Genomic DNA, 57671 nt, shown 5'->3' on the forward strand with positions numbered 1-57671 from the left:
TGTGCGCCAGCTGGTTGGCCCGGCGGTTCAGTTCGCCATAGCTCAGGGTCTGCTCGCCGAAGGTGACTGCCGGGGCTTCGGGGGCGGCGACCACTTGGGCCTCGATCAGCTCATGAATGGTTCGCTCATCCGGGAAGGCGACGGTGTTGCGGTTCCAGTCACGCAGCACGGCCTGCTGCTCGTCCTCGCCCAGCAATGGCAGCTCACTGATGCGTTGCCCGGGCTGGCGCACGATAGCTTCCAGCAGGTTGAGCCAATGCCGCGCCATGCGCTCGATGGTGCTGGCGTCGAACAGGTCGGTGGCGTACGTCAACGAAGCCCCGATGCCCTTTTCATGCTCGGAGGTGTCCAAAGCCAGGTCGAACTTGGCGGTGTGGTTGTCCCAGGCCAACTCCTCCATCTCCAGCCCCGCTATACGTCGGGGCTCGCCCTTGGCCTGGGTCTGATGGTTGTACAACACCTGGAACAGCGGATTGTGGCTCAGGTTGCGCTCCGGTTGCAGCGCATCGACCAGCTGTTCGAACGGCAGGTCCTGATGGGCCTGGGCACCCAGGGCACGTTGCCTGACCTGTTGCAGCAGCTCGCTGAACGTCAGTTGCACATCGAACTCGGCACGCAGCACCTGGGTGTTGACGAAGAAGCCGATCAAGCGCTCGGTCTCGACCCGGTTACGGTTGGCAATCGGTACCCCAACGCGGATATCAGCCTGGCCCGAGTAGCGATGCAGCAGGGTCTGGAAGCTGGCCAGCAGCAGCATGAACGGCGTCACGCCCTGCTGCTGGGCAACCCTTTTCAGGTTGTTGGCCAGCCCATCGCCCAGCACGATCGGCAACCGTGCCCCTCTGTGGCTCGGCATGGCCGGGCGCGGATGGTCCAGCGGCAGCTCCAGCACCGGTTGCTCATCACCCAATTGTTCGGTCCAGTAGGCCAGCTGCCGCGCCTGCTCGCCGGCTTCCATCCAGCTACGCTGCCAAATGGCATAGTCGGCATACTGGATCGGCAGGGCCGGCAGTTGCGTTACCTGGCCCTGGCTGAAACCTTGATAGAACTGCACCAGCTCATTGACCATCACTGGCATCGACCAGCCGTCGGCGACGATATGGTGCAGGGTCAGCACCAGCACGTGCTGGTCCGCCGCCAGGCGCAGCAGCCGGGCCCGCAGCAGCGGCCCCTGCTCCAGGTCGAACGGTTGCCCTGCTTCGGTCTCGACCCAGGCCCGTACAGCGGCCTCGTCGGCGTTTGCCTGCTCTTCGATGACCAGCTCGAACGGCACTTGAGCATGAATGACCTGCACCGCCTGCTCACCGTCGCGACGGAACGTGGTACGCAGCGTTTCATGTCGCTCGATCAAGGCCGCAAAGGCCAGTTGCAGAGCTGTGGTATCCAGATTCCCCTTGAACTTCAAGGCAGCCGGGATGTTGTAGGTGGCACTGGCGGGCTCCCATTGCCACAGGAACCACTGCCGTTGCTGGGCGTATGAAAGCGCCGGCAACGGATGCTCGCCGCGCACCTCGGGGATCGGCAACTGGGCCAGGCTCATGCCCTTCGCCGCCAGTTTCTCGAGGAAGAGTTTGCGCTGTGGCAGCGGCAGGCCGATGAAGCGCTGCACCAGGGCCATGTTTCTGTTATCCGTTTGCATTTCAGACTGCCTCAAGCTCGCTCATGAAGTCCTGGAGTTCATCCAGGTCTGCATCGCTATGGGTATTCAAGCCATTGATCATTGCTGCGTAGTCCTGCAGCGTTTGCGCCTGGAACAACAACGCCAGGGGCAGGCTCGTGCCAAGCTCGACCTGTAGCCGCGCCATGACCTGGGTAGCCAGCAAGGAGTGCCCACCCAGTTCGAAGAAGTTGTCGCCAAGGCCTACCCGCTCCAGCTTCAGCACATCGGCCCAGATCGCCGCGATCCGTTGCTCCAGTTCGCTTTGCGGCGCGTGGTACGCGCGCTGCAACTGGCTGGCATCCGGTTGCGGCAGCGCACGGCGGTCCAGCTTGCCGTTGGCGGTCAAGGGCAGTTTGGCCAGGAACAGCAGGTGGGCCGGCACCATGTAGTCCGGCAAGCTCGCCTTCAGCGCAGTGCGCAGCACCTCGCGCTCGGCAGCCTGGGCCTCGGTGCTGGCCATCACGGCCGCATCGGCAGGCACCACATAACCCACCAGCTGCTTGCCGCCCGGGCCGTCCTGGGCCAGCACCACGCCCTGGGCCACGCTGGCTTGCGCCTGCAACCGCGCCTCGATCTCGCCCAGTTCGATGCGAAAACCTCGAATCTTCACCTGATGGTCGATCCGCCCCAGGTACTCCACCACCCCCGCGCCGCCGTAGCGGGCCAGGTCGCCCGAGCGGTACAGGCGACCACCCTGGCTGTCGAACGGGTTCGGCACGAAGCGCTCGGCAGTCAGTCCCGGGCGCCCGTGATAACCCCGCGCCAGGCCGGCCTGGCCGATCACCAGTTCGCCATGGCTGCCCGGGGCCACCGGGTTCAGCGCGGCATCCAGCAGGTACCACGACAAGTCCGGGATCACCTCGCCGATCGGGCTGCTCGCGCCCTTGGCCAAATCGGCCTGGGTGATCGGCCGGTAGGTCACATGCACCGTGGTTTCGGTGATGCCGTACATGTTGATCAGCCGTGGCTGCTGGTCACCAAACGCTTCGAACCAGGGGGCGAGGCTGCTCACGTCCAGCGCTTCACCGCCGAACACCACGTGCCGCAAGGCCAGGCCCTGCCCCTGCCGCGCTGACGCGCAGGCCACCGGGATCAACTGGCGGAACGCCGACGGCGTCTGGTTCAGCACCGTCACCTGCTCGCGCTGCAGCAGCGCATGGAAGTCCTCGGTGGAACGCGCCACGTCCTTGGCCACCATCACCGCCCGGCCGCCATACAACAGCGCGCCGAACAGCTCCCATACCGAGAAGTCGAAGGCGTAGGAGTGGAACACCGTCCACACGTCACTGGCATCGAAGCGGAACCACGCCTGCGTCGCCGCGAACAGGCGGACCACGTTCTGGTGCGGCAGCAGCGTGCCCTTGGGCTTGCCGGTGGAGCCGGAGGTGTAGATCACGTAGGCCAGGTTCTGCGGGGCTACCGTAACCCCGGGGTTGGCGCCGCTGTAGCTGGCCAGAGCTAGCTCATCCAGCTCCAGGCACTCGATGGCGACTGGAATTGGCAGCACCTCACGCAGGTGTGCCTGGGTCAGTAATAAAGTGATGCCGCTGTCGGCGAACATGTAGCTGAGGCGATCTTCCGGGTATTCCGGGTCCAGCGGCACATAGGCACCGCCGGCCTTGAGAATGCCCAGCAGGCCGACCACCATTTCCAGGCTGCGCTCCATGGCGATGCCCACCAGCACATCCGGGCCAACGCCACGCTCGATCAGCTTGTGCGCCAGCCGGTTGGCCCGGCGGTTCAGTTCGCCGTAGCTCAGGGTCTGCTCGCCGAAGGTGACTGCCGGGGCTTCGGGGGCGGCGACCACCTTGGCCTCGATCAGCTCATGAATGGTTCGCTCATCCGGGAAGGCGACGGTGTTGCGGTTCCAGTCACGCAGCACAGCCTGCTGCTCGTCCTCGCCCAGCAACGGCAGCTCGCTGATGCGCTGGCCCGGTTGGTGCACAATGGCTTCGAGCAGGTTGACCCAGTGCCGCGCCATGCGCTCGATGGTGCTGGCATCGAACAGGTCGGTGGCATAGATCAGTGCCGCACCGATCCCCTGCCCGTCTTCGTAGGTATCCAGGCTCAGGTCGAACTTGGCGGTGTGAGTGCTCCAGTCCAGGCCGGACATTTCCAGGCCCGGCAAGCGGTGCTGGCTGCCCTTGAGCTCGGTCTGGTGGTTGTACAGCACCTGGAACAACGGGTTGTGCCCAAGGTTGCGCTCAGGCTGCAAGGCTTCGACCAGTTGCTCGAATGGCAGGTCCTGGTGGGCCTGCGCGCCCAGAACACGTTGCTTGACCTGTTGCAGCAGCTCGCCGAACGTCAGCTGCATATCGAACTCGGCACGCAGCACCTGGGTGTTGACGAAGAAGCCGATCAGGCGCTCGGTCTCGACCCGGTTGCGGTTGGCCGTGGGCACACCAACACGGATGTCGGCCTGGCCCGAGTAGCGATGCAGCAAGGTCTGGAAGCTGGCCAGCAACAGCATGAACGGCGTCACGTTCTGCTGCTGGGCAACGCGCTTGAGGTTGGCCGCCAGCTCATTGCCCAACTCAATCGGCCAACGCGCGCCTTGATGGCTCGGTACAGCCGGGCGCGGATGATCCAACGGCAGCTCCAGCACCGGTTGCTCATCACCCAATTGTTCGGTCCAGTAGGCCAGCTGCCGCGCCTGCTCGCCGGCCTCCATCCAGTTGCGCTGCCAAACGGCAAAGTCCGCGTACTGAATCGGCAGGACCGGCAGCGTCGGCGCCTGGCCTTGGCTGTAGCCCGCATACAGTTGCACCAGCTCTTCGACCAGCACCGGCATCGACCAGCCATCGGCGACGATATGGTGCAGGGTCAGCACCAGCACGTGCTGGTCCGCCGCCAGGCCCAGCAGCCTGGCCCGCAGCAGCGGCCCCTGCTCCAGGTCGAACGGTTTCCCTGCTTCGGCTTCGACCCAGGCCCGCACAGCGGCCTCGTCGGCGTGCGCCTGCTCCTCGATGGCCAGCTCGAACGGCACTTGATCATGAATGACCTGCACTGCCTGCTCGCCATCCAGGCGGAAGGTGGTACGCAGGGTTTCGTGACGCTCGATCAAGGCGCCGAAAGCCTGTTGCAGGGCGGCGACATCCAGCGCCCCGGCCAGCTTCAGTGCGGCCGGAATGTTGTAGGTGGCGGTGTGCGGTGCCCATTGCCACAGGAACCACTGCCGTTGCTGGGCGTAGGAAAGCGCCAGCGGCTGCTTCCGGGAAACCCGTGCAATGACGGCAGAGCAAGCCTGCTCACCTTGCGCTGCAAGCCTGGCGAAGTCGGCCAGGCTCGACGTTTCGAACAGCGCACGCAACTGCAGCTCCACGCCCAGGCTCTGACGTACCCGGGAGATCACCTGGACGGCAAGCAAGGAATGCCCACCCAGTTCAAAGAAGTTGTCGCCCAGGCCCACCCGCTCAAGCTTCAGCACATCGGCCCAGATTGCCGCGATCTGTTGTTCCAGTTCACTCTGCGGGGCCACGTATGCCGCTTGCAGCAGACTGGCGTCCGGTTGCGGCAATGCACGGCGGTCCAGCTTGCCGTTGGCGGTCAACGGCAGCCTGGCCAGGAACAGCAGGTGGGCCGGCACCATGTAGTCCGGCAGGCTCGCCTTCAACGCAGTGCGCAGCGCATCCCGCTCGGCAGCCTGGGCCTCGGTGCTGGCCATCACAGCCGCATCGGCAGGCACCACATAACCCACCAGCTGCTTGCCGCCCGGGCCGTCCTGGGCCAGCACCACGCCCTGGGCCACGCTGGCTTGCGCCTGCAACCGCGCCTCGATCTCGCCCAGTTCGATGCGAAAACCTCGAATCTTCACCTGATGGTCGATCCGCCCCAGGTACTCCACCACCCCCGCGCCGCCGTAGCGGGCCAGGTCGCCCGAGCGGTACAGGCGACCACCCTGGCTGTCGAACGGGTTCGGCACGAAGCGCTCGGCAGTCAGTCCCGGGCGCCCGTGATAACCCCGCGCCAGGCCGGCCTGGCCGATCACCAGTTCGCCATGGCTGCCCGGGGCCACCGGGTTCAGCGCGGCATCCAGCAGGTACCACGACAAGTCCGGGATCACCTCGCCGATCGGGCTACTCGCGCCCTTGGCCAAATCGGCCTGGGTGATCGGCCGGTAGGTCACATGCACCGTGGTTTCGGTGATGCCGTACATGTTGATCAGCCGTGGCTGCCGGTCGCCGAACACCTCGAACCAGGGCTCGAGGCTGCCCACGTCCAGCGCTTCGCCGCCGAACACCACATGCCGCAGGGCCAGGCCCTGCCCCTGCCCCTGCCGCGCTGCCGCGCAGGCAACCGGGATCAATTGGCGGAACGCCGACGGCGTCTGGTTCAGCACCGTCACCTGCTCGCGCTGCAGCAGTGCATGGAAGTCCTCGGTGGAACGCGCCACGTCCTTGGCCACCATCACCGCCCGGCCGCCATACAACAGCGCGCCGAACAGCTCCCACACCGAGAAGTCGAAGGCGTAGGAGTGGAACACCGTCCACACGTCACTGGCATCGAAGCGGAACCAGTCCTGGGTCGCCGCGAACAACCGGACCACGTTCTGGTGCGGCAGCAGCGTGCCCTTGGGCTTGCCGGTGGAGCCGGAGGTGTAGATCACGTAGGCCAGGTTCTGCGGGGCTACGTCGATATTCGGATTGGCATCGCTGTAGCCGGTCAGGTCTTCGACATCCAGATCCAGGCTGTGCAGGCCAAGCGGGATCGGCAGGGCTTCACGCAGGTGCGACTGGGTCAGTAATAAAGTGATGCCGCTGTCGGCGAACATGTAGCTGAGGCGATCTTCCGGGTATTCCGGGTCCAGCGGCACATAGGCACCACCGGCCTTGAGAATGCCCAGCAGGCCGACCACCATGTCCAGGCTGCGCTCCATGGCGATGCCCACCAGCACATCCGGGCCAACGCCGCGCTCGATCAGCTTGTGCGCCAGCTGGTTGGCCCGGCGGTTCAGTTCGTCGTAGCTCAGGGTCTGCTCGCCGAAGGTAACTGCCGGGGCGTCGGGGGCGGTGGCCACCTGGGCCTCGATGAGCTCATGGATGCTGCGTTCATCCGGGAAGGCGGCGGTGTTGCGGGTCCAGTCACGCAGCACGGCCTGCTGCTCGTCCTCGCCCAGCAACGGCAGCTCGCTGATGCGCTGGCCCGGTTGGCGCACGATAGCTTCCAGCAGGTTGAGCCAATGCCGCGCCATGCGCTCGATGGTGCTGGCGTCGAACAGGTCGGTGGCGTACGTCAACGAAGCCCCGATGCCCTTTTCGTGCTCGAATGTGTCCAGAGACAGGTCGAACTTGGCTGTATTCGTGCTCCACTCCAAGCCGGACATTTCCAGGCCCGGCAAGCGGTGCTGGCTGCCCTTGAGCTCGGTCTGGTGGTTGTACAGCACCTGGAACAACGGGTTGTGCCCAAGGTTGCGCTCAGGCTGCAAGGCTTCGACCAGTTGCTCGAATGGCAGGTCCTGGTGGGCCTGCGCGCCCAACGTGCGCTGGCGTACCTGTTGCAGCAGCTCGCTGAACGTCAGTTGCACATCGAACTCGGCCCGCAGTACCTGGGTGTTGACGAAGAAGCCGATCAGGCGCTCGGTCTCGACCCGGTTGCGGTTGGCCGTGGGCACACCAACACGGATGTCGGCCTGGCCCGAGTAGCGATGCAGCAGGGTCTGGAAGCTGGCCAGCAGCAGCATGAACGGCGTCACGCCCTGCTGCTGGGCAACGCGCTTGAGGTTGGCCGCCAGCTCATCGCCCAACTCAATCGGCCAACGCGCGCCTTGGTGGCTCGGTACAGCCGGGCGCGGATGGTCCAACGGCAACTCCAGCACCGGTTGCTCATCACCCAATTGTTCGGTCCAGTAGGCCAGCTGCCGCGCCTGCTCGCCGGCCTCCATCCAGTTGCGCTGCCAAACGGCAAAGTCCGCGTACTGAATCGGCAGGACCGGCAGCGTCGGCACCTGGCCTTGGCTGTAGCCCGCATACAGTTGCACCAGCTCTTCGACCAGCACCGGCATCGACCAGCCGTCAGCGACGATATGGTGCAGGGTCAGCACCAATACATGCTGGTCCGCCGCCAGGCCCAGCAGCCTGGCCCGCAGCAGCGGCCCCTGCTCGAGGTCGAACGGTTTCCCTGCTTCGGCTTCGACCCAGGCCCGCACAGCGGCCTCGTCGGCGTGCGCCTGCTCCTCGATGGCCAGCTCGAACGGCACTTGATCATGAATGACCTGCACTGCGTGCTCGCCATCCAGGCGGAAGGTGGTACGCAGGGTTTCGTGACGCTCGATCAAGGCGCCGAAAGCCTGTTGCAGGGCGGCGACATCCAGTGCCCCGGCCAGCTTCAGTGCGGCCGGAATGTTGTAGGTGGCGCTGTGCGGTGCCCATTGCCACAAGAACCACTGCCGTTGCTGGGCGTAGGAAAGCGCTAGTGGCTGAGCCCTGCTCACGCATTCGATGACAGCAGCCTGTGCCCGTTCACCGTGCTCGACACGTTTGGCAAAGTCCCTCAACACCGGAGCCTCGAACAGGGTAAGCAACTGCACGTCCAGCCCCAGGTGCTGACGAATGCGGGCAATCACCGAAACTGCCAGCAGAGAGTGCCCTCCCTGCATGAAGAAATGGTCGTCGAGGCCAACCCTCTCCAGCTTCAGCACATCGGCCCAGATCGCCGCGATCTGCTGCTCCAGCGCGCTCTGCGGGGCGATGTATTCACCCTGAGACTGGCTGGCATCCGCCTGCGGCAGGGCCTTGCGGTCCAGCTTGCCGTTCGGCGTCACCGGCAGCTTGCCGAGCAGCAGCAGGTGCGCCGGCACCATGTAGTCCGGCAGGCCGGCCTTCAGCGCCTCGCGCAGGCTGTCGCGCAACGCGCCTTCGTCTTGCGTGCTGTCGGCAGGCACCACATAGCCCACCAGCTGCTTGCCGCTTGGCCCGTCCTGGGCCAGCACCACGGCTTCCTGCACACTCGGCAGCTCCAATAGACGCGCCTCGATCTCGCCCAGTTCGATGCGCAGGCCGCGGATCTTCACCTGATGGTCGATGCGCCCGGCGTAGTCGATCACCCCATCGGCGCGGTAGCGCGCCAGGTCGCCGGTGCGGTACAAGCGCCCGCCGTTGTCGCTGAACGGGTCCGGCACAAAGCGTTCGGCGGTCAGCGCCGGGCGTTGGTGGTAACCACGGGCCAGGCCGACACCGCCGAGGTACAGCTCGCCGGCACTGCCGCGCACCGCCGGTTGCAGGCTGCCTTCGAGGATATGGGTCTTGAGGTTGTCGATCGGCTGGCCGATCGGCACGCTGATGCTTTCGTCCGGCTGGCAGGTCCAGTGGGTCACGTCGATCGCCGCCTCGGTCGGGCCGTACAGGTTGTACAGGCCCGCCGCCGGCAGGCGTTGCAGGGTTTGGCGGGCCAACTCGGCCGGCAACGCTTCACCGCTGCACACCACGCGCTTGAGGCTGACGCAGCTTTCGACCGCTTCGTGGGTCATGAACGCCTGCAGCATCGACGGCACGAAGTGCAGCGTGCTGATGCCGTGGTGGTTGATGGTTTCGACCAGCAACTGCGGGTCGCGGTGCGCGCCGGGCTGGGCCATGACCAGGCGCGCGCCGGTCATCAGCGGCCAGAAGAACTCCCACACCGACACGTCGAAGCTGAACGGGGTTTTCTGCAGCACGCTGTCGCTGGCGTCCAGCCCGTAGGCCTTCTGCATCCAGCACAGGCGGTTGACCAGCGCCTGATGGCTGTTGCCAGCACCTTTCGGGCGACCGGTGGAGCCGGAGGTGTAGATCACGTAGGCGAGGTTCAGCGGGGCCACGTCGACATTCGGGTTGGCATCGCTGTAGCCGTCGAAATTCTCGGTGTCCAAGTCCAGGCTGCGCAGGCCGGCCGGGATCGGCAGGGCTTCGTGCAGGTGCGACTGGGTCAGCAGCAGGGCGATGCCGCTGTCCTCGAACATGTAGCTCAGGCGATCCTGGGGGTATTCCGGGTCCAGCGGCACATACGCGCCGCCGGCCTTCACGATGCCGAGCAAACCGATGACCATCTCCAGGCTGCGCTCCATGGCGATGCCCACCAGCACGTCCGGGCCCACGCCCTGCTCGCGCAGCTTGTGCGCCAGCTGGTTGCTACGGCGGTTGAGCTCGGCATAGCTCAGGGTCTGCTGGCCAAAGGTCAGCGCCGGGGCATCCGGGGTGGCGAGGACCTGGGCTTCGATGAGCTGATGGATGCTTTGCCCTGCCGGGTAGTCCGCTTCGGTGGCGTTCCAGCCGCGCATGATGATGTGCTGTTCAGGCTCGTCCAGCAGCGGCAGGTCGGCAACCCGCTGCCCAGGTTCACATACGATCCCCTGCAGCAGGTTCAGCCAATGCCGGGCCATGCCCTCGATCGTCGCGGCGTCGAACAGGTCGGTGGCGTAGGTCAGTGCCGCGCCAATGCCTTGCTCGTGCTCGAAGGTATCCAGGGCCAGGTCGAACTTGGCGGTATGGTTGTCCCAGACCAGCTCTTCCATCTGCAGCCCTTGCAAACCAACACGTTCACCCTTGGCCTGGGTCTGGTGGTTGAACATCACCTGGAACAGCGGGCTGTGGCCCAGGTTACGCTCGACCTGCAAGGCCTCGACCAACTGCTCGAACGGCAGGTCCTGATGGGCCTGGGCGCCCAGTGCGCGTTGCTTCACCTGCTGCAGCAGGTCAATGAAGGTCATCTGCAGGTCGAACTCGGCCCGTAGCACCTGGGTGTTGACGAAAAAGCCGATCAGGCGCTCGGTCTCGACCCGGTTGCGGTTGGCAACCGGTACACCGACGCGGATATCTGGCTGGCCGCTGTAGCGGTGCAGCAGCGTCTGGAAGCTGGCCAGCAACAGCATGAACGGCGTCACGCCCTGCTGCTGGGCCAGCTGCTTGAGCGCCCCGGCCAGTTGCTGGTCCAACGCGACCTTTATCCGTGCGCCCTGATGACTGCTCACGGCGGGCCGCGGGCGGTCGGTGGGCAGCGCCAGCACGGGCTGCTCCTCTCCCAGTTGCGCGGTCCAGTAGGCCAGTTGCTTTTCCTGCTCGCCGGCCTCCATCCAGTTGCGCTGCCAGGTGGCGTAATCGGCGTACTGCACCGGCAGTGTCGGCAACTCCACGGGTTGGCCCTGGCTGTAGCCGTGGTAGAGCTGCACCAGCTCGTTGACCATTACCGGCATCGACCAACCGTCGGAGACGATGTGGTGCAGGGTCAGCACCAGCACATGTTCGTCTGCTGCCAGGCGCAACAGGCGCACACGCAACAGCGGGCCCTGCTGCAGGTCGAAAGGCAGGTGGGCTTCGGCCTCGACACGCTGACGCAGGTAGCTGTCATCGGCCTGCACCAGCACTTCAACGGCCAGTTCGAAAGGGACATGTGGGTGGATCACCTGAACCGCCTGTTCCCGTTCCAGGCGGAAGGTGGTACGCAGCGTTTCGTGGCGCTTGATCAGGGCCTCGAAACTGCGCTGCAGGGCTTGGGTATCCAGGTGGCCTTTGAAACGCAAGACGGACGAGAGGTTGTACGCGCTGCCCACCTCGCCCAATTGCGACAGTATCCACAGGCGCTGCTGAGCGTAGGAAAGCAGCACCGGCTCTGCAGGATCCCTCGGGAAGATCGGCGTGACACCGTACAGGTTCACGCCTTGTTTCTTGAGCAAGGCTGCCAACGCCTTACGTTTTTGGGTGGACAACGATACGACCGTATCGAGCAGCTCTTGCACAGGGAATCTCCTAAGAAATCAGCTCATCAATTTCCTCCGTAGTTAGACGGTTGAGTGGTGGCATGGATTTAGATGGAAATTCGGTGGAGGCAGCGCCCGGTGCAGGTACAGCGTGACCCTGAAACCTGCACCGAACCCACTTCCCATGGCACTGCACATAACTCATTGAATTGGCAGGGCCCCTGTGGGACTCGGAAACCTGCGCTGTACCTGTGGGAGCGGGCGCGCCCGCGAACACCGGCGCAGCCGGTGCCATCCACCGCGTCGCCTGCTTCGCGGGCATGCCCACTCCCACAGGGACCCCACCAGCTGAAGGAATGCCTCATATCTATGGGAAAGGGTTTACCCACATGCACAGATCACATCAGGTCAGGAAATCAGTTCATCGAGCTCTTCCATGCTCAGACTATCGAGCAGCGCCAGGGATCTGGCCAACTGGTCCTGGGTGGAATCGACCAGGGGCGTCCTGGCTTCCAGTTGACGACTGAAGTCAGCCAGCACCGGGAACTCGAATAGTTCTTTCAATTCGGCCACTACCCCCACCTGCTCCTGGATGCGCACGATCACCGAGGTGGCCAGCAAGGAGTGCCCGCCAATCTCGAAGAAGTTGTCACCCAGGCCGACCGTCTCCAGCTTCAGCACATCCGCCCAGATCGCCGCGATCTGCTGCTCCAGCGCGCTCTGCGGGGCGATGTATTCACCCTGAGACTGGCTGGCATCCGCCTGCGGCAGGGCCTTGCGGTCCAGCTTGCCGTTCGGCGTCACCGGCAGCTTGCCGAGCAGCAGCAGGTGCGCCGGCACCATGTAGTCCGGCAGGCCGGCCTTCAGCGCCTCGCGCAGGCTGTCGCGCAACGCGCCTTCGTCTTGCGTGCTGTCGGCAGGCACCACATAGCCCACCAGCTGCTTGCCGCTTGGCCCGTCCTGGGCCAGCACCACGGCTTCCTGCACACTCGGCAGCTCCAATAGACGCGCCTCGATCTCGCCCAGCTCGATGCGCAGGCCGCGGATCTTCACCTGGTGGTCGATGCGCCCGGCGTAGTCGATCACGCCATCGACGCGGTAGCGCGCCAGGTCGCCGGTGCGGTACAGGCGACCGCCGTTGTCGCTGAACGGGTCCGGCACGAAGCGTTCGGCGGTCAGCGCCGGGCGTTGGTGGTAACCACGGGCCAGGCCGACACCACCGAGGTACAGCTCGCCGGCACTGCCGCGCACCGCCGGTTGCAGGCTGCCTTCGAGGATGTGGGTCTTGAGGTTGTCGATCGGCTGGCCGATCGGCACGCTGATGCTTTCGTCCGGCTGGCAGGTCCAGTGGGTCACGTCGATCGCCGCCTCGGTCGGGCCGTACAGGTTGTACAGGCCCGCCGCCGGCAGGCGTTGCAGGGTTTGGCGGGCCAGTTCGGCCGGCAACGCTTCACCGCTGCACACCACGCGCTTGAGGCTGACGCAGCTTTCGACCGCTTCGTGGGTCATGAACGCCTGCAGCATCGACGGCACGAAGTGCAGCGTGCTGATGCCGTAATGGTTGATGGTTTCGACCAGCAACTGCGGGTCGCGGTGCGCGCCGGGCTGGGCCATGACCAGGCGTGCCCCGGTCAGCAGCGGCCAGAAGAACTCCCACACCGACACGTCGAAGCTGAACGGGGTTTTCTGCAGCACGCTGTCGCTGGCGTCCAGGCCGTACGCCTTCTGCATCCACCACAGGCGGTTGACCAGCGCCTGATGGCTGTTGCCAGCACCTTTCGGGCGACCGGTGGAGCCGGAGGTGTAGATCACGTAGGCGAGGTTCAGCGGGGCCACGTCGACATTCGGGTTGGCATCGCTGTAGCCGTCGAAGTTCTCGGTATCCAGGTCCAGGCTGCGCAGGCCGGCCGGGATCGGCAGGGCTTCATGCAGGTGCGACTGGGTCAGCAGCAAGGCGATGCCGCTGTCCTCGAACATGTAGCTCAGGCGATCCTGGGGGTATTCCGGGTCCAGCGGCACATACGCGCCGCCGGCCTTCACGATGCCGAGCAAACCGATGACCATCTCCAGGCTGCGCTCCATGGCGATGCCCACCAGCACATCCGGCCCCACGCCCTGCTCGCGCAGCTTGTGCGCCAGCCGGTTGCTACGGCGGTTGAGCTCGGCATAGCTCAGGGTCTGCTGGCCAAAGGTCAGCGCCGGGGCATCCGGGGTGGCGAACACCTGGGCTTCGATCAGCTGGTGAATGCTGCGCTCGTCCGGGTAGGTCGCCTGGGTTTCGTTCCAGCCTTCGACCATCTGTCGCTGTTCTGGCAGGCCCAGCATTGGCAGCTCGCCAACCACCGCGTCAGCATTCTCCACCAGCGCCTGCAGCAGGTTGGCAAAGTAGCCAGCCAGGCGGCCAATGCTCTCGTCGCTCCACAGCGCACGGTCATGGCTGTACTGCATCGACAGCGTGGTGCCCAGTTCCACCACCAGGGTCAGCGGGTAGTTGGTCTGCTCCTGCACGGCCACATCGCCGAAGCGCAGGCCACCGGGCGCGCCCTGTTGCAGCGCCTCGGCCACCGGGTAGTTCTCGAACACCAGGATGCTGTCGAACAAGGCGTCACCGCCCTGCCCCGCCCAGCGCTGAACATCGTACAGCGGGGTGTGCTCGAACTCGCGCACGGCCAGGTTGCCGGCCTGCACCAGGCCGATCCACTCGGCCACGGTCTGCTCGGCACGCGGGGCGCCGATCACTGGCAAGGTGTTGATGAACAGGCCGATCTGTTCCTCTACCCCCGGCAAGTCTGCCGGGCGGCCGGCGACAGTGGCACCGAAGCACACGCTGGCCTGGCCGGTGCAGCGCTGCAACAGCAGCAGCCAGGCCGATTGCACCAGGGTGTTGACCGTGACCCGGTTGGCCCGGGCGAAGGCTTCGATGCGTGCGGTCTGCTCAGGGTCGAAGGCCAGGCGGTGGTCGCCATGACCGCTACCGCTTGTGCCTGCACTGCCGGCGATGGCCAGGGCCAGGCGGGTCGGCTCGTCCAGGGCGGCAAGCTGGGCTTTCCAGAAGGCTTCGGCAACGGCCGCGTCCTGGCCCTGCAGCCAGGCGATGTAGTCGCGGTAGTGCGTGGCCTGGGCCTGCGGCGCCAGGCCGGCATAGCGCTGCAGCACTTCGCCCAACAGGCGCGAGGTGCTCCAGCCGTCCATCAGGATGTGGTGGTTGGTGTAGATCAGGTGGTGGCGGGTATCGCCCGTGCGTACCAGTACCAGGCGCAGCAGCGGCGCGGCAGCAAGGTCGAAACCGCGCTGGCGCTCACCCTCGGCCAGGGTCTGCAATGCCTGCTCCAACGCCGGCTGGCCACGCCAGTCATGCTCGCTGCATGGAAGTTCGACGGCCTTGCGAACCACCTGTACGGCTTGCTCCAGTTCGCCTTGCAGGATGAAACCGCTGCGCAGGATGTCGTGGGCATCGAGCGTGGCCTGCCAGGCCTGACGGAACCGCTGCACATCCAGCCCCTCCACATCCACGCGCAGCTGGTTGATGTAGTTACCGGCCTGCTGGTCGTAAAGGGTGTGGAACAACATGCCCTGCTGCATGGGTGACAGCGGGTACACATCGGCGATCTGCCCGGCCTCCAGCGGCAGGCTGTCCAGTTGCGCCTGGGTCAGCGCGGCCAGCGGGAAGTCCGACGGCGTCACGCCCTGGTGCCGCGCATCGCAGCAGTGCTCGACCAGCTCTGCCAAGGCCTGCCCGTAGGCCTGGGCCAGCTTCTCGATGGTGGCCGGGTGATGAACGTCGGCGCTGTAGGTCCACTCCAGGAACAGCTCGCCGCCGTACACCTGGCCGGTGATGCTCAGCCAGTTGCCCAGCTGCGCGCCGGCACATTGGGTACGGCCTGCGCTTTCCCCACTCGGGGTGAACAGGGCGCCGGCCTCGGCATCGAAGCTGGCATCGAACTGGCCCAGGTAGTTGAAGGTGACACGAGCCTGGGCGGCACGCTCGAGCTGGTCACGCACTTCAGCATCGCCGAAGTAACGCAGCAGGCCGTAGCCGAGGCCTTTGTCCGGCACGCCGCGCAGTTGTTCCTTGATCGCCTTGATCGACTGGCCAAGGTCCTGGCCGGGTGTGAGACGCACCGGGAACAGGCTGGTGAACCAGCCCACGGTGCGGCTGAGGTCGAGGTCGTCGAACAGGTCTTCGCGGCCATGGCCTTCCAGCAGTACCTGCACGTTGTCCTGTGCGCTCCACTGGCACAGGGTGCGCGCCAGCGCGGTCAGCAGCAGGTCGTTGATCTGCGTGCGGTAGGCCGCCGGGGCCTGTTTCAGCAGTTTGGCGGTGCGCTCGGCATCCAGCCGTGTGGCGGCGGTACGGGCATGGGTGTTGGCCAGGCTGCCCAGCGGGTTGTCACGCGGCAGTTCGGCGTGGTCGCCGGCCAGCGCCTGCAGCCAGTAGTCGCGCTGTGCTTGCAATGCGGGGCTGCCGGCATGGCTGGCCAGGCGCTCGGCCCAGGTCTTCACCGAGGTGGTCTTGGCGGGCAGGCTCACGGCCTGGCCGTTCAGCAATTGCCGGTAGGCCGCTTGCAGGTCTTCCAGCAACACCCGCCACGACACACCGTCGACCACCAGGTGATGGACCACCAGCAGCAGGCGCTGCTGGCCATCGGCGAAATCGAACAGTTCGGCACGCAGCAGCGGCCCGTGCTCCAGGTCCAGGCTGGCCTGCACCTGGTTGCCGGCGGCGTCCAGTTCACTCAGTGCTGCCAGGTTGCGCTGGTGCAGCAGTGGCGCATTGTCCAGCGGCTGGAAGCGCGCCTGCCACTGGCTTTCGCCACGGCTGAAGCGCAGGCGCAGGGCATCATGCTGCTCGACCACGGCGCGCAGGGCTGCCTGCAGGTGTTGCACCTGCACCGGGCTGGCCGGCTTGAGCAGCACCGACTGGTTCCAATGCGCCGGCTGGGCGATCTCCATCTCGAAGAAACGCGCCTGGGCCGGCAGCAATGCCAACTCGCCGCTGGTGGCGGTGTCCATGGCTGCGGCCGCAACCGCTTGCTTGGCCTCGATGCGCTTGGCTACCTGGGCCAGCTGGGCGATGGTTTGTTGTTCGAACAGCTGCTTGGGGGTGATCCGGATGCCCTGGCGTTTGGCCCGGGCGATGATCTGCAGGCTGAGGATCGAGTCGCCGCCCAGTTCGAAGAAGTTGTCGGTGCTGCCGACCTGCTCCAGCTTGAGCACATCGGCCCACACTGCAGCCAGCTTCTCCTCGATATCGCCTTGCGGCGCCACATAGCCACGGCTGACCGCGCCCGGTGCCAGCAAGGCGCGCTTGTCGAGCTTGCCATTGGCGGTCAGTGGCAGGCGCTCCAGCAGCAGTATGTGCGCCGGCACCATGTAGTCCGGCAGGCGTGCCTGCAATTGCGCCTGCAGTTGCTGCACGGTCACGCCTGCATCGGCCACCCCGTAGGCCACCAGCTGCAAGCGCTCGGCATCGCCCTCCAATGGCAAGGCCAGTACCACGGCCTCGTTGACACCAGGCAGGCCGGCCAGCACCCGGCCGACTTCACCTGGCTCCACGCGATAGCCGCGGATCTTCACCTGGTCGTCGGCACGGCCGATGAACTCGACCAGGCCATCGGCAGTCAGCCGCGCGCGGTCGCCGGTGCGGTACAGGCGGGCACCACCCTCGGTCGGCACGAAGCGTTCGGCGGTCAATGCGGGCTGCCCCAGGTAGCCCTGAGCGACACCCTGCCCGCCCAGGTAAAGCTCACCGGGCACCTGCGCCGCCAACGGGTTGAGGTAGCCATCCAGCACCTGGGCGCAGGCGTTGCCCAGCGGGCGCCCGACCGGCACCGTGCGGCAACCTGGCAGCGGCTGCCCCGGCTCGAAGGTGAGCACGCCGACAGTGGTTTCGGTCGGGCCGTAGTGGTTGATGACCCGGCAGGCCGGGCGCAGTTCGCGGATTTTTTCCAACAGGCCCCAGCTGCATGCCTCACCACCCAGGATCAATGCCTCGGCGGGCAGCACATCGGCGGCGCGGGCCGCTTGCAGCAAGCCTTGCAGGTGGCTCGGCACCAGTTTGAGCACGCCGACCTGGTGCTGCGCCATGTAGCTGGCGAAGCCATCCGGGTCGAACGCCAGTTCCTGTGGCAGCAGGTGCAGCAGGCGGCCCGAGGCCAGGGCACCGAACAGCACGGTGTGGCCCAGGTCGGCCGCGGTGGTGGACACCATCGCCATGCTCGCCGCGGCCGGCAGTTGCAGGCGCTCCAGCACCGCCTGGGTGTAGCTGGCCAGCGCCCCGTGGCTGACCACCACGCCTTTCGGCTGGCCGGTCGAGCCCGAGGTGTAGATCAGATAGGCCGGTTGCTCGGCGGCAATGGCCACCTCGACCGGGCTGTCGCTGCAGGTTGCCCAGGCGGTGTGATCGCAGGCAATCCGCTGCACGCCGTCCAGGCCGGCGAAGCGCTGGTCGCCCGGCTCATGCAGCAGTATGGCGGCGCCACTGTCGGCAATCAGTTGTTGCAGGCGCTCCTGCGGTTGCTGGGTGTCCAGCGGCAGGTAGGCGGCGCCGGTCTTGAGCACCGCGAGCAAGGCGCCGACCCACTCGATGGAGCGCGGCAGGCACAGGGCGACGATGCTGCCAGCACCGACGCCGTGCTGGCGCAGGTAGTCGGCCAGGCGGTTGGACGCCGCCTCCAGCCCGGCCTGGGTCATGAACCGGTCACCGGCACGCACACCGCCGTGGGCCTGGCCTTGCGCCATTGCCTGGCGCCACAAAGCGAGGAAGTTGCCGTGCGGGTAGGCCTGCGTGGCCGCCGGCAGCAGCGTCGCCAATTGCGGGCTGTCGACGATCGCCTGCTGCGGGTCGCGGATCAGCGCATCCAGCACCTGGCGCAGCGAAGCGGCCATGCGTTCGATGGTGGCCTGCTCGAACAGGTCGTTGGCGTAGGTGAAATAGCCTTCGATGCCGTCGGCCTTGTCCGAGAAGTCGAACGCCAGGTCGAAGCGGGCATCGCCGCCGTCACGGGCAAAGCCTTCCACCTCCAGCGCGCCCAGGCGCTTGCGCCCTGCATCGCTGGCGGCCACGTGCTGGTTGATCTTGAACTGGAACAGCGGGTTGTGGGCCAGGTTGCGCTCGGGCAGCAAGGCATCGACCAGGTGCTCGAACGGCAGCTCCTGGTGCGACTGGGCGCCGCCGATCACGTCTTTTACCTGCTCCAGCAGTGCGGCGAAGGTGGCGCGCTCGTCCACCTGCACGCGCAGCACCTGGGTGTTGATGAAGAAGCCGATCAGGCCTTCCAGCTCCTTGCGGTTGCGCCCGGCGTTCGGGGCGCCGATGCGGATGTCGGCCTGGCCGCTGTAGCGCGACAGCACCACCGCCATGGCCGCCAGTACCAACACGAACAACGTGTGGCCACCCTTGCGCGCCTGGCTGCGCAGGGCCTCGGCCTGTTCGGCGCCGATGTCCACACGCACCACCGCGCCACGCTGGCTGGGCGTGGCCGGGCGCTCGAAGTCCAGCGGCAGGCTCAGCACCGGCTGCTCGCCGCCCAACTGGGCCTGCCAGTAGGCCAGTTGGCGCTGCGCTTCACCTGCCTCGAGCCAGGCGCGCTGCCAGATGGCGTAGTCGGCGTACTGGATCGGCAAGGCCGGCAACTCGGCCTGCCGGCCTTCGGCCAGGGCGCTGTACAGCTGGATGAATTCCTGCACCAGCACATCGCTGGACCAGCCGTCCGAGATGATGTGGTGCATGCTCAGCGCCAGCACGTGGTGATCGGCGGCCACGCGCAGCAGGGTCACCCGCAGCAGCGGGCCACTCAGCAGGTCGAAGGGCTGCTTGAGGGCGGCGTCCACGGCCACGCTCAGCGCTGTCTCATCGACGGCACCGTCGAGCATCAGCAATTCCAGCGCCAGCGGGCAGTGCTCGAGGATTTCCTGGTAGAACTCGCCCTCCTCCGAGGCAAAGCGCGTGCGCAGCGATTCGTGGCGTTGCACCAGCGCATCCAGCGCCTGCTGCAGCACTGCCTGGTCCAGCGCGCCCTTCAGGCGTACCGCCATCGGCACGTTGTAGGCTGGGCTGTCGGGCTCCAGCTGCCAGAGAAACAGCAGGCGTTGCTGGGCGTACGACAGCGGAATACGCGCCAGGCCCTGGCGCGCGGGCACGATGGGCAGCAGGCGGAAGCTCTGGCCGGTGGCCTGCATCTTTTCCAGGATCTGCTGGCGTTGCTCCACAGGGAGGCCAACGAAACGTTGGGCGATACGTTGTGCGGCAGTGAGTTCCATGTCAGGCCTCTGTGAATGCATTCATCATGTGTTCGATATCGCTCAGGCCATCGTCGGAGAGCGACAGGCCCTGCTCGTCCAGTGCCTGGGCGAACGCTCGTAGTTCGGGGTGGCTGAAGATCAGCCGCAGGGGTATGTCCAGCCCAAGCTCGACGTTGATCCGCGACACTGCCTGGGCCGCCAGCAAGGAGTGGCCGCCCAGCTCGAAGAAGTTGTCGCTCAGGCCGACCCGGGCAACGTTAAGCAACTGCGCCCAGATGTTCGCGAGCTGCTGCTGCCGCTCGGTCTGCGGCGCCTGGTAGTCATGCTGTGGCTGGTTCGGGTCGGGCAGCGGCAGCGCCTTGCGGTCGAGTTTGCCGCTGGGGGTCAGCGGCATGCTCGGCAGGGTCACCAGGTAGGCCGGGATCATGTAGTCCGGCAGGCTGGCCTTGAGGTACTGCTTCAGGGCCTGGCGCAGATCGCCGCGGTAGCCTTCGGCCGGCACCGCATAGGCGCATAGCTGCTTGCCACCGGGCAGGTCGATGGCCAGCACGGTGGCTTCGCGAACGTCCGGGTGCGCCCGCAGGTACTGCTCGATCTCGCCCAGCTCGATACGGAAGCCGCGCACCTTCACCTGGTGGTCGACCCGGCCGCGATAGGCCAGCTGGCCGTTTTCGTCGTAGCACCCGAGGTCGCCGGTGCGGTACAGGCGGCCACCGCCAACCGGGTCGAACGGGTCGGGGATGAAACGCTCGGCGGTGAGTGACGGCCGCTGGTGATAACCGCGCGCCAGGCACCCTGCCCCGCCGATGAACAGCTCGCCGGGCACGCCCACCGGTGTCGGCGCCAGGCCATCGTCCAGAGCATGCAGGGTACGCCCCGGCAAGGCACGGCCGATCGGTACGCCGCCCAGGCTGATCTGCTCCACGGTCATCTGCGAACAATCGTAGGTGGTGGCGACCACGGTGGCTTCGGTCGGGCCGTAGGTGTTCAGCAGGCGCACTGCTGGCGGGCCATCGGCCAGCCAGGCGCGCAGGGCATCTTCCGGCACCGCTTCTCCCCCCACGTGAATCTGCTTCAGCCGGCCATAGGCCTCGGGGGCGCGGCGCTCCAGCGCCAGCAGGCGCCAGTAGGCCGCCGGCAGGTCGGCCACAGTCACGCCGTGGCGGTTGATCTCGTCCAGCAGGGTGGCGGTGTCCCACAGCCGCAGGTCGCGCAGCACCACACAGGCGCCCTGGGCCAGCGGCGGGAAGAACTGCTCGATGAAGCCATCGAAGCTGATGGTGGCGAACTGCAGCACGCGATCGCTCGGGGTGAGGCGCGAATAGTCGCCGGCCACCTGGCAGAACAGCGACAGGGCCTGGTGGTCGATGGCCACGCCCTTGGGCATGCCGGTGGAGCCGGAGGTGTAGATGACGTAGGCGAGGTTGTGCGGTGCCGCCAGGTTGGCCAGCGGTTCGGCGGGCCAGGCTTGCAGCCACTCGGTGCCCGGCTCCAGTACCACGCAGGGCAGTTGCTTGCCCAATTGCAGGCGCTCACGCGAGGGCGCATCGGCCAGCAGCAGGCCGATATTGCTGTCCTCGACCATGTAGGCCAGGCGTTCTTGCGGGTAGTCCGGGTCCAGCGGCACATAGGCGCCACCCGCCTTGTGAATGGCGATCAGCGCCAGGGCCATGCCCAGGCCGCGCTCGACAGCCACGCCAACCAGGCAGTCCGGCCCCACACCCAGCGCCCGAAGGCGGTGAGCCAGCTGGTTGCTGCTGCGGTCCAGTTCGGCGTAGGTCATCTGCTGGTCGTCGAAGATCAGCGCCAGCGCATCCGGCCGCTCGTGGGCCTGTCGCGCCAGCAGCTGGTGCGCACACAAGCCGCTGCCAGCCTGGGGCGCCGGGTTCCAGCCGTGGGTCAGCTGCTGGCGTTCGCTACTGCCAAGGAAGTCCAGCTCGGCAATGCAGCATTGTGGTTCGGCGCAGATGGCTTCCAGCAGTGCTTGCCAATGCCCGGCCATGCGCTCGATACGTGCGGCATCGAACAGGTCGGTGGAATAGTTGAACGAGGCCGTCACGCCATCGGAGCGCTCCAGGGTGTTGAGCGATATGTCGTACTGCGCGCCCGGCTCCAGCAGGTCCACTTCCTTGACCTGCAGGCCGTGCAGGGCATCGCTGGACACCTGCTCGCCGAGGTCGCGCAGGTGGTTGTACAGCACCTGGAAGATCGGGTTCACACCCTGGTCACGCTCCGGATACAGCGCCTCGGCTACTTCGAGGAACGGCACATCCTTGTTGGCCTGGGCCTGCAGGGTGGTCTCCTTGATCGCCGCCAGCAGCTGCGAGAACGGCTGGCTGCCATCGACACGGATACGAGCCACGACCACGTTGATGAAGAAGCCGATCAGCCCTTCAAGCTCCAGGCGGTTGCGGTTGGTGACCGGCACACCGATGTTGAGCGTGCCCTTGCGGCTGTAGCGCGACAGCACGATGGCATAGGCCGCCAGGAACACATGGAACAATGTGGCGTTGGATGCCACCGCCAGTGCCCGCAGGCGCTCGGTGAGGGCCTGTGGCAGGCGCACGTCGAAGCGGCTGCCCTGGTAGCTTTTGACCTGCGGGCGAATGCGGTCGGCAGGCAGTTCCAGCACTTCGAAGTCGTCTTCCAGGCGGGCCTTCCAGTAGTCGATCTGCGCCTGCATCTGCCCCTCGGCCAGCCACTTGCGCTGCCAGGCGGCGAAGTCGGCGTACTGCACCGGCAGCGGCTCGACGGCTTGCGCCTGGCCCGTGGCGGCGGCGTTGTAGGCGGCGGCGAACTCGCGCACCAGCAGGCTCATCGACCAGCCATCGGAGACGATATGGTGCAAGGTCAGCGACAGCAGGTGCTCCTGCGCATGCACCCTGAACAAGCGTGCGCGCAGCAGCGGGCCGTGCTCCAGGTCGAACGGGACGAAGGCTTCAGCTTCCAGCTTGCGCATCTGCGCGGCGTGGTCCTGGCCGCTGAGGTCTTCGAAACCGATCGGTACCGTGGCAGCCGGCAGGATGCGCTGCCAAGGCAGGCCGTCGGCCTCGACGAACACCGTGCGCAACGATTCGTGGCGGGCCACCAAGGCATCCAGCGCTGCCTCCACGGCGCAGTGGTCGAGGTGGCCCTGCATGCGCACGGCCATCGGCGTGTTGTAGGCCAGGCTTTCGGGGTTGAGCTTCCAGAACAGCCACTGGCGGTTCTGCGAGGGGGACACTGGCAGCGGTTGCTGGCGATCGAGGATTTCGATGTCCAGGCCTGCGCCCTGCTCGCCTTCGGCCACGGCCTGGGCGAAGGCCTGCAGGTCGACGGTGTCGAACAGGCTGCGCAGCGGAATATCCACGCCCAATTGCTTGCGTATCCGCGATACCGCCTGGGTGGCCAGCAGCGAATGGCCGCCAAGGGCAAAGAAGTTGTCGCCCAGGCCTACCTGCGGTACTTGCAGGACTTGCGCCCAAATCTGTGCCAATTGCGTTTGCAGCGGGGTCTGCGGCGCTTGATAGGCCACCTGGGTGGCGGCGGGTTCCGGCAGTGCCTTGACATCGACCTTACCGTTGACCGTGACCGGCAGGTGCTCCAGCACCATCAGGTGGGTCGGCACCATGTGCTCGGGCAGCAGGCTCTTGAGGCTGGCGCGGATCGATTCCTGCCAGGCCAGGCTGTCGGCCGGCATCTGAACGGGCACCAGCCAGGCAGCCAGTTGCAGTTGCGGCCCTTGGCCATGCACGCGCACCAGGGCATTGGCGACACCGCCCAGGGCACGCAGCTGGTTTTCGATTTCGGCCAGTTCCACGCGATAGCCACGGACCTTGACCTGGCCATCCATGCGCCCGGCGAACTGCAGGTCGCTGCCTTGGCGAACCCAGTCACCGCTGCGGTACAGGCGCTGGCCGTGGCCGTTCGGGTCGGGAACGAAGCGCTCGGCGGTGAGTGCCGGGCGGTTCAGGTAGCCACGGGCCAGGCCGGCGCCACCGATGTACAGCTCGCCCTTGGCTTTGGCCGGCAGGGGTTGCAGGCAGCGGTCGAGCACCGCGACGCGGGTGTTGGCCAGTGGCTGGCCGAGGCTGGCCTGCCCGTTCAGTTCGGCGACCAGCACACCGACGGTGGTCTCGGTCGGGCCGTAGTGGTTGAACACCTTGAGCGCCGGGGCCAGGTTGCGGACCTTGCCCAGCAGGCTCGGGCTGATGGCCTCGCCGCCGAGCACCAGGCACTGGGCCGGCAGCGCCGAGCGGCCAGCCACCAACATGGCCTCCAGGTGCGACGGTACGATCTTCAGCGCGTCTACCTGGTGCTCGGTCAGGTAGGCGGCGAAGCCTTCGGCATCCAGCACCTGCTCGCGTAGCAGCAAATGCAGGGTGTGGCTGCCGCACAAGGCGCCGAACAGCATGGTGTGGCCGAGGTCGGCAGCCGGGGTCGAGACCTGGGCCATGCTACGGATGCGCTCGAGCGGCAAACGTGCGGCGATGCCTTCGACGTAGTTGGCCAGGCCGCCATGGCTGATCGCCACGCCCTTGGGCTGGCCGGTGGTGCCGGAGGTGTAGATCACGTAGGCCAGGTTGGCCGGCGCCGGGGCGATGCGGGCGGCGCTGCCGCTGCCGGTTTGCGCCCAGTCCAGGCGCTGCACGCCCTCGGGCAGTTCGGCCTGCCAGTTACCGGGCGCCAGTACAAGGCGCGTAGCGCTGTCGGCGAGCATGTAGGCCAAGCGTTCGGCCGGCTGCTCGGGCTCCAGTGGCAGGTAGGCGCCACCGGCCTTGAGCACGCCGAGGATACTGGCGAGCATGCCGACACTGCGGTCGGCCAGCACGCCGACCAGTGTGTCCGGCCCTGCTCCGGCTTCCACCAGCCGGCCTGCAATTGCTTCGGCGCGGGCATCGAGTTCGGCGAAGCTGGCCTGCTCGCCCGCAGCCATCACCGCCGTGCGTTCGGGGTGGCGGCTGGCGGCCGAGGCAAAACGCTGGTGAACCAGCAGCGTTGCGTCAGCCTGCGCAGGCGCGCCAATGGCAGGGGCCAGGCCTGGCAATGGCAGCTCGCCGACTGCGCCACCCGCTTCGTCGGCCAATGCCTGCACCAGGGCCAGCCACTGCTCGCCAAGGGCTTCGACGGTGGCCGTATCGAACACGTCGGTCGCATAGGTGAACGCTGCGTGCAGTTGCCCCGCTCGCTCATGGGTGTCCAGCGCCAGGTCGAAGCGGGCGCTGTGCTTTGCCAGGTTGACCGGCGCCAGGTGCAAACCGGAGCGGGTCTCGATGGCCTGCACATCCGCCACCTGCGCCTGGTGGTTGAACAGCACACGGAACAGCGGGCTCTCGCTGCTGCGCGGCAGGTCCAGGGCTTCTACCAGTTGCTCGAACGGCAGGTCCTGGTGGCTTTGCGCGCCTAGGGCGGTTTCGCGCACGCGCTGGAGCAGGCCGGTGATGTCCAGCAGTGGGTCGATTTCGGTGTGCAATACCTGGGTATTGATGAAGCAGCCGATCAGCCCTTGGCTTTCGGCGCGGTTGCGGTTGGCGATGGGCACGCCGACACGGATCGCCGACTGGCCGCTGTAGCGCTGCAGTAGCAGCTTGAAGGCGGCCAGCAGGACCATGAACAGGGTGACGTTATGCTTGCGTGCCAGGCCGCGCAGCCGTTCGACGACATCTGCGGCGATGGGGAACTCGTGACGCGCGCCACGATAGCTGGGGCGGCCCTCGCGGCTGCGGTCCAGTGGCAGCTCCAGCGGCGAATGGTCATCGCCCAGGCGCGCCTGCCAGTAGGCCAGCTGGCGCTCCTGCTCACCGGCCTGGAGCCAGCTGCGCTGCCACAGGGCGTAGTCGCGGTACTGGATCGGCAGCGGTTCCAGGCGGGCTTCGCTGCCGGCCACGGCGGCGTCGTACAGGTGCAGGAATTCGTCGATCAGCACGTTCATCGACCAGCCGTCGGCGACGATGTGGTGCAGGGTGAGCAGCAGTATGTGCTCCTCTGCCGCCAGTTGCAGCAGGCGCACACGCAGCAGCGGGCCGCTGGCCAGGTCGAAGGGGGCCAGGGCTTCGGCTTCGGCGATGGTTTCGATGGCGGCCTGACGGGCGCCCTCGTCCAGGCCGGCCAGGGCATCCTGGTGCAGCTGCAACGGGGCGGCGCTGGCCTCGACCTGCTGGCGCACGTCATCGCCGTCGGCGACGAAGCGGGTGCGCAGGGTTTCGTGGCGGGCCACCAGGGCATCGAAGGCGTGCTGCAGGGCGGCCAGATCCAGCGAGCCATTCAGGCGCACGGCCATGGGCAGGTTATACGCCGCGCCTTGCGGGTCGAGCTGCCAGAGGAACCACATGCGCCGCTGGGCGTACGACAGCTGGTCACGCTCGGCCACCTCTACCCCGGGCGCAATCGGCAGCACGGAAAAATCCATGCCCTCGCCCTGCAGCGCCTTGAGGAACAGGCGGCGCTTGTCGGGGCTGAGTTCGATGAAGCGGCGGGCGAGCTTGAGCGTTTGGTCGGCATTCATGTCGAGCGGTGTCCTGGCAGTCGAGCGGTAACTGTCAGACGAAGGTGTGGGGGGTTGATTTAGTGGCGGGACTGCAGGGCTGTGGCGGTGGCCTTGTCGGCCTCTTCGCGGGTAAAACCCACAGGTACACCACAGCTATCGAGGCTTGTGCACTACCTGTGGGAGCGGGCATGCCCGCGAAGAGGCCGGCATTGCCATCAATAAAATCACGTAGTCCAAATCTCTATTCCTTGTAGGACCCTTCCTAAACCCTCCCCACCCCGAAAATACCCGCCCACAGCCTGCTAGGTTCCTGGCTTCCACCTGAAAAAGAGGCGAGCCATGAGCATGCGCATGAACATCTTCGGCCGATACCAAGGCCTGGACGGCGACGAAACCAGCACAGGCGCCATTTGCATTGCCAGCCAAGCCAGGGGCCGTGTGCATGGCCGCAACTGGCTACTTCAAGGCGACCCGACCACACCCTGCCCGCTATGTGGACAAGCGGGCACCATCGTCGAGGGCGAAGTCCGCTGGCGGCAGGATGGTATTCCCACGGCTCTGGACGGAGCACTGGTGCAATGCGGGTGCCCACAGGGCAGCAATCGCCTGGTTGCAAGTGGGTACGCACCTCCGGCTTCGCGCAGGGCACCCGCACCTGAGCCTGTTCGTGAGGCACCAGCACAGGCCCGGACGGGTAACCCGGCAAGAAGTACCTATCAGCCTGAGGTGGTTCAGCCCTCGCCCACCCCTCAAGGCATGGAGCCCGGTTTCTACATCGTTCCGCGCTGCATGACGTATCAGGAAATCCTGGCAGAACTGGGCGCGCCGCAGGCCAACCTGCCTCGGTCGATTCTGGAGCGGCTGAACCCGACCTATCAGCAGGGGTTCAAGGCGGGCGAGATCTTTGTCATTGGCGATGGTTTGAGGCGCCCGGTGTGCACTCGGGAAGAACTGTCTGCGATGAGTGCAGCAAAACAAGCTCGTGAAGCACTGGCGGAACTGACGCCCGAAGAGGCGGAATTCATGATGCGCCATCAAGCCGAGATTGCTGCGTTGCTCAGCGATGTGAGCCTGGCGATGGGGGTGAGCGAGGCGATGGTTGCCAAGTCGCTGGATGAACTCAGCACCATTTTGAAAAAAATCGAAGAGCTCCATAAAGTCCAATTCGTCAAGCACGGACATCTTCGGCACCCTGAGTTCTTTGCAGAACGTCAAAAGCTGTTCACGCAATTGAGTGCAAACTTGAATGCGACCCTTCTAAAAAAACACCTCAATCTCGGAAACTATGAAAGTCTGCGCCGGGACTTGGGAATTTCTTCGAGAAGCTTGGTGCACCACTGGAGCAAAGCGGGAGGACCGACACATATCCCTGGCTACTCGACACACTTAGACAAGCTGGCCAAGCTGGCTAAATATTTAAAAGCCGGAGGGCGTGTTGGCATTACTATTGGCGGTGGCGGATCTGCCCTGAAAATTTCAGAGGTGTGCAAAGAGGGCAACACAAATGCCTGTAAAAAAGTCAGCGTTTCTGAGGCAGGTAATTTCTCCGGTGGCTTAGCTGGTGGCTGGTTGGCAGGAAAAATTGCGGGCAGAATCTCTGCGAAGGTTTGCTGGAGAGTCGGACCCTACGCCGTAGCATGCGGAATAGTGATCACTGGTGGAGGCGCCTTGGCCGGCAGCATCGGTGGTATGGAAGCGGGTGAGGAGTTCGGAGAATTAGTCTTCGAGGTCTTTGGAGATGATTGATTACCTTGACGTAAAACTAAGACTATTTCTGTTAGGCACTCCTATCTGCCTCGCCTTAATCGGGCTTGTATCTGACCTTCACATTGCGTGCTCTCGCCAATATAAAGAAATGACTTCAGCACTCCAACGGAGCGCGTGCCTTCCATTTGCGACCGGCATGTGGGGAGAGAAAAAAATAGGTTCCAGAATTCTAGTTATTTCTGTAATCGCTGGCGCCATTGGGTCCCCCGCCTCAAGCATTCGCAGCGGGCTATTGGATGAGCAAGACCATTTACAATTCCCTGAGAAGTTAAGAAGAAAAATTCTTATTGCATCATCACTAAACACCATCGGCATCGCTTGGATAGCCATCTATTACCTGATGAAACTGCTAGACTGAGAGACAAAACAGATGAACTCAAATCTTTCATATAACACCGAACCTCAAGCAAACCGGCGCATTCAAAAACACCGACTTCACGTAGTCTCTACATCGAAGCTGATCACCATGACCTGCTTAACCTGGGGCCTTTATATACCCTATTGGAGCTATTGCCACTGGAGACTTATCCGAGGACAAAGCGGGTTCGCTCTAATCCCGTTGCTCTGCGGCGTGTTTGGCTCTTTCTTGATTTACCCCCTAATGAAAAGAGCAATCACCTATAGCAAAGAATTGGATCTGACCGTCGAAGGTACAGCGCTTGGAGTGACATTGAGATATTGGGTACCTTACCTGCTCTTCGTGAGCTGGCAATTCTGGGCACCCGACCAGCCGGAGGAAAGCCAATCGCTCTATAACATGTTCATGCTGCCGCTCGCGCTTCTGGTCACGTCTGTGACTTTAACCTTGGTAGCGCTGGTGCAAATTCAGCAAGCAGCCAACGCTTATGAAGGTGACCCAACAGGTCTGCGGAACGCTCAAATTACTTGGGCAAACGGGCTATGGATAATTATCAGCTGGTCGCCCTCCGCCGCTCTACTTGCACTAATTTCTCATTATGCCAACCACTAAATGACGTAAAGGTCGGTTTGCCACTGATTGTATGGCACCGGCTGCGCCGGTGTTCGCGGGCACGCCCGCTCCCACAGGAGTTGTGCATACCCTGCGGCATTCTGCTTAACCTGAGGCATGCACAATCCCTGTAGGAGCGGCTTTAGCCGCGAAAGGGCCAGCCCAGTCAATACAAGGATCAGCGCAGCAAACCCAACTCGGCATCATCCAGCAGCGCCTTGGCCATGGCTGCAAAGTAATGCGAAGCCCAGAGCATCTGCTGATCGCCGTCCATCAAACCGGTCAGTGACAAGTCGCGTGCATAGCCCATCAACTCCGAGGCTTGCTCCCGGGCGCTGCGGCAGGGGATGCCCTCAGCGATACGGAACAGCGGATGGGTTTGGCCTTCGCCTTGGTAGAAGTAGGTGACACCGGGGGTGGTTTTGGTTTCGTCGGTCATGGAATGGTCATCATATGAGTTATGTGCCACCCGTCCGTTTCCACACATTGGGGTGACAGCTGCACACGGGGTGGAAAACCAGGCATATGATGAACCCGGTAGGCCCGAAAGCCTCCCGCGTACAGCTGTCGTGTCAACAATCATCATATGTCTTGCCAGGTTTCCACACCCGATCGCTGAACCGTCAGCGACAGGCAAAGCCTAGAGTGCGGGATTTGCAGGAACAATCAGACGCGTGTCGACAGAGGTTGTAGGGTATTTCGCAGGGGGTGGAGTTGCCAGTCCCGAGGCGTAGGAAGAGTCTGGGATTTTTGTAGGTTGCTGGGGGCATGTCTTGAGAATGCGTCAGGGCTGACAGGTGTTCGCCATGACAGGTTCAGCGCCTATGAGATCGAGCGCCGCCCGCGCGGCGCATCGCGAGCGAAGCTCGCTCCTACATCTGTTTCGGGCCAATTATTCCTGAGGCATTGGCGCGCGGCCCCTTGGCGTTCGACTGGATATCGTGTGGGACAAACAAGGCGGCCGCGCGCGCTGGCACAGGCAATACTGGCCCGAAACAAATGTAGGAGCGAGCTTCGCTCGCGATGCGCCGCGCGGGCGGCGCTCGATCTCATAGGCGCTGAACCTGTCATGGCGAACACCTGTCAGCCCAACACCTCCCTATGCCCCTGCGCCATCGCCACCACTACCTTGCGCTTGCCGGTAAACGGCGACCGCGCATGCGCCGCGAGCATGTTATCCAGCATCAGCACATCGTTCTCCAGCCAAGGGAAGCTAATGGTGCATTCATCCAGCACCCCACGCACTTCATCGAGCAGCGAATCCTCGATGGTCGTACCGTCGCCGTAATACACGTTACGCGGCAAATCCCCTTCCTCGACGATGTCCATCAACGACTCGCGCACCTCTGGCTGCAGGTTCGACACATGGAACAGGTGCGCCTGGTTGAACCACACATCCTCCCCAGTCACCGGGTGGCGCGCCACCACCTGGCAGCGCTGGCGGGTGCGCAATTCGCCGTCATCCTTCCAGATGCACTCGATGGCATGCGCCCGGCAATAGGCCTCGACCTGGCGCGGGTCTTCAGTGTTGAACACCTGCGACCATTCCACATCAAGGCCGTTGCCGTAGTTGCGCACGTACATCAGCCCCTTCTCCACCAGCCGCTCACGAATGCGCGCCGGCATGCGCCGGTACACCTCGCGGCTGTCGGCAATCGGCGTCTCGCCACCGGTCTCGGCGGGGATCACGCTGTAGAACCAGATTTTCATCGGCCATTCCAGGGTGTAGGCCTGCTCGTTGTGCAGGGGGATGCTCTGGTGCGCCGGGTACTCGGTGGAGGTGTACACGCCCTTGGTCACGTTGCTGCGCGGGGTGGAGCCAAACTCGTAGTTGAGCAGCGGGTGACCGAAGGAAGCGGCGAACTGGCGGAAAGCTTCGGCACCACCCACCTCGAAGCCGCGAAACAGGATGCCGCCCGCCTGCAGCAGGTGCCGGTCCACCAGCGGCTGCAACTCGGCAAAGGCTTCCAGCAGGTCGATACCCGGTTCCGGCGCGCGCACCAGCAGTGGCAGGTTGCCGCGTGCGGCGTCCAGGGGTTCGATCGCAAAGCTCAGCAGTTCACTCATGTCCGGTCACCTCAGGCCAGGGCCGCATAGGCGGCGAAATCGGGATGTGCGCCATGTCGGCGCCTGACTGAATGAACGAGCGGGCGATGGGGAAATTCACCTGGGCCGCACACACAGGTAAAGCCGGCGCGCGCCGGTTCGTCTGAACGATGTGCACCCTTCTATCGCCCAGGAACCGTACATGACTCGCCAGCTTCTGCTCCTCGCCCTGCTCGCCGTGGCCCCTGCCGCGTGGTCGGCAGAGCCATGCGCCGTGGAAATCCATGGCACCGACCAGATGACCTTCGACAAGGCCGCCATCACCGTGCCCAAGGCTTGCGCCGTGTTCACCGTCACGCTCACCCACCCTGGCGACATGCCGAAGAACGTGATGGGCCACAACTGGGTGCTGAGTACCCAGGCCGACATGCAAGGCGTGCTCGACGACGGCCAGAAAGCCGGCGAGGCACTGGACTACGTGAAGCCCGGCGACACCCGGGTGCTCGCCCACACCCGCCTGATCGGCGGCGGTGAAACAGACAGCATCAGCCTCGACGTCCGGTCGCTGAAGGCAGGTACCGCGTACAGCTTCTACTGCTCGTTCCCGTTCCACGGCACCTTGATGAAAGGCTCCCTGACCCTCGGCAGCTGACCCGCCCCCACCTCACCAGCGAGATCACGCTTCATGAAAACCTCCTCCCCCGGGGCCATCCGCGAATTGCTGGGCCTGCTGAAACCCTACCGCCCGGCGGTAATCGTCTCGGTGCTGCTGGGCATGCTCGGCGGTCTGGCCGTGACCGCCCTGCTGGCCACCGTCAACCAGGGCCTGCATGCCGCTGGCGGCATGAGCCAGGGCGTGATCCTGGCCTTCGCCGGCCTGTGCGTGCTGGCCTTGGTCAGCAGCGTGGCGGCCGACAGCGGTACCAACTACGTTGGGCAGAAAGTCATCGCCAGGCTGCGCAAGGACCTCGGCGCCAAGGTGCTGTCAGCGCCGATCGAGCAGATCGAGCGCTACCGCACCCATCGCCTGATCCCGGTGCTGACCCGCGACGTCGACACCATCAGCGACTTTGCCTTCGCCTTCGCCCCGCTGGCCATCTCGCTCACCACCGTGACTGGCTGCATGGCCTACCTGGCCTGGCTGTCGTGGCCGATCTTCCTCATCACCCTGGCGGCCATCGGCATTGGCAGTGGCATCCAGTACGTGGCCAGGCAGAAAGGCGTGGCCGGCTTCAACGCCGCCCGCGATGCCGAAGACAACCTGCAGAAGCACTACTCGGCCATCGCCGAGGGCGCCAAGGAGCTGCGCATCGACCGCCGCCGCCGCCACGCCATGCTGACCCGTAACATCCAGGGCACCGCCGACTTCATCGCCAACACCCATATCCGCGCCATCAACATCTTCGTCGCGGCCAAGAGCCTGGGGTCGATGCTGTTCTTCGTGGTCATCGGCCTGACCCTGGCCCTGCAATCGCTATGGCCGAGCAACGACCCGGCGGTGATGAGCGGCTTCGTGCTGGTGCTGCTGTACATGAAAGGCCCGCTGGAAACCTTGATCGGCAACCTGCCTATCCTCGGCCGCGCCCAGGTGGCGTTCCGGCGCATTGCCGACCTGTCCGAGCGCTTCTCCTCGCCCGAGCCGCACCTGCTGCTGGAGCCGCCGGTCAAGCGCGCCGCCCCGGCCAGCGCGCATCTGGAGCTGCACAACGTCGAGTACGCCTACCCGCCGGTGGACGGCAACGAGCCGTTCCGCGTGGGGCCGGTGAACCTGAGCATCGAACCGGGCGAGATCCTGTTCATCGTCGGTGAGAACGGCTGCGGCAAGACTTCGCTGATCAAGCTGCTGCTGGGCCTGTACACCCCGCAACGCGGCGAAGTGCGCCTGAACGGCAAGGCCGTCGGCCCGGAGGGGCTGGATGACTATCGCCAGCTGTTCACCACGGTGTTCGCCGACTACTACCTGTTCGACGACCTGCCCGAGCATGAACACAGCCTGCCCAGTGATGCCACGCGCTACCTCGAGCGGCTGGAAATCGCCCACAAGGTGAGCGTGCGCGATGGTGCCTTTACCACCACCGACCTGTCGACCGGCCAGCGCAAGCGCCTGGCACTGGTCAATGCCTGGCTGGACGGGCGGCCGGTGCTGGTGTTCGACGAATGGGCGGCGGACCAGGACCCGACCTTCCGCCGGGTGTTCTACACCGAGCTGCTGCCGGACCTGAAGCGTTTGGGCAAGACCATCATCGTGATTTCGCATGATGACCGGTATTTCGATACGGCGGACAAGGTGGTGCACCTTAGCCGGGGGAAAGTGGTGGAGGCGTTGGAGCCGGTTTGAAGCAGCAAAGGGGGGCTGCGCGCCCCCTCATCAAACACGACCTATAATCGCTCTATAGTCTGTCTATAATTCCCTATAAACACCGCCCCTGTCAGATCTATAATGCCTCTATAATCAATCTATAATCGACTATAAATTGAAACGGAGGGGCCGAGATGCCTGAAACTGTCTATCACCGTCCGGCGCTTGCGTCCCGCCTGTCGAAATTGATCCTGCAAGTCGCCGTGGGCAGCGCAGCAAGCTCTGGTGTGTTTCTCGCTGCGCCACGACGTACCGGGAAATCCACCTTTGCCCGCGAAGACCTGCGCCCGGCCCTCGAAACAGCCGGGGCCATTGTGCTGTATGCCGATCTGTGGAAAGACCTGACCAAAGATCCCGGGCAAGTCATCGTAGAAGCGGTGCGTGAGGCGGTCGGGCGTAACGAAGGCTTCATCACGCGGCTGGCAAAGTCATCTGGCATGGAGAAGGTCACTGTCGGCGGCCTGAATTTCAGCGTGGACAAGATCGGGCTGGGGCAAGATGTCGACCTGACCACCGCCCTGGCGGCGCTCTCCGATGAGTCCCGCAAGATCATCGTGCTGATCATCGACGAAGCACAGCATGCAATCACGACCGAGCAAGGAATAGCGGCGCTGTTCGCCCTCAAGGCAGCCAGAGACGAACTCAACAGTTCGAAGCACCATGGCTTGCGCATCGTCTGCACCGGTTCAAACCGGGACAAGCTGGCCATGCTGCGCAACAGCAAGGACCAGGCGTTCTTCGGCGCCTCCATGGCGCAGTTCCCGACCCTGGACCAGGACTTCATCGACTGGCTGTGCGCCAATATCGACCTGCCATGCGCACTCGATTCAACGGAGGTGTTTCAGCTCTTCAAGGAAAGCGGCTATCGCCCAGAGCTATTGGGTGCGGCCGCGGATGAAATCCGCTTCGACTTCGGCATTGAACCCGAGGCCATTCCGGCACGGTTCAGAGAGCTTGTCCAGGCACAAGCCAATGACTTGAACGCAAACCTGAAAAAGGTGATCCACAGCCTCACGCCTATCCAGGCTGCGGTTCTACGTGTCATGTGCGCAAAGGGGAACGACTACGCGCCGTTCGAGGCCCCGACCCTGGCACTTTACGCCAAAGCGATGGAACAGGCTGGCGTGGATGCGAGCGAAGTGAAGGCCGAGGTACCGGGGGTGCAGCAAGCGCTCATCGCCTTGCAGGACAAGAACCTGGTGTGGAAAGCATCGCGGGGGGTGTACGCGGTAGATGAACAGGTGATAGTCGATATCGTGCGAGCGGACGGTTTGCTGGAAGGTCTTGCCTGAGTGGTTTTCTGAGAGGACGCCGGGGGCGCTTTGCGCCCCTATCGCGACACAAGGCCGCTCCTACAGGAGTACTCGATCACCTGTAGGAGCGGCCTTGTGTCGCGATGGGCTGCAAGGCAGCCCCAACAGGCAGAAATCAGAACAGCCAGTGATACAACAGGTACACCACCACCGCCGCCAGCACCGGCCGCAGCACGCGGTAGGCCTTGGGGTTGGCGCGCTTGAACTGCTTGACCTGGCTACTGATCCGGTTGCTGAAGCGCTTGCTCCAGGCGTAGGCCTGGTTGATCCCGCCAACGCGCTCGTCATCAGTGTTCTGCGGCGCGGTGGCACGGCCGAGGAAGGCGCTGACCTTGCGGTTGATGCGAGTCATCAGCGGGCTGCTCAGCGGGCGTTCGATGTCGCAGAACAGGATCACCCGGGTAACGTCGGTCTCGTTCTTGACCCAGTGCACGTAGGTTTCATCGAACATCACATCCTCACCGTCACGCCAGGCATATTCCTCGCCATCGACGTAGATGCGGCAAGCATCGGAGTTGGGGGTGGACAGGCCCAGGTGGTAGCGCAGGGAGCCGGCGAACGGGTCGCGGTGCGGGTTCAGGTGGCTGCCGCCGGGCAGCAGGGCGAACATCGCACCCTTGACGTTGGGGATGCTGCTGACCAGCTCGACGGTGCGCGGGCACAGGGTTTCGGCAGAAGGCAACGGTTTGTCGTACCACTTCAGGTAAAAGCGCTTCCAGCCTTTCTTGAAGAACGAACCGAAGCCGGCGTCGTTATCCTTCTCCGCGGCGCGGATGTAACCCTCGTCGAACAGGCGCATGGCCTCTTCGCGGATTTCCTGCCAGTTGTCCTTCAGCACGTCCAGCTCGGGGAAGCGCTGGCGGTCCAGGTAGGGTTTGGACGGCACGCCGGAAAACAGGTACATCAGGCTGTTATAAGGGGCGAACAGCGCCGAATGGTTGACGAACTGGCGCAACACCGGCAAGCGAGCCTTGCCGCGCAGGTGCACGAACAGCACGCTGCCAAAAAACACCAGCAAGACACCCGCCTTGGCTGCAAAGGAAAAGGTCATGCTTTCACTCCTTGAGGAAGAAACAGGGCTGCGCGCCCTGCACTCCGATAAATCATCCTGCCATCATAAACTGATGCCGCCAGGGTAAAAACAGCCCGGGCAGCAACTCAATCATGAAGATTTTGCAATAAACCACGCTGGCGAGCATTGCTGCGGGTCAGCAGCAGGGCATGAAACCTGGGGGCGCCTTGCGCCCCGTTCGCGACACAAGGCCGCTCCTACAACAGGTCGCATTCCCTTGTAGGAGCGGCCTTGTGTCGCGATGGGCTGCAAAGCAGCCCCACACCTTACTGCTGGTTTTCCTGCTCGCTGAACATGTCGCTGAACAGCATGCTCGACAGGTAGCGCTCGCCGGAGTCCGGCAGAATCACGACGATGGTCTTGCCCTGCATTTCCGGCTTTTCGGCCAGGCGCACGGCCGCTGCCATCGCCGCACCACAGGAAATGCCACAGAGGATGCCCTCTTCCTGCATCAGGCGGATGGCCATGGCCTTGGACTCTTCGTCGGTCACCGTTTCCACCTGGTCGACGATCGACAGGTCGAGGTTCTTCGGCACGAAGCCTGCGCCGATGCCCTGGATCTTGTGCGGGCTGGGCTTGAGCTCTTCGCCGGCCAGGGTCTGGCTGATCAGCGGCGATGCCACTGGTTCCACCGCCACCGACAGGATCGCCTTGCCCTGCGTATGCTTGATGTAGCGCGAAACACCGGTGATGGTGCCGCCGGTGCCAACGCCCGCCACCAGCACGTCGACCGCGCCGTCGGTGTCGTTCCAGATTTCCGGGCCGGTGGTTTTTTCGTGGATCGCCGGGTTGGCCGGGTTTTCGAACTGGCCCGGCAGGAAGTACTGGGCCGGGTCGGAGGCGACGATTTCATTGGCCTTCTCGATGGCGCCCTTCATGCCCTTGGCCGGGTCGGTCAGCACCAGCTCGGCGCCCAGAGCCTTCAGCACCTTGCGGCGCTCCAGGCTCATGGATGCGGGCATGGTCAGCATCAGTTTGTAGCCACGGGCTGCGGCGACGAAGGCCAGGCCGATGCCGGTGTTGCCCGAGGTCGGTTCGACGATGGTCATGCCCGGCTTGAGCTTGCCGCTGCTTTCGGCGTCCCAGACCATGTTCGCGCCGATGCGGCATTTGACCGAATAGCCCGGGTTACGCCCTTCGATCTTGGCCAGGATGGTCACGCCGCGCGGGGCAATGCGGTTGATCTGCACCAGCGGCGTGTTACCGATGGAGTGGGCGTTGTCTGCAAAGATACGGCTCATGGCAGGGGTCCTTGGCATGAAAAAAAGCAGGGAAAGACCTCAAGGGTAAGCCCGCACCGGTGGCCCGTAAAGCCTGTTCGAACTCACGCGGACTCGTTGCGGTCAACCGCATATCCTGCGTTGGAGACACTTCGATGAGAGCCCGTTATCGCTGGCCGTTGATCGGCCTGGCCAGCCTGATCGTGCTGTTGCTGGCGCTGCACCTGGCCCTGCCCTATCTGGTGCGCGACTACCTCAATGACAAACTGGCCGACATGGGCGACTACCGTGGCCAGGTGGCCGATGTGGACCTGGCCTGGTGGCGCGGTGCATACCAGATCAACGGGCTGAAGATCGTCAAGACCACCGGCAAGGTGCCGGTACCGTTTCTCGATGCACCGCTGATCGACCTGTCGGTGAGCTGGCACGCCCTTTGGTACGACCGCGCAGTGGTTGCCGAAGTCATATTCGACCGGCCGGAACTCAACTTCGTCGATGGCGGCAACAAACAGAACTCGCAGACCGGTCAGGGCACCGACTGGCGCCAGCAACTGGAAAAACTGCTGCCGATCACCCTGAACGAGGTTCGCATCGACAACGGCGTGCTGACTTTCCGCAACTTCAACTCCAAACCACCAGTCAACCTCAAGGCCACTCAGCTCGATGCCAGTATTCGCAACCTCACCAATATTCGTGACGAAAAGGGCCGACGTGATGCCAGCTTTGATGGCACGGCGCTGATCGTAGGCGACGCCAAGGTGGAAAGTCGCGCTACCTTCGACCCGTTCAGCGATTTCGACGACTTCGAGTTCCGCCTGCGCGCCACGGGTATCGAGCTGCGCAAGCTCAATGACTTCGCCAGCGCCTACGGCAAGTTCGATTTCAATGCCGGGCACGGCGATGTGGTGATAGAGGCCGAGGCGACCAACGGGCGATTGAACGGGTACATCAAGCCACTGTTGCGGGATGTGGATGTGTTCGACTGGCAGCAGGATGTGCAGGAGAAGGACAAAGGCTTCTTCCGCTCGGTCTGGGAAGCGCTGGTAGGTGCAACCGAGACAGTATTGAAGAACCAGCCGAAGAACCAGTTCGCGACCCGGGTAGAGCTCAGCGGCAGCGTGCACAAACAGGATATCAGCGCCTTCGAGGCGTTTCTGCAGATACTGCGCAACGGGTTCATCGAGGCGTTCAATGCGCGGTATGAGCGTGATGCGCCGGATTCCGACTAGGATCGAGTGACGGGGCATTCAGGGACTGAATACCTGGTCTGCGTTTCCAGTCGGCGAACCCCGCGTTATAGTCGGTGACAAATCAAAATATGTGCTGCCTGTTCCGGCCCTATCGCCGGCAAGCCAGCTCCCACAGGATCCCCACAGTTCTCAAGACCTGTGCTGTACCTGTGGGAGCTGGCTTGCCGGCGATAGGGCCAGAGCAAGCTACCCTCAGAGGACAGACCCATGAAGTTCGAAGGCACCCGCGACTACGTCGCCACAGACGACCTGAAACTGGCGGTAAACGCGGCCATCACCCTCGAACGCCCCTTGCTGGTCAAGGGCGAACCCGGCACCGGCAAGACCATGCTTGCCGAGCAGTTGGCGGCCTCGTTCGGTGCGCGCCTGATCACCTGGCACATCAAGTCCACCACCAAGGCCCACCAGGGCCTCTACGAGTACGACGCGGTCAGCCGCCTGCGTGACTCGCAGCTGGGCGTGGACAAGGTCCACGATGTGCGCAATTACCTGAAAAAGGGCAAGCTGTGGGAGGCCTTCGAGGCCGAGGAACGGGTCATTCTGCTGATCGACGAAATCGACAAGGCCGACATCGAGTTCCCCAACGACCTGCTGCAAGAACTCGACAAGATGGAGTTCTACGTCTACGAAATCGACGAGACCATCAAGGCCAGACAGCGCCCGATCATCATCATCACCTCCAACAACGAAAAGGAACTGCCGGACGCATTCCTGCGCCGCTGCTTCTTCCACTACATCGCTTTCCCCGACCGCACCACCCTGCAGCAGATTGTCGACGTGCACTACCCGAACATCAGCCAGTCGCTGGTCAGCGAGGCGCTGGACGTGTTCTTCGACGTGCGCAAGGTACCAGGCCTGAAGAAAAAGCCGTCCACCTCCGAACTGGTCGATTGGCTCAAGCTGCTGATGGCCGACAACATCGGTGAAGCGGTGCTGCGCGAACGCGACCCGACCAAGGCCATTCCACCGCTGGCCGGCGCGCTGGTGAAGAACGAGCAGGACGTACAACTGCTCGAGCGCTTGGCCTTCATGAGCCGGCGCGGCAACCGCTGACAGGAGCCGGGCCATGCTGCTCAACCTGTTCAATGAAATGCGCGCGGCCAAGGTGCCGGTGTCGGTACGCGAACTGCTCGACCTGCACCAGGCCCTGCAAAAGCGCGTGGTGTTCGCCGACATGGACGAGTTCTACTACCTCGCCCGCGCCATCCTGGTGAAGGACGAGCGCCACTTCGACAAGTTCGACCGGGCCTTCGCCGCCTACTTCAAGGGCCTGGAGAACCTCGACCGGCACATCGAGGCGCTGATCCCCGAAGACTGGCTGCGCAAGGAATTCGAGCGTTCGCTGACCGACGAGGAACGCGCGCAGATCCAGTCGCTGGGTGGCCTGGACAAGCTGATCGAGGAGTTCAAGAAGCGCCTCGAAGAGCAGAAGGAGCGTCACGCCGGCGGCAACAAGTGGATCGGCACCGGCGGCACCAGCCCCTTCGGCTCCGGTGGCTTCAACCCCGAGGGCATACGCGTGGGCGAGGCCGGCAAACGCCAGGGCAAGGCGGTGAAGGTGTGGGACCAGCGCGAATACAAGAACCTGGACGACCAGGTGGAGCTGGGCACGCGCAACATCAAGCTGGCCTTGCGCCGGCTGCGCAAGTTCGCCCGTGAAGGCGCCGCCGAAGAGCTGGACATCGACGGCACCATCGACCACACCGCGCGGGATGCCGGGCTGCTGAACATCCAGATGCGCCCCGAGCGGCGCAACACGGTGAAGCTGCTGTTGCTGTTCGACATCGGTGGTTCGATGGACGCCCACGTCAAGGTCTGCGAAGAACTGTTCTCGGCGTGCAAGACCGAGTTCAAGCACCTGGAGTACTACTACTTCCACAACTTCGTGTACGAGTCGGTGTGGAAAAACAACCTGCGCCGCACCTCGGAGCGCTATTCCACCTTCGACCTGCTGCACAAGTACGGCGATGACTACAAGGTTGTGTTCGTTGGCGATGCAGCCATGGCGCCCTACGAGATTACCCAGCCGGGGGGCAGCGTGGAGCACTGGAACGAAGAGGCCGGGTATGTGTGGATGCAGCGTTTCATGGAGAAATTCAGGAAGATCATCTGGATCAACCCGTACCCGAAGCAGGCCTGGGACTACACCGCATCGACCCACCTGGTGCGGGACTTGATCGAAGACAAGATGTACCCGCTGACCTTGCAGGGGTTGGAGGAAGGGATGCGTTACCTGTCCAAGTGATTTTGCCAGTGCCGGCTCTTTCGCGGGTAAACCCGCTCCTACAGGTCCCGCACAGGCCTCCCGGCTTGCGCCGTACCTGTAGGAGCGGGTTTACCCGCGAAGAGGCCGGCTGCCTTATCGCCAACGGTCCAGGTAAGCCTGCTGCTCCCGCCACGCCTCATCCTGCACCACCGCCCTGAACCGCACCACCGCGCCCGGCATGCACTGCGCCAGTTGCGCCAGCGCCAACGGCGTCAATGCCCCCAGCCGCGGATAGCCGCCGATGGTCTGCCGGTCATTGAGCAACACGATCGGCTGCCCATCCGGCGGCACCTGCACCGCCCCCAGCGGAATCCCCTCGGAAATCATCGGCGCGCCCTGGTAGACCAGCTGCGGCCCCAGCAGGCGGATGCCCATGCGGTCGGCACGGCTGTCCAGCGTCCACTCGCGGTTGAACGCCTCGAACAGGCTGGTACCGCTGAAGTCACCGATCTGTGCGCCGATCACCAGGTCAAGTACAGGCTTTTGTGGGTACTGTGGCCGCAGCGCTTCGGGTACCTCACGCAGGGTCGGCGAAGTGCCTGAGAATGCCAGAACCTGGCCTTTGCCAAGCGCAGAACCCTGACCATCGATACCGCCAAGTTCTTCCCGCACAACGGTGGCACAACTGCCCAGCACATCCTCGCCGAGGAACCCGCCAGGCGCCGCCAGATACGCTCGCACGCCCTGCTTCGGCTGCTTCAGGGTCAACCGCTGGCCCTTGACCAACGCAAAGCTGCGCCAGGGCGCCAGCGGCTGATCATCGACACGCGCATCCAGGTCGGCACCGGCCAGGGCCAGCACACAATCCTGCTCGGCGACCACACAGAAACCACCTAGCGCCACCTCGACCACCGGCGCCGCCAACGGGTTGCCCAGCAGCCAGTTGGCCCAGTGCATCGCCACCCAGTCCAGCGCCCCGCCCTGGGTCACGCCCAAATGGCGTACGCCAAAACGCCCAGCATCCTGTAATTGGCACAGCGGAGTACTGGCCTCGATCTTCAACTGCTTCATGCTTGTGCCTCCACATCACCGCCCAACGCCACGAAGTCGCTGCGCGAAACCGGCACGAAGCGCACCCGGTCACCGGGTTGCAACAGGCTGTAGCCCTGGCGTTCATGGTCGAACAGGCGCACCGGGGTACGCCCGATCAGGTTCCAGCCACCCGGCGATACCGCTGGATAGGCCGCCGTCTGGCGCTCGGCAATGCCGACGCTGCCGGCCGCCACGCGCTTGCGCGGGGTGCTAAGGCGCGGGCTGGCCAGGCGTTCGTCCACCAGGCCCATGAAGCCGAAACCGGGGGCGAAACCCAGGGCGAACACCGGGTACTCGCGCTCGCTGTGCAAGCGGACCACCTCTGCTTCACTCAAGCCACTGCGGGCCGCCAACACCGGCAGCTCCGGGCCGACGCTGGCGTCGTACCACACCGGGATCTCATGGCGGCGGCCACCGCTGCCCGTGTCTGGCTGCAAGCCCTCCAGCGCACGGATGATCAGTGCCCTCGCCTCACCCGGTGGCAGGTCGAACTGCACCATCAGCGTGGTGTAGGACGGCACCAGGTCCAGCAAGTGCTTGCCGAACGTCGCGTGCAAGCGCTGGCTGGCGACAAGCATCCACGGCATGTTGCCCTCGTCGATACCATCGAACAGGCGCACCATCAGGCTGTCGATGGCCACGACTTCAATACGGGGTTTCATCGCGACTCCAGGGCATCGAGAGCCTGGCGAATCTGCCGCACAGCCGCCACCGAACTGTCGTTGTCACCGTGTACGCACAGGGTACTGGCTGCAAGCCTCAGTGCACTGCCATCGTCCGCGACGAGCGTATCGCCGCGGGCCAGGCGCACGGCCTGCTCCACCACCAGCGCCGGGTCGTGGTGCACCGCGCCGGGCAGGCGACGCGACACCAGATGGCCGCTGGCGGTGTAGGCGCGATCGGCGAATGCTTCGAACCACAGCGGCACGCCAATCTCATCTCCCAGGGCCTGGGCGGCGCGGTTGTCGGCGGTGGCCATCAGCATCAGCGGCAGGTCTGCGCCATAGGCCGCCACAGCCTCCAGTACGGTGCGCAGCTTGAGCGGGTCGGCCATCATGTCGTTGTACAGCGCACCATGGGGTTTCACGTAGGCCACGCGGCCGCCCAACACTTTGCAGATGCCGTCCAGCGCACCGATCTGGTAATGCAGCAGGTCGCGGATTTCCTCCGGGCTGCAGGCCATGGAGCGGCGGCCGAAGCCGACCAGGTCCGGGTAGGCCGGGTGCGCGCCGATGGTCACGCCGTGCTCCAGCGCCAGGGCCACGGTGCGGCGCATGATGCCGGGGTCGCCGGCGTGGTAGCCGCAGGCGATGTTGGCGCAATCGATGTAAGGCATGACTTCGGCATCCAGGCCCATGCGCCAGCTGCCGAAACTCTCGCCCATGTCGCAATTGAGTAGCAGGCGTTCCACTGCACGGCCTCCGTTGTCGTTGTTCATATGCCTACCTTAACGCGCCAGCAGCTGTTTGCCGCGGGTTTCCGGCAGGCTCAGCGCCGCCACGATCACCACCCCGTAGGACACGGCGGAGAACACGCCGATACCCAGGCCCAGCGGTACTTTCTGGCCGAGCACGCCGATCAGCAGCGGGAACAGTGCCGCGATGACCTTGCCGATGTTGTAGCAGAAGCCCTGCCCCGAACCACGGATACGCGTGGGGAACAGTTCGGTGAGAAACGCGCCCATGCCGCTGAAGATACCCGAGGCGAAGAAGCCCAGCGGGAAGCCCAGCCACAGCATCACGCCGTCGCTGACCTGCATTTGCGTGTACAGCAGTACGATGACGAACGAGCCCACGGCGAACAGGATGAAGTTTTTCTTGCGCCCCAGCAGGTCGGACAGGTACGCACTGACCACATAGCCGACATAGGAGCCGACGATCACCATGGCCAGATAGCCACCGGTACCCAGCACGCTCAGGCCGCGCTCGTTCTTGAGGAAGGTCGGCAGCCACGAGGTAATGGCGTAGTAGCCGCCCAGTGCGCCGGTGGTCAGCAGGGAAGCCCGCACGGTGGTCCAGAGCATGCCTGGGGCAAAGATTTCGTAGAACTGCGCAGGTGCCTCGGCATTTTCCACCGCCTTGGCCTCGCGATATACCTCGGGGTCCTTGACCAGGCGGCGGACGAAGATCACGAAGATCGCCGGTACCAGGCCCAGCAGGAACAGCGCGCGCCAGGCCTGCTCTGCCGGCAGCCAGGAGAACAGCAGCGCGTAGAGGATGGCGGTGAGGCCCCAGCCAAGGGCCCAGCCGGACTGCACCATGCCCACTGCCTTGCCACGGTCCTGGGCGCGGATCACCTCGCCGATCAGCACCGCGCCGGCGGTCCACTCACCGCCAAAGCCGAAGCCCATCAGGGTACGGGCGATCAGCAGTTGTTCGTAGTTCTGGGCGAAGCCGCAGAGGAAGGTGAAGAAGGCAAACCACAGCACCGTCAGTTGCAGGGTGCGCACGCGGCCAATACGGTCGGAGAGAATGCCGGCCACCCAGCCACCCACAGCCGAGGCGATCAAGGTGCTGGTGTGGATCAACCCGGCTTCGGTGGTGGTGATGCCCCACAGCATGATCAGCGTGGGGATGACGAAGCTGAGCATCTGCGTGTCCATGCCGTCCAGGCCATAGCCGATCTTGCAGCTCCAGAAGGTGCGGCGCTGCTGTGAGTCGATGTCGCGATACCAGGCGAAAGGCCCGGACGAAGATGGGGAACTGACCTGCTGCTGCACGCCGGTGGGGTTCATGCTTGCCTCGGCTTGTTGGTATTGTTTTATGGGCGACAATGAGTCGCGGCCTGGCTGCCATTGTTCAGAGGCCGCGCCATTTGCGTCCAACGAGAAAAACCGCCGGTCTGGAACAAGAAAAACTGATCATGAACCTTCGCTTCCTCGAAACCTTCGTCTGGGTCGCCCGGCTCAAGAGCTTCCGCCTGACCGCGGAAAAGCTGTTCACCACCCAGGCCTCGGTTTCCAGCCGCATCGCCGCGTTGGAGGCCGACCTGGGCGTGAAGCTGCTGCTGCGCGACTCACGTGGCGTCAGCCTGACCCCGGAAGGCGGCAAGGTGCTGGAATATGCCGAGCGCATGCTGGAAACCGCCAAGGCCATGAAGCAGTCGCTGGACAGCGACCGGGCCAAGGTCGGACGCATCCGTATCGGGGTGATGGACACGGTGATCCACACCTGGATGAGCGCACTGGTGGCGGAGCTGACCGAGCGTTACCCGCAGGTGGAGATCGAACTGGTGGCCGACACTGCGCTGAACCTTCGCGAGCAATTGCAGAAGGGCTTTCTCGACGTGATCCTGCAGACCGACCTGCTGCGCGAGCAATCGATCCGCAGCCTGGACCTGGCGCGCTACCCCATGGGTTGGGTGGTGGCCGCCGGCTCGCACCAGCACCGCGACTATGCCTCGCTGGCCGAGCTTGGGCGGGAACGCATCATTACCTTCTCGAAGAACTCGCGGCCGCACCAGGAAGTGCTGAGCCTGCTGCAGGGCGCGGGGGCCGAAACGCCACGGCTGAACTGCGTGAACTCGGTGGCGGCGATTACCCGGCTGTTGCGTGACGGTTTTGGCATTGGTGCGTTGCCGCCGGCGCTGGTGGATGCCGAGTTGAGCCGGGGTGAGCTGGTATTGCTGCAGGGGCTGCAACCGCCGCCTAGCCTGGAGCTGGTAGTGGCCTGGCAGACCGGGGTGGCGTTGGTGGATGAAGTGGTCGGGGTTTGCCGGCAGGTGCTGGAGCGGTATGCGCGGGATGTGGGTGGGCAGCGGATTGTGTTGGTCTGACAGATTTGCAGTGCCTGTGCTGGCCTCTTCGCGGGTAAACCCGCTCCCACAGAGTCACCACAGGTCTTGAGGGCTGCGCAGTACCTGTGGGAGCGGGTTCACCCGCGAAAGGGCCGGCACAGGCACTGCAAAAATCAGCGCCAGCTCTCTTTCACCGCCCCACGCCGCCCGCCCAGGATCACCCAGCCAATCGCCAGCAACAGGCTCTCGATCACGAAGGCCAGCACAAACCCTGCACCAAGGCCCCAGCCAACCGCCTCGGGCACCAGCAGGATCTGGTAGCTGTAGCCATTGAGGGTTTCTTCACGCAACTGCGGGTCGGCCTGCACCAGCACGTGCCAGGTACGTTGCGCCCATGGCGCTTGCAGCGCCTGCCATTCGTTTTCCAGCAGTTCGTTGCGGATCATCAGGCTTTCGATGCTGTTGGCATCACTGTTGAACACTGGGTCGTCGCTGCTGCGGTAATGTCGCAGCAGCGCCTGCAGGTCACCATTGAAGAAGCGTTCGGCGGTCTGCCGGAAGCCGTCGAGCGCCTCGCGTGATTCGAACAGGTGCGCCTCGACCCGCTGGCTGTAGTCCTTCACCAGCCCCGGGACCTGGATACCGGCCAGCAGGCCGAAGGTGAACAGCAGCAACCGCAGGTAACTTCTGAACATGCCGCGTCCTTAGCTCTGGCCGTGCGCCACGCACTCGCCGTGCCGCCACAGGGCCCACTGACCCGGCTCGTAGCGCTGCCAGGTCTCGTTCTCGGTCAAGGCCTCGGTGGCGATCACCGTGACCACGTCGTTTGGGGTGGTTTCGGTGTGAAAATCGACGATCAGGTCGACATCCTTCAACCGTGCCGCACCAAAGGGTGCACGCCGGGTAATGTGCACCAGCTTGGTCGAACAGAAGCAGAACAGCCAGTCGCCGTCGCTGAGCATGCAGTTGAACACGCCCTGGCCGCGGTAGCCGGCACAGGCTTCGACCAGCACCGGCAGCAGCTGTTCCACCGGAACGGGCTCGGGGAAGGCGCTGCGGATGCGGTTGAGCAGGTCGCAGAAGGCCGCCTCGCTGTCGGTGTCGCCCACCGGCCGGTAGAAACTGGCCTGGCACTTGAAGTCGCCCAGCTGGCCATTGTGCGCGAAGCACCAGTTGCGGCCCCACATCTCTCGCACGAACGGGTGGGTGTTGGACAGGCATACCTTGCCGACGTTGGCCTGGCGTATGTGGCCAATGACCACTTCGCTCTTGATCGGGTAACGCTGCACCAGGTTGGCCACTTCCGACTCGCTGCTGGCAGCCGGGTCCTGGAAAAGGCGCAGGCCACGGCCTTCGTAGAAGCCGATGCCCCAGCCGTCACGGTGCGGGCCGGTACGACCGCCGCGCTGCATCAGGCCGGTGAAGCTGAAGACGATATCGGTGGGGACGTTGGCACTCATGCCCAGCAGTTCGCACATAGGCGTGTCTCCGCTTACAGACGGGGCTCGACCCGGCCGCTGCCGCGGGAGACGGCTGGGGCGACAGGGGGTGGCGCATCACGGTAACGGTCGCGGCGCTCTGCTGCCAGCGGGGCCTGGGCGCCGAGCTGGTCATCTTCGGCAGCCTGGCGCTGGGCAGCGGCCTCGGCCTGCGCGCGGCGCTCGCGGGCGCGTTTCTCCAGCGGAAAGCGCAGCAGCACGAAGAGGAAATACAGGGAAAACGCGCCCATGCCGTACATGGCGAAGTCGGAAACCGCGCGCCAGGCGTTGTTGCCGACCTTGAAGGCGACGTCGAGGGCGGTGATGGCAATCGCCGGGGCGAAGCTGTCCTTGACCGGGTCGACGATGGTCGGGGTCAGCAGCAGCACCGCCAGCACCACCCGCAGCGGTTCGCGCAGCCAGCGCCACATCCAGCCGGTGAGCTTGAAGCCCACCATCAGGCAGCCCAGGGCGGCAACGGCGTAAAGGCCCCAGGCGAGGGTGTAGTCGTTCTCGGTCATGGTGTTCGTGCAAGCCAGGCAAAGAGATGCCTATGATAAACACTTTTCCGGGCGCAGACAGTGTTTGCCTGTACCGGCCTCTTCGCGGGCTGCCCGCGAAGAGGCCGGTACAGGCACCCCCAATCAAGAGATCCTCAATGCCAACCAAGCCCCAACCCCCGATTGCCCGCCAGGCCCAGGCCGCCGACCCGTACGCCTGGCTGCAACAGCGTGACACCCCCGAGGTGCTTGCCTACCTGCAAGCCGAGAACGCCTACCAGGAAGCCTGCCTGGCCGACCAGGCGCCGCTGCGCGAACAACTGTTCGAAGAGATCAAGGGCCGCATCCTGGAAACCGACCTGTCGCTGCCAGCGCCCTGGGGCCCCTACCTGTACTACACCCGCACCACCGCGGGCGACGAGTACCCGCGTCACTACCGCTGCCCGCGCCCGGCCGACGACTCCAACACGGTCGATGAAAGCCAGGAGCAACTGCTGCTCGACCCCAACGCCCTGGCCAATGGCGGTTTCCTGTCCCTCGGCGCGTTCAACGTCAGCCCCGACCACCGCCTGCTGGCCTACAGCCTGGACACCAGTGGCGACGAAATCTTCACCCTGTACGTGAAGGACCTGGCCAGTGGCAGCGTCACTACCCTGCCCTTCGACGACTGCGACGGCAGCCTGACCTGGGCCAACGACAGCCAGACGCTGTTCTTCGCCGAACTGGACGACACCCACCGCCCGTGGCGCCTGCGTCGCCACACCCTGGGCAACGACGGCGCGCAGACCGTGTTCGAGGAGCCCGACGGGCGCTTCTTCCTGCACTGCTACCGCACCAGCTCCGAACGCCAGCTGGTGCTGCTGCTCAACAGCAAGACCACCAGCGAAGCCTGGGTGCTGGATGCAGAGACACCGCAGGCTCCGTTCACCTGCCTGGCGCCACGGGTCGAAGGCCACGAGTACTTCCCCGACCACGGCCAGCTCGACGGCCAGTGGCGCTGGTTCATCCGCACCAACCAGGACGGCATCAACTTCGCCCTGTACCACGCCCCGGTCGCACCAGTGCCCAGCCGTGAGCAATGGCAGGTACTGGTAGCGCACCGCGACGCGATCATGCTCGAAGGCCTCAGCCTGAATGCCGGCGCGCTGACCCTGAGCCTGCGCGAAGGCGGCCTGCCGATCATCGAGGTACGCCCGCAGGGCCTGGCCCCCTACCGCGTCGAACTGCCCGACGCGGCCTACAGCCTGTACGTGCAGGACAGCCTGGAATTCGCCAGCCCACGCTTGCGCCTGCGCTACGAAGCACTCAACCGCCCGGCCCAGGTACGCCAGCTGGAGCTGGCCAGCGGTGCCCAGGCGGTGCTCAAGCAAACCCCGGTGCTGGGGCCGTTCGATGCCGACGACTATGTCAGCGAGCGCCTTTGGGCTACCGCAGCGGACGGCACCCGGGTGCCGATCAGCCTGGTGCGCCGCCGCCAGGACCTGGGCCGGACCGTGCCGCTGTACCTGTATGGCTACGGCGCCTATGGCGAAAGCCTCGACCCGTGGTTCTCGCACGCGCGCCTGAGCCTGCTGGAGCGCGGCGTGGCCTTTGCCATCGCCCATGTGCGTGGTGGTGGCGAACTGGGCGAAGCCTGGTACCGCGCCGGCAAGCAGGAGCACAAGCACAACACCTTCAGCGACTTCATCGCCTGTGCCGAGCACCTGATCGCCGAGGGTGTTACGGCTGCCGACCGCCTGGCCATCAGTGGCGGCAGCGCCGGTGGCCTGCTGATGGGCGCGGTGCTCAACCTGCGCCCCGAGCTGTTCCGCTGTGCGATTGCCGAAGTGCCGTTCGTCGACGTGCTCAACACCATGCTCGACCCCGAGCTGCCGCTGACCGTGACCGAGTACGACGAATGGGGCAACCCTGAGGAGCCGGAGGTGTATGAGCGGATCAAGGCCTATGCACCGTACGAGAACGTGAAGGAACAGGCCTACCCGGCGATGCTGGTGGTGGCGGGCTACAACGACAGCCGCGTGCAGTACTGGGAAGCGGCCAAGTGGGTGGCGCGGCTGCGCACGCGCAAGACCGACGACAACCTGCTGCTGCTCAAGACCGAGATGAGGGCTGGGCATGGCGGGATGAGCGGGCGGTATCAGGGGCTCAAGGATGTGGCCCTAGAGTACGCGTTCGTGTTCGGCGAGCTAGGTATCGTTTGAGAAAGCTGGGGGCGCTTTGCGCCCCTTTCGCGACACAAGGCCGCTCCTACAGGTACCGTGCATGCCCTGAATCCTGCGCGATCCCACAGAAAACCGGGGCAGCCGGCTGAATTCAATCATCCTGCACCGCCGGCTTCGGCGGGTCTTGGCGCAACCCCGGCAATGGCTGGTCCTTCGGTGGCCCGGGCACCGGCATCGGCGGTAACAGTGGCGCCCCCGGCTGGCTGTCATAGGCCTTGGGCGGCGTACTCGGGGTAATCTGCGGATATGGCGTAGGCGTAGGCGTACCCGGTGCACCGGGCACCGGCGTGCTCAACCGGGGTGGCGTGCTGGCAGCTTCGGCCATGGGCAGGCCGGCCAACAACAGCACAACGAGGATCGCGCGAAACATCAGCAACCTCCTGTCGGGAACCTTCCTACAGGCTACGCCTAAATCAAAGCTTTCGCCTGTCCGCCTGCCCCGCAAGCGCGCTAGACTCAGTGCATAACCGTCATTTGCCTGATCAGAACAAAGGAAACACCATGAGCTCCACCTCTTCCGCCGCCGCCACCGCGCGCCTGGACCGCATCCTGGCCGATGCCAAGCGCGACAAGGAAATGGGCTACCGCGACAAGGCCCTGAAAATGTACCCGCACGTCTGCGGCCGCTGCGCCCGCGAGTTCTCCGGCAAGCGCCTGAGCGAGCTGACCGTGCACCACCGCGACCACAACCACGACAACAACCCGCAGGACGGCTCCAACTGGGAGTTACTGTGCCTGTACTGCCACGACAACGAGCACTCGCGCTATACCGACCAGCAGTACTTCAGCGAAGGCTCCACCAGCACCCCGAGCATCGCCAAGGCCACCCACAACCCGTTCGCCGGGCTGGCGGGCATGCTGAAGAAAGACTGACCATCGATTCACCACCCCGCTGCTACCGGGCAGCCCGTATAATCGCGCTTTTTTTCGCGAAGGGCCCCGGTACGTGGCAAACAAACGATACAGCTGCATTGGCCTGTTCAACCCCAAGTCGGCAGAAAACGTCGGCTCGGTGATGCGCGCCGCGGGTTGCTACGGCGTCAATTCGGTGTTCTACACCGGCAAACGCTACGAGCGTGCGCGTGACTTCGTCACCGACACCAAGCGCGTGCACTACGACATCCCGCTGATCGGCATCGATGACCTGCAGCGCATCATCCCGCTGGGCTGCACGCCGGTGGCCGTGGAGTTGGTGGAGGGCGCGCGGCCATTGCCGGAATACACCCACCCGGACCGGGCCATCTACATCTTCGGGCCGGAAGACGGCAGCCTCAGTGCCGATGTGCGGGCATGGTGCGAAGAGACCATCTACATTCCGACCGAGGGCTGCATGAACCTCGCAGCGACGGTGAATGTGGTGCTGTATGACCGCATGGCCAAGGGGCTGAATACCCGTTCGGGGCCCAGGCTCAAATAGCCGACTGAACGATGGCGGCGGCCAACAGGTCACCTGCATACACTTCAGACGGAGACCTTGCCATGCTTGATATCCATTCGGCAGCGACATCGCAAGACAAGAACGTTCATGGCCTGGAGCGCGCCAGTTCGCTGGCTGGCGGCGCGTTGATGGTCAGCAAGGGGCTGCGCCACGGCGGCCTGGTCGGGTTGTTGCAAATCGCAGTTGGCGGCCTGGCACTGGCTCGGGGCTTCAGCGGGCATTGTGCGACCAAGGCCTGGTGGCAGCGGCATCGGCAGGAGTATCACCGCTTGCGTTCGGACATCGAGCGCAGTGCTGCGGAACTGGAGGCGTTGAAGGCCAGTGCCGAGGCGGCGACGCGGGGGGTGACGATAACCGGGAAGGATCCGTTGGCCAGTTGATTTTGCACTGCCTGTACCGGCCCTTTCGCGGGTAAACCCGCTCCCGCAGGATCACCAAGGCTTCGGCCTCTTCGCCGTACCTGTGGGAGCGGGTTTACCCGCGAAGAGGCCGGCACAGGTACAGAAATGGCTAGCGCAACGCCTTGCTCTGCAACACCTCCGAGCGCCGCCCCAGCACGTTCTCGCTGATCTGTATGAAGTCTTCGGTGCTGACGCTGGGCAGGCGCATCAGCCCGCGCGCCACATCGTCCAGCGAGCGTTTGGCCTGGGTGTGGATGCGGATTTCCTTGTCCAGCGCCTGCAGCAACATCACCCCCCGCGCCACCTGCGCCGGGGTGGCATGCTCGCCCTTGAGCCGGGTGACCTTGGCGCCCTGCTTACTCAGGCGCGCCTGCCAAGCCTCGTAACGGTCGTCACTCACCCCGCCCGCGCGGCGCAGCAACTCGCTGGCATAGTAGTCGTTCAGGCTTTCCACCAGCCAGTCACTGCCATCACGCCCATGGATCTGCGCAAACAGTTGCACCACTTCGCGCAGCAACGGGCTGCTGCCATTCTCGCTGACCATCGGCCGGGCACTGTGCAGGTACAACGAGCCCTGCGCGGCGGTCGCCCCACGCCACATGCCGTCGCGAGCGCCGACCAACAGCAGCTTCGGCGGGTTGCGCGGGAAAACCGCCTGCAATTGCGGCCAGACAAAGGTCAGCATGGTCAGGTTGTCCATGCGCCGCATACCCTGCCCCACCGGTGCGGCCACTGTGACCTCGGTTTCGCCCAGGCGGGCGCGGCGGCTGCCCAGGTCGCCGGCGAGCATCCAGCCTGTGGGGCGGTCGAACAGGCGCGAAACGTTGTCGATGCGGAACTTGTCCTTGCCGATGCGCGGCCAGGAGGTCTCAATGCTCTTCCAGCCCTCCGGCAGGTCGAACGCCAGCCGCGCCACCAGTTCGGTGCCATCCTGCTGGTCGAGGCGCGCAGGCGGCACCAGTTGGTCGCCGAGGAACAGCGCCCAATGCGGGGTGATGCGCGACGAATAGGCGCCGCTGCCGCGTTTCTGGTCCAGCTGCACGCGGTAGCTGAGGCTGGTCTTGCCGGCCGCCGGTTGCCACACGCCGCGCTGGCCCTGCAACTGCCATTGGCCATCAGCCTGGAAGCCGCTGTAGGCCCCAGCCTTGCCCAGGTCGAAATCCAGACTGCGCACGGCACTGCCTTCGGCCAAGGTTAGGCGGACCTCCGCCTGGCCGCTGGCTGGTAACAGGCGCACCTGATAGTCGAGGTCGACCTTTTTCGCCCAGGCCGGCGAACTGGCCATCAGGCCAAACAGCAACAACAGCTGGCAACGCATACAGAAACTCCTTGTTTCCCCGTGGCAGCGGGCCGCGCCGGTGGTCAGCTGGCGCGGAAGATCAGGTGGTCTTCCCAGTCGTCTTCGTGCACATCGTGTTCACTGAGCATGCGCCCCGACTGGGAAATGCGCTGTTCATGGACCTGCTGGCGATCACCGCAGACCAGGTGGTGCCAGGCCGGCAGGTCCTTGCCCTCACTGACCAGGCGGTAGCCGCAGGTACTCGGCAGCCACTTGAACTGGTCGGCCTTGCCCGGGGTGAGCTGGATGCAGTCAGGTACCTGGGCGAAGCGGTTGGGGTAATCGCTGCACTGACAGGTGTGAAGATCCAGCAGTTTGCAGGCGATACGCGTGTAATAGACGCTGTTGTCGTCCTCGTCCTCGAGCTTTTGCAGGCAGCACAGGCCGCAACCATCACACAGCGACTCCCACTCTTGCGGGCTGAGTTGCTCGAGGGTCTTGCGCTGCCAGAACGGCGCGTTTTCAGCGATCATCACACGGGTTTCCTGCATTCATCTTGGGGCCACGGCGCGCGGCGGCGCCAGTCTAGATCCTGGCCTTCGGCAAAGCCAGACCGCTTGTCAGTCGCGACGCGACGCAGTAGCGTGCGCGTTTACCGCCCTTTTGCAGGAGCCGCCATGAGCGCCAACCCCCGCATTGCCGATTACGCCATCAACGAGCAGTTCATCAACCGCTGGTCGCCACGTGCCTTCACCGCCGAGCCGATCAGCGAAGAAACCTTGCTGAGCTTCCTCGAAGCTGCACGCTGGGCGCCGTCGGCGAACAACTCGCAACCTTGGCGCTTCCTCTATGCCCGCCGTGACACGCCGAACTGGGAGCGTTACCTGAACCTGCTGGTGCCGGCCAACCGCAGCTGGGCGCAACAGGCATCGGCGCTGGTGCTGGTGATTTCCAAGACCACCTACGCCGCCCCGGGCGCCACGGAAGAAAGACCGGCGCTGTGGCACACCTTCGACACCGGCTCCGCCTGGGGGCACCTGGCCCTGCAAGCCAGCATCAGCGGCTGGCATACCCATGGCATGGCCGGTTTCGACCAGGAACTGGCGCGTCAGGAGTTGAAGGTTCCTGAAGGCTACGTGCTGCATGCCATGGTGGCGATCGGCAAGCTGGGCGACAAGGCCAGCCTGAACGAAGCGCTGCAGGCGCGTGAAGTCCCGAGCCCGCGCAAGCCACTGAGCGAGCTGGCTGCCGAGGGTGATTTCAGCCTGTAAGCCTTGCATTGGCTGTACCGGCCCTTTCGCAGCACAAGGCTGCTCCTACAGCACAGTGAAAAAAACCTGTAGGAGCAGCCTTGTGCTGCGAAGAGGCCAGCACAGGCACTACAAAATCAATAGCCCCGGGCGAAGTCCACTTCTCCTCGCAACCCCTGCCCCGCCGCATATGCCCGCACATTCTCGACAAACAACCGCACCATCGCCGCCGGCGAGGTGGGTGCCGAGCTGTGCCCGGTCAGCAGCAAGCCCCACGCCGTCCAGAACGGGTGTTGCCTAGGCAACGGCTCCTGCCGGCAGACATCGATCACCGCCCCCGCCAGGTGCCCTTCCTTCAGTGCCTCGACCAGGTCAGCGTCGACCACCGCAGCGCCGCGCCCGGCATTGATGAACAGCGCCGTGGGCTGGAAGCACTTGAACAGTGCCGCATCATACAGGTCGTGGGTTGCCGGGGTATCCGGCAGCAGGTTGAGTACGTAGTCGACCTGACCCACCATGCGCGGCAGGTCGGCCAGCGCCGCTACCTCGACGAACGGCGCCTGCTCGCGGGCGCTGCTGGCAACGCCATACAGCACCACGCCAAACGCCTGCAGGAACTCGGCCACCCGCTGGCCAATGTCGCCAGTGCCGACGATCAGCACCTTGCGCCCTTCCAGGGTCCGCCCCGGGCGGTCGTCCCAACGACGCTCGACCTGGCTGACCAGCCGCGACAGCACCTCGCGCTCATGGCCGAGCATGTAGGTGAGCATGTACTCGGCCATCACCTGGCCAAAGATGCCCACGGCGCGGGTCAGGCGATAGTCGCGCGGCAGGCCCTCGGCCAGCAGCGGGGTGATACCGGCCCAGGTGGACTGCATCCAGCCCGGCTTGTGGCCTTGGCGCAACAGGCTTGCCAGCAGGTCCGGCTGGCCCAGCCACACCGGGCACTGTGGCGCCTGGCGTGCCAGTTCGGCGGAGTCGCCGCTGGTCAGGACTTCCAGCTCAGGCGCGGCTGCACGCAAAATCTCGGCGTATCGAGCATGATCATGCTCAGCAATCAGTACTCGCATGATCAGGCAGGGTCGTTACGGCGCAGCAACTCTTCGGGCAGGTGCTCGATGTAGTCGTCTTCCGGCGGCGGCATCTGCAGGTGATAACCCTGGTTGTCGAGGTTTTCCAGCACCTTGGCGATGTCCTCGCGGGCCAGCTTGCGCTCGGGAGTCAGCACCAGATCGAAGGCGTGCACGGGGGTGCCGAAGAACGGCAGCAGGCCTTCGGGCACGCGCTCCAGGCCGTCGGCCTTGAGCACGTACAGGTACATTTCGTTCTTGCGGGGGCTCTTGTAGATAGAGCAAATGCGTTTCATCGGGTCTCTCCGGCGCCTGCGAGGCTGTCCAGCAGGGCCTGGCCCATGCGCTCACGGCGCCAGCCGCGCAGCGAATCGGGCAATTGATAGGGGCCATTGGGGTAGCCGCTCTTGAGCAGCGCTTCCAGGGCTTTCTTGCGCAGCATCAGCTCGGGGGCAATGCCCAGGCGCTCACCTTCGGCCTGGCCGATGGCACGCAGCTGCTTGAGGATACCTGCGGCCTCGATCGGCAAGGGCTCGGGCAAGGCCTGTGGCCATTGCTCGGCTGGCAGGCTGGCGGCACGCTTGATCAGCTGGATGAGGAACTCACCGTCCTGACGAATGGTGCGCGGATGCATCTCGTCGATCTTGGCCAGCGCCGACAGGTTGCTCGGCTGGCTCTTGGCCATCGGCCACAGCGAGTGCTCCTTGAGGATGCGATTGCGCGGTACGTCGCGGTTGCGCGCTTCACGCTCGCGCCAGGCACACAGCTCACGCAGCACTGCCAGTTGCTGGGGGGCCAGCTTCCAGGCCAGCTTGACGTCGCGGTAAAGGCTTTCGGGCTCGACCTCGCGGCGCAATGCGGCCACCAGCTCGGCGCCGTCCTCCAGCACCCAAGCGTACTTGTAGTCACTCAGGCGCGGGCGCAAAACGGTGAACAGCTCGGCCAAGTGCACGGCATCCTCGGCGGCATAGCTGACCTGGGTTTCCGAGAGCGGGCGCTGCAGCCAGTCGGAGCGGGTTTCGCCCTTGGGCAGGTCGATACCCAGCACATCCTGCACCAGGCGCGAATAGCCCATGGAGAACCCCAGGTTCAGATAACCGGCCGCCAGTTGGGTGTCGAACAGCGGCTGTGGCAGCTTGCCGGTCAGGCGCAACAGCACTTCGAGGTCTTCGCTGCAGGCGTGCAGTACCTTGACCACACCGCTGTCATCCAGCAGTTCGGCCAGGGGTTGCCAGTTGCCGATCAGCAACGGGTCGATCAGGAAGGCACGCTGGCCATCGCCGATCTGGATCAGCCCGGCTTTCGGGTAGAAGGTGTCGACCCGCATGAATTCGGTATCGACGGCGACAAAGGGCAGCTGGTGCCAGTCGCGGCAGTGTTCGGCCAGGCTCTGGTCGTCACGGATCCAGTGTATTTCGATGGCCACGAGGCTCTCCCACTAACATTGGCGCGCAGTATATACGGCGCGGGCACTGCTGGTGAAACCTGCGCCATCCCTGGAATAGATAAACGGTGCTGCACCGGCGCCTTTTTGTAGGAGCAGCCTTGTGCTGCGAAAGAGCCGGTGCACTGATCATGGTGCTGTATTGGCTGTACCGGCCCCTTCGCAGCACAAGGCTGCTCCTACAGTGCCCGTGTGCAGTCAGACTCAGCGCTTGGCCGCCAGCCACGGCCGGCAGCTGGCGAACATGTCCAGCGATTGCTGGTAGACCTCGGTACGCACCTGCAACAGGCCGAGCATCGAGTGGAACAGGTTGTCCTGCGACAGCGGCGCATCGCTGAGCTTGGCCAGGCAGTCGGTGTCGACGCCGAAGTCCTCCTTGTAGCTGTCGGAGAACCAGGTCAGCAACGGCACGTGCTTCTGCTGCTCGGGGGCGATGGCGTAAGGCGTGCCGTGCAGGAACAGGTTGTACTCACCCAGCGACTCGCCATGGTCGGACAGGTAGATCATCGCCGTGTCGACCTTGTCCTGCTTGCTGCGCAGGGTATCGATCAGCGAGGCCAGCACCTTGTCGGTATAGGCCAGGGTGTTGTCGTAACCGTTGACGATTTCCTGTTCGCTGCACTGGTCCAGCGCGTTGCTCTGGCACACCGGGGCAAAGCGCTGGTCGGCGCCGGGGTAGCGCTTGAAGTATTCAGGCCCGTGGCTGCCCATCTGGTGCAGCACCAGCACGGTGTCCTTGTCGAGGTTGTCGATCAGCTCACCCAGGCCCTGCAGCAGGATCTGGTCATGGCATTCACCATCAGCGCACAACTGCGGGTCCTTGAGTTTGCTGACATCGATGAATTGCACGCGGTCGCAGGTACCCTTGCAGCCCGATTGATTGTCACGCCACTGCACCGCCAGGCCGGTCCGCTGGAGGATGTCCAGCAACCCTTCGCGGTTCTTCGCCACGCGGGCATCGTAGTCCTTGCGCTTCATGCCAGAGAACATGCAGGGCACCGAAACGGCGGTTTCCGTGCCGCAGGAGTGAACATCGGAGAACGCCAGCAGGCCCTGCTCCCTGGCGAGGTTCGGTGTGGTATCGCGGTTGTAGCCGAGCACGCCGAAGTGATCTGCCCGCGCACTTTCACCCACCACCAGTACAGTCAGCGACTTGCGTTCATGCTTTTGCCAGGCAGCGTCACGCTTGGCATCTTCGCCGTAATGCTGGAAGGGCCGTGATGCGGTACCGACGCGCTCGCTGACATAACCGATGGAGGCACCCACGATATTGCTGGGGGTGAGCATCAGGCGCAGTTCGTGGTGGTTGCGAAACAGCGACGAAAGGCCCTGGTAGTTGACCAGTGCCACCGAGCCCAGGGCCACCACGCAGGCACTGCCAACCACCAGCTTGCCGAGCAGTTCACGGTGCCAGGCGCGATAGGCGATCGGCGCCTTCCACAACAGCAGCGAAGGCACTACACCGAGGCCCAGGATATACAAGGCAAACTTCAACGAAAGCAGGTCACGCACTTCCGCCACG

The 57671-nt window shown here is 64.5% G+C and carries 37 protein-coding genes and 1 pseudogene (2 of these 38 only partly in view); 15 read left to right on the plus strand and 23 right to left on the minus strand.

Annotation, left to right across the window (positions count from 1 at the left end):
- From GEV38_RS20275 to GEV38_RS20295, 5 genes and pseudogenes are all read right to left on the minus strand, one after another.
- Window positions 1–1618: the start of a non-ribosomal peptide synthetase gene (locus tag GEV38_RS20275; protein WP_173895931.1), read on the minus strand. The gene continues 6980 nt to the left of window position 1, outside the view; only the first 1618 of its 8598 coding nucleotides appear in the window; the start codon lies at window positions 1616–1618; its stop codon lies beyond the left edge, outside the window.
- A gap of 22 nt (window positions 1619–1640) precedes the next feature.
- The gene (locus GEV38_RS20280) at window positions 1641–8099 is read right to left on the minus strand and encodes an amino acid adenylation domain-containing protein (protein WP_371929307.1); all 6459 of its coding nucleotides are present in this window, start codon (window positions 8097–8099) and stop codon (window positions 1641–1643) included.
- Window positions 8100–8141: 42 nt separating this feature from the next.
- A pseudogene (locus GEV38_RS28080) lies at window positions 8142–11366 on the minus strand (amino acid adenylation domain-containing protein); the annotation flags it as partial.
- 369 nt (window positions 11367–11735) lie between these two features.
- A complete protein-coding gene (locus GEV38_RS20290) occupies window positions 11736–19589 on the minus strand; it encodes a non-ribosomal peptide synthetase (RefSeq protein ID WP_054573779.1) in 7854 nt (2617 codons plus the stop codon).
- A 1-nt stretch (window position 19590) separates the two neighbouring features.
- A complete protein-coding gene (locus GEV38_RS20295; protein WP_054573778.1) occupies window positions 19591–26055 on the minus strand; it encodes a non-ribosomal peptide synthetase in 6465 nt (2154 codons plus the stop codon).
- Between the two features lie 321 nt (window positions 26056–26376).
- On the opposite strand from GEV38_RS20295, the gene GEV38_RS20300 reads away from it, so the two are divergent.
- The 3 genes from GEV38_RS20300 to GEV38_RS20310 all read left to right on the plus strand — a co-directional run bounded on the left by GEV38_RS20300 (window position 26377) and on the right by GEV38_RS20310 (window position 28774).
- Entirely contained in the window at window positions 26377–27783 is a 1407-nt protein-coding gene (locus GEV38_RS20300) for a PAAR domain-containing protein (RefSeq protein WP_080604897.1), read from the plus strand.
- On the plus strand, window positions 27776–28162 hold the full coding sequence (locus GEV38_RS20305) for a hypothetical protein (protein ID WP_054573777.1): 387 nt from the start codon (window positions 27776–27778) through the stop codon (window positions 28160–28162). The genes GEV38_RS20300 and GEV38_RS20305 overlap by 8 nt, the downstream gene beginning before the upstream one ends.
- Before the next feature lie 243 nt (window positions 28163–28405).
- On the plus strand, window positions 28406–28774 hold the full coding sequence (locus tag GEV38_RS20310) for a hypothetical protein (protein WP_015271331.1): 369 nt from the start codon (window positions 28406–28408) through the stop codon (window positions 28772–28774).
- Window positions 28775–28952: 178 nt separating this feature from the next.
- Here the strand turns inward: GEV38_RS20310 and GEV38_RS20315 are convergent, their stop codons facing one another.
- Window positions 28953–29213: a DUF3077 domain-containing protein gene (locus tag GEV38_RS20315; protein WP_015271332.1), complete on the minus strand. Its 261-nt coding sequence runs from the start codon at window positions 29211–29213 to the stop codon at window positions 28953–28955.
- Window positions 29214–29857: 644 nt separating this feature from the next.
- The gene (locus tag GEV38_RS20320) at window positions 29858–30841 is read right to left on the minus strand and encodes a TauD/TfdA family dioxygenase (protein WP_054573776.1); all 984 of its coding nucleotides are present in this window, start codon (window positions 30839–30841) and stop codon (window positions 29858–29860) included.
- A gap of 181 nt (window positions 30842–31022) precedes the next feature.
- On the opposite strand from GEV38_RS20320, the gene azu reads away from it, so the two are divergent.
- From azu to GEV38_RS20335, 3 genes are all read left to right on the plus strand, one after another.
- On the plus strand, window positions 31023–31472 hold the full coding sequence (gene azu, locus GEV38_RS20325; RefSeq protein ID WP_015271334.1) for an azurin: 450 nt from the start codon (window positions 31023–31025) through the stop codon (window positions 31470–31472).
- 33 nt (window positions 31473–31505) lie between these two features.
- Window positions 31506–33158, plus strand: coding sequence for a cyclic peptide export ABC transporter (locus GEV38_RS20330; RefSeq protein WP_054573774.1), 1653 nt, complete (start codon window positions 31506–31508; stop codon window positions 33156–33158).
- Window positions 33159–33313: 155 nt separating this feature from the next.
- Window positions 33314–34471, plus strand: a complete 1158-nt coding sequence (locus tag GEV38_RS20335; RefSeq protein ID WP_054573773.1) for a hypothetical protein — start codon at window positions 33314–33316, stop codon at window positions 34469–34471.
- Between the two features lie 136 nt (window positions 34472–34607).
- Here GEV38_RS20335 and GEV38_RS20340 read toward each other — a convergent pair whose 3' ends face one another.
- Window positions 34608–35543: an aspartyl/asparaginyl beta-hydroxylase domain-containing protein gene (locus GEV38_RS20340; RefSeq protein ID WP_013973745.1), complete on the minus strand. Its 936-nt coding sequence runs from the start codon at window positions 35541–35543 to the stop codon at window positions 34608–34610.
- 287 nt (window positions 35544–35830) lie between these two features.
- Window positions 35831–36805, minus strand: coding sequence for a cysteine synthase A (gene cysK / locus GEV38_RS20345; protein WP_013973746.1), 975 nt, complete (start codon window positions 36803–36805; stop codon window positions 35831–35833).
- Window positions 36806–36939: 134 nt separating this feature from the next.
- Between cysK and GEV38_RS20350 the strand changes: the two genes are divergently transcribed.
- The 3 genes from GEV38_RS20350 to GEV38_RS20360 all read left to right on the plus strand — a co-directional run bounded on the left by GEV38_RS20350 (window position 36940) and on the right by GEV38_RS20360 (window position 40279).
- Entirely contained in the window at window positions 36940–38013 is a 1074-nt protein-coding gene (locus tag GEV38_RS20350) for a DUF748 domain-containing protein (RefSeq protein WP_013973747.1), read from the plus strand.
- Window positions 38014–38241: 228 nt separating this feature from the next.
- Complete coding sequence (locus tag GEV38_RS20355; protein WP_013973748.1) at window positions 38242–39087, plus strand: MoxR family ATPase; 846 nt, start codon at window positions 38242–38244, stop codon at window positions 39085–39087.
- Window positions 39088–39100: 13 nt separating this feature from the next.
- Window positions 39101–40279 carry a VWA domain-containing protein gene (locus GEV38_RS20360; RefSeq protein ID WP_013973749.1) on the plus strand — a complete coding sequence of 393 codons (1179 nt, stop codon included), beginning with the start codon at window positions 39101–39103 and terminating at the stop codon, window positions 40277–40279.
- A gap of 114 nt (window positions 40280–40393) precedes the next feature.
- On the opposite strand, the gene GEV38_RS20365 is transcribed toward GEV38_RS20360, so the two are convergent.
- From GEV38_RS20365 to GEV38_RS20380, 4 genes are read right to left on the minus strand one after another with little or no spacing between them, the layout of a single operon-like run.
- Window positions 40394–41311, minus strand: a complete 918-nt coding sequence (locus GEV38_RS20365) for a biotin-dependent carboxyltransferase family protein (RefSeq protein ID WP_054573771.1) — start codon at window positions 41309–41311, stop codon at window positions 40394–40396.
- A complete protein-coding gene (gene pxpB, locus GEV38_RS20370) occupies window positions 41308–41994 on the minus strand; it encodes a 5-oxoprolinase subunit PxpB (RefSeq protein ID WP_054573770.1) in 687 nt (228 codons plus the stop codon). The genes GEV38_RS20365 and pxpB overlap by 4 nt, the downstream gene beginning before the upstream one ends.
- Entirely contained in the window at window positions 41991–42770 is a 780-nt protein-coding gene (locus GEV38_RS20375; protein ID WP_054573769.1) for a 5-oxoprolinase subunit PxpA, read from the minus strand. The genes pxpB and GEV38_RS20375 overlap by 4 nt, the downstream gene beginning before the upstream one ends.
- Before the next feature lie 9 nt (window positions 42771–42779).
- Window positions 42780–44066 (minus strand): MFS transporter, encoded by a 1287-nt coding sequence (locus GEV38_RS20380; protein ID WP_054573768.1) that lies wholly within the window; start codon window positions 44064–44066, stop codon window positions 42780–42782.
- 128 nt (window positions 44067–44194) lie between these two features.
- On the opposite strand from GEV38_RS20380, the gene GEV38_RS20385 reads away from it, so the two are divergent.
- A complete protein-coding gene (locus GEV38_RS20385; RefSeq protein ID WP_054573767.1) occupies window positions 44195–45106 on the plus strand; it encodes a LysR family transcriptional regulator in 912 nt (303 codons plus the stop codon).
- A 134-nt stretch (window positions 45107–45240) separates the two neighbouring features.
- Here the strand turns inward: GEV38_RS20385 and GEV38_RS20390 are convergent, their stop codons facing one another.
- From GEV38_RS20390 to GEV38_RS20400, 3 genes are read right to left on the minus strand one after another with little or no spacing between them, the layout of a single operon-like run.
- On the minus strand, window positions 45241–45762 hold the full coding sequence (locus GEV38_RS20390; RefSeq protein WP_023661383.1) for a DUF2937 family protein: 522 nt from the start codon (window positions 45760–45762) through the stop codon (window positions 45241–45243).
- Between the two features lie 9 nt (window positions 45763–45771).
- Window positions 45772–46545: a class II glutamine amidotransferase gene (locus GEV38_RS20395; protein WP_054573766.1), complete on the minus strand. Its 774-nt coding sequence runs from the start codon at window positions 46543–46545 to the stop codon at window positions 45772–45774.
- A 14-nt stretch (window positions 46546–46559) separates the two neighbouring features.
- Window positions 46560–47066 (minus strand): hypothetical protein, encoded by a 507-nt coding sequence (locus tag GEV38_RS20400; protein WP_015271345.1) that lies wholly within the window; start codon window positions 47064–47066, stop codon window positions 46560–46562.
- Window positions 47067–47203: 137 nt separating this feature from the next.
- Here GEV38_RS20400 and GEV38_RS20405 point away from each other — a divergent pair, with 137 nt between their 5' ends.
- The gene (locus GEV38_RS20405) at window positions 47204–49246 is read left to right on the plus strand and encodes a S9 family peptidase (protein WP_054573765.1); all 2043 of its coding nucleotides are present in this window, start codon (window positions 47204–47206) and stop codon (window positions 49244–49246) included.
- A 112-nt stretch (window positions 49247–49358) separates the two neighbouring features.
- On the opposite strand, the gene GEV38_RS20410 is transcribed toward GEV38_RS20405, so the two are convergent.
- Window positions 49359–49637, minus strand: coding sequence for a hypothetical protein (locus tag GEV38_RS20410; RefSeq protein WP_015271347.1), 279 nt, complete (start codon window positions 49635–49637; stop codon window positions 49359–49361).
- Window positions 49638–49768: 131 nt separating this feature from the next.
- Here GEV38_RS20410 and GEV38_RS20415 point away from each other — a divergent pair, with 131 nt between their 5' ends.
- The 3 genes from GEV38_RS20415 to GEV38_RS20425 all read left to right on the plus strand — a co-directional run bounded on the left by GEV38_RS20415 (window position 49769) and on the right by GEV38_RS20425 (window position 51085).
- Window positions 49769–50140 (plus strand): YajD family HNH nuclease, encoded by a 372-nt coding sequence (locus GEV38_RS20415; protein WP_003259546.1) that lies wholly within the window; start codon window positions 49769–49771, stop codon window positions 50138–50140.
- 73 nt (window positions 50141–50213) lie between these two features.
- Window positions 50214–50684 (plus strand): RNA methyltransferase, encoded by a 471-nt coding sequence (locus GEV38_RS20420; protein WP_054573764.1) that lies wholly within the window; start codon window positions 50214–50216, stop codon window positions 50682–50684.
- Between the two features lie 62 nt (window positions 50685–50746).
- Window positions 50747–51085 (plus strand): DUF2892 domain-containing protein, encoded by a 339-nt coding sequence (locus tag GEV38_RS20425; RefSeq protein WP_054573763.1) that lies wholly within the window; start codon window positions 50747–50749, stop codon window positions 51083–51085.
- A gap of 130 nt (window positions 51086–51215) precedes the next feature.
- Here the strand turns inward: GEV38_RS20425 and GEV38_RS20430 are convergent, their stop codons facing one another.
- Both GEV38_RS20430 and GEV38_RS20435 read right to left on the minus strand, forming a co-directional pair.
- Complete coding sequence (locus GEV38_RS20430) at window positions 51216–52424, minus strand: hypothetical protein (RefSeq protein WP_054573762.1); 1209 nt, start codon at window positions 52422–52424, stop codon at window positions 51216–51218.
- A gap of 44 nt (window positions 52425–52468) precedes the next feature.
- Window positions 52469–52918: a YcgN family cysteine cluster protein gene (locus GEV38_RS20435; RefSeq protein ID WP_015271351.1), complete on the minus strand. Its 450-nt coding sequence runs from the start codon at window positions 52916–52918 to the stop codon at window positions 52469–52471.
- Between the two features lie 144 nt (window positions 52919–53062).
- Between GEV38_RS20435 and GEV38_RS20440 the strand changes: the two genes are divergently transcribed.
- Entirely contained in the window at window positions 53063–53656 is a 594-nt protein-coding gene (locus GEV38_RS20440; RefSeq protein WP_015271352.1) for a nitroreductase family protein, read from the plus strand.
- A gap of 116 nt (window positions 53657–53772) precedes the next feature.
- Here GEV38_RS20440 and GEV38_RS20445 read toward each other — a convergent pair whose 3' ends face one another.
- The 4 genes from GEV38_RS20445 to GEV38_RS20460 all read right to left on the minus strand — a co-directional run.
- Window positions 53773–54705, minus strand: a complete 933-nt coding sequence (locus GEV38_RS20445) for a D-2-hydroxyacid dehydrogenase (protein ID WP_015271353.1) — start codon at window positions 54703–54705, stop codon at window positions 53773–53775.
- A gap of 2 nt (window positions 54706–54707) precedes the next feature.
- Complete coding sequence (locus GEV38_RS20450; RefSeq protein WP_015271354.1) at window positions 54708–55001, minus strand: YcgL domain-containing protein; 294 nt, start codon at window positions 54999–55001, stop codon at window positions 54708–54710.
- Window positions 54998–56131: a ribonuclease D gene (gene rnd, locus GEV38_RS20455; protein ID WP_054573761.1), complete on the minus strand. Its 1134-nt coding sequence runs from the start codon at window positions 56129–56131 to the stop codon at window positions 54998–55000. The genes GEV38_RS20450 and rnd overlap by 4 nt, the downstream gene beginning before the upstream one ends.
- 222 nt (window positions 56132–56353) lie before the next feature.
- Window positions 56354–57671: the 3' portion of a phosphoethanolamine transferase gene (locus tag GEV38_RS20460; RefSeq protein ID WP_054573760.1), read on the minus strand. It continues 320 nt past the right edge of the window; only the last 1318 of its 1638 coding nucleotides appear in the window; the start codon falls outside the window, past its right edge; its stop codon occupies window positions 56354–56356.

This window comes from Pseudomonas sp. 13159349 (genome assembly GCF_013305685.1).
In the GTDB taxonomy this organism is placed as follows: Bacteria; Pseudomonadota; Gammaproteobacteria; order Pseudomonadales; family Pseudomonadaceae; genus Aquipseudomonas; species Aquipseudomonas asiatica.

Bases quoted from the DNA above. Each gene is read 5' to 3' on its own strand.
- GEV38_RS20340 (WP_013973745.1), bottom strand. From the start codon at position 35,543: ATGACCTTTTCCTTTGCAGCCAAGGCGGGTGTCTTGCTGGTGTTTTTT.
- GEV38_RS20350 (WP_013973747.1), top strand. From the start codon at position 36,940: ATGAGAGCCCGTTATCGCTGGCCGTTGATCGGCCTGGCCAGCCTGATC.
- azu (WP_015271334.1), top strand. From the start codon at position 31,023: ATGACTCGCCAGCTTCTGCTCCTCGCCCTGCTCGCCGTGGCCCCTGCC.
- pxpB (WP_054573770.1), bottom strand. From the start codon at position 41,994: ATGAAACCCCGTATTGAAGTCGTGGCCATCGACAGCCTGATGGTGCGC.
- GEV38_RS20305 (WP_054573777.1), top strand. From the start codon at position 27,776: ATGATTGATTACCTTGACGTAAAACTAAGACTATTTCTGTTAGGCACT.
- GEV38_RS20360 (WP_013973749.1), top strand. From the start codon at position 39,101: ATGCTGCTCAACCTGTTCAATGAAATGCGCGCGGCCAAGGTGCCGGTG.
- GEV38_RS20400 (WP_015271345.1), bottom strand. From the start codon at position 47,066: ATGACCGAGAACGACTACACCCTCGCCTGGGGCCTTTACGCCGTTGCC.
- cysK (WP_013973746.1), bottom strand. From the start codon at position 36,805: ATGAGCCGTATCTTTGCAGACAACGCCCACTCCATCGGTAACACGCCG.
- GEV38_RS20445 (WP_015271353.1), bottom strand. From the start codon at position 54,705: ATGCGAGTACTGATTGCTGAGCATGATCATGCTCGATACGCCGAGATT.
- GEV38_RS20300 (WP_080604897.1), top strand. From the start codon at position 26,377: ATGAGCATGCGCATGAACATCTTCGGCCGATACCAAGGCCTGGACGGC.
- GEV38_RS20315 (WP_015271332.1), bottom strand. From the start codon at position 29,213: ATGACCGACGAAACCAAAACCACCCCCGGTGTCACCTACTTCTACCAA.
- GEV38_RS20395 (WP_054573766.1), bottom strand. From the start codon at position 46,545: ATGTGCGAACTGCTGGGCATGAGTGCCAACGTCCCCACCGATATCGTC.
- GEV38_RS20390 (WP_023661383.1), bottom strand. From the start codon at position 45,762: ATGTTCAGAAGTTACCTGCGGTTGCTGCTGTTCACCTTCGGCCTGCTG.
- GEV38_RS20335 (WP_054573773.1), top strand. From the start codon at position 33,314: ATGCCTGAAACTGTCTATCACCGTCCGGCGCTTGCGTCCCGCCTGTCG.
- GEV38_RS20375 (WP_054573769.1), bottom strand. From the start codon at position 42,770: ATGAACAACGACAACGGAGGCCGTGCAGTGGAACGCCTGCTACTCAAT.
- GEV38_RS20415 (WP_003259546.1), top strand. From the start codon at position 49,769: ATGAGCTCCACCTCTTCCGCCGCCGCCACCGCGCGCCTGGACCGCATC.
- GEV38_RS20320 (WP_054573776.1), bottom strand. From the start codon at position 30,841: ATGAGTGAACTGCTGAGCTTTGCGATCGAACCCCTGGACGCCGCACGC.
- GEV38_RS20440 (WP_015271352.1), top strand. From the start codon at position 53,063: ATGAGCGCCAACCCCCGCATTGCCGATTACGCCATCAACGAGCAGTTC.
- GEV38_RS20430 (WP_054573762.1), bottom strand. From the start codon at position 52,424: ATGCGTTGCCAGCTGTTGTTGCTGTTTGGCCTGATGGCCAGTTCGCCG.
- GEV38_RS20330 (WP_054573774.1), top strand. From the start codon at position 31,506: ATGAAAACCTCCTCCCCCGGGGCCATCCGCGAATTGCTGGGCCTGCTG.
- GEV38_RS20310 (WP_015271331.1), top strand. From the start codon at position 28,406: ATGAAAAGAGCAATCACCTATAGCAAAGAATTGGATCTGACCGTCGAA.
- GEV38_RS20405 (WP_054573765.1), top strand. From the start codon at position 47,204: ATGCCAACCAAGCCCCAACCCCCGATTGCCCGCCAGGCCCAGGCCGCC.
- GEV38_RS20385 (WP_054573767.1), top strand. From the start codon at position 44,195: ATGAACCTTCGCTTCCTCGAAACCTTCGTCTGGGTCGCCCGGCTCAAG.
- GEV38_RS20425 (WP_054573763.1), top strand. From the start codon at position 50,747: ATGCTTGATATCCATTCGGCAGCGACATCGCAAGACAAGAACGTTCAT.
- GEV38_RS20295 (WP_054573778.1), bottom strand. From the start codon at position 26,055: ATGAATGCCGACCAAACGCTCAAGCTCGCCCGCCGCTTCATCGAACTC.
- GEV38_RS20380 (WP_054573768.1), bottom strand. From the start codon at position 44,066: ATGAACCCCACCGGCGTGCAGCAGCAGGTCAGTTCCCCATCTTCGTCC.
- GEV38_RS20365 (WP_054573771.1), bottom strand. From the start codon at position 41,311: ATGAAGCAGTTGAAGATCGAGGCCAGTACTCCGCTGTGCCAATTACAG.
- GEV38_RS20355 (WP_013973748.1), top strand. From the start codon at position 38,242: ATGAAGTTCGAAGGCACCCGCGACTACGTCGCCACAGACGACCTGAAA.
- GEV38_RS20410 (WP_015271347.1), bottom strand. From the start codon at position 49,637: ATGTTTCGCGCGATCCTCGTTGTGCTGTTGTTGGCCGGCCTGCCCATG.
- GEV38_RS20290 (WP_054573779.1), bottom strand. From the start codon at position 19,589: ATGGAACTCACTGCCGCACAACGTATCGCCCAACGTTTCGTTGGCCTC.
- GEV38_RS20450 (WP_015271354.1), bottom strand. From the start codon at position 55,001: ATGAAACGCATTTGCTCTATCTACAAGAGCCCCCGCAAGAACGAAATG.
- GEV38_RS20435 (WP_015271351.1), bottom strand. From the start codon at position 52,918: ATGATCGCTGAAAACGCGCCGTTCTGGCAGCGCAAGACCCTCGAGCAA.